The organism is Polynucleobacter sp. KF022 (assembly GCF_027924105.1).
Lineage (GTDB): Bacteria > Pseudomonadota > Gammaproteobacteria > Burkholderiales > Burkholderiaceae > Polynucleobacter.
The window spans coordinates 854,337-910,682 of sequence record NZ_AP026972.1 but is presented as its reverse complement, the minus strand read 5'-3'; the positions used below and the strand labels follow the sequence as shown (position 1 = coordinate 910,682).

The following is a 56,346-nucleotide window of genomic DNA, read 5'->3' as shown; positions in this document are numbered from 1 at the left end:
TCATCGCTTCGATGGAGGCTAATTTCTGACCAGCAGTAACTGCCTCACCCACTTTAACGGCAATCTTCGTTAACAGACCTGGCATTGGAGACATCACCAATTTGGATGTATCTGGTGGCAACTTCACTGGCATGCGACGCTGGAGCTCGGCACCTAATGGGCTCAGCACCATACACTCGTAATGAACACCATCGAGAATCAACACATAGCGCACACCACGGCGCTCAACCTGTGCAGTAATCTTGTGAGTGCCATTAATGGTGGCGTTCAGGCAAATTTGTCCAGGACGCCAGTCGCTCACGATGTCATAGCGGCTTACACCGTCTGCCTCATCGATATAAACGGAATAAACCCCATCTTTAAGCTCAACACGAATTGGTACCTCATGTGGGTCATTCATAGAGCCCGATTTTTTACCGGTGACCACCACAAACTTCTTACCAATGATCATTTCGTGGCCTGCTAATTGACCATCAATCATTTGAATATGCTCAAGATAGCGGTAGCGCATAAATGCAGCTAGTGCAGCCAAGCGCTTAGCATCCACAGGCTGAACAGAATCCTTTTTAAAGCCCTCTGGATACTCTTCTGCAATAAAGCCAGTCGTAAAGTCGCCATTTACAAAGCGCGGATGTTGAAGCAATGCAGCCTGAAATGGAATATTGGAGTGAATTCCGCGAATCACGAAATCATTTAGTGCGGCACGCATCTTCTCAATGGCTTCTGTGCGATCCTTACCATGCACAATTAACTTCGCAATCATGGAGTCGTAGTACATCGGGATCTCACCGCCTTCATAGACGCCAGTATCTACACGCACACCACTCACTGACTCAGGTGGACGGTATTTAACCAGACGGCCTGTAGAAGGCAGGAAGTTGCGGAATGGATCATCGGCATTAATACGGCACTCCATGGACCAACCATCGAGCTTAACGTCTTCTTGCTTAAATGAAAGCTTCTCTCCTGCAGCAACCCGAATCATTTGCTCAACCAAGTCAAGACCAGTAATGCTTTCAGTAACTGGATGCTCAACTTGCAGGCGAGTATTCATTTCGAGGAAGTAAAAAGACTTATCTTTACCAACTACGAATTCAACGGTACCCGCTGATTGGTAATTAACTGCTTTAGCTAACGCAACCGCTTGCTCACCCATAGCCTTGCGTGTGGCTGGATCAATAAAAGGTGATGGCGCCTCTTCGATTACCTTTTGATGACGACGTTGAATCGAGCAATCACGCTCATTAAGGTAAACCACATTGCCATGAGAATCGCCCAAAACCTGAATCTCAATATGACGTGGGCCTTCTACAAACTTCTCAATAAAGATACGGTCATCACCAAAGCTATTCATTGCTTCGGTTTTACAGGCTGCAAAACCTTCAGCAGCCTCTTTATCATTAAAGGCAACGCGCAGACCTTTACCGCCACCGCCTGCTGAGGCTTTAATCATGACGGGATAGCCGATACCTTGAGCAATCTTCACTGCCTCTTCATTGGTATCAATTGCTTCGTTGTAACCAGGAATGGTATTGACCTTGGCTTCTAGCGCAAGCTTCTTAGAGGCAATCTTGTCACCCATTGCAGCAATAGATTGATACTTAGGACCGATAAAGACAATGCCCTCTTCCTCACAACGCTTTGCAAACTGCTCGTTCTCAGATAAGAAGCCATAACCAGGATGCACCGCCTCAGCGCCAGTATCTTTGCAAGCCTGAATAATTCTGTCCATTACCAAGTAGGATTCACGAGAAGGTGCGGGCCCTATACATACAGCCTCATCGGCTAACTGAACGTGACGCGCCTCTTTATCCGCCTCTGAATACACAGCAACAGTCTTGATGCCCATCTTTTTAGCGGTAGCCATAACACGGCAAGCAATTTCACCGCGGTTAGCAATCAATATTTTCTTAAACATTTTCGTAGTCATAATTTGTCAGCGCCTTTACAGAGGAATGTTGCCGTGTTTACGCGCAGGATTCTTCAAGTCTTTGTCTTTGAGCATTGCTAGTGAACGTGCAATCCGCTTACGAGTCTCATGCGGCAAAATGACATCGTCAATATAGCCACGACGACCCGCTACAAACGGATTAGCAAACTTGGATTTGTACTCTGCTTCACGTGCTGCGATTTTTTCAGGATCCGATTTTTCTTCCCGGAAAATGATTTCAACAGCCCCTTTGGGGCCCATCACAGCAATCTCTGCTGAAGGCCAAGCAAAGTTCACGTCACCTCGTAGATGCTTAGAAGCCATCACGTCATAAGCACCACCATAAGCTTTACGAGTAATCAACGTCACTTTCGGTACGGTGCAATCAGCATAGGCATAGAGTAATTTCGCACCATGCTTAATGATGCCGCCGTATTCTTGAGCGGTGCCCGGCATAAAGCCTGGAACGTCAACCAAAGTCACTACTGGAATATTGAAGGCATCACAGAAGCGCACAAAACGAGCTGCTTTAATAGATGCCTTGATATCCAAGCAACCAGCAAGAACCAAAGGTTGGTTAGCGACAATACCGATTGAGCGTCCTTCGATGCGTGCAAAACCAATCACAATATTCTTTGCATAGTCTGGCTGCAATTCGAAGAATTCGCCATCATCCACAATCTTCTCAATCAACTCTTTCATATCGTAAGGTTGATTTGGGTTTGATGGAACCAAGGTATCCAAGGAGTAATCAGGCTCTTCAGTACGATTAGCACCTTTAATCAAAGGCGGTTTTTCACGGTTTGAGAGCGGCAAGTAGTTGAAGAAACGACGCAACATCATGATTGCGTCAACATCGTTATCAAATGCAAGATCGCATACGCCCGACACTGTGGAGTGCGTTACAGCACCGCCTAACTCTTCGGCAGTAACGTCTTCATGGGTAACAGTCTTCACTACTTCAGGGCCTGTTACAAACATGTATGAACTATCTTTGACCATGAAGATGAAATCAGTCAAGGCTGGAGAATAAACCGCGCCACCAGCCGATGGGCCCATGATCAAGGAAATCTGTGGAATTACGCCAGACGCAGTCACATTGCGCTGGAAAATTTCAGCATAGCCACCGAGTGATGCGACACCCTCTTGAATACGTGCGCCACCAGAGTCATTTAAACCGATCACAGGCGCGCCAACTTTGAGAGCTTGGTCCATGATCTTGCAAATCTTTTCAGCATGCGCTTCTGATAAGGAGCCACCTAGCACGGTGAAATCTTGTGAAAACACAAATACCAAACGTCCGTTGATCATTCCATAACCAGTAACCACACCGTCGCCTGGAACTGTTTGATCGCCCATACCAAAGTCATGGCAACGATGCTCAACAAACATATCCCACTCTTCGAATGTGCCAGCATCCAGCAAGAGCTCAATACGCTCGCGAGCGGTTAATTTGCCCTTGGAATGCTGAGCCTGAATACGCTTTTGCCCGCCACCCAATCGGGCAAGCTCACGCTTGGCTTCCAGTTGTTGAATGATTTCCTTCATTTCCTGCTCCTTAGAAAAATTCATGCCCCATGGACTCCAGTAGTCTTCTTGCTGCTACTGAGGCCGCCATAGTTCCTTGATTTACTTGTGCAACCAAACTTGGTAGAAGTTCTTGCACAGCCACATTGCTACGAAATGCATTCTTGAGTCCGGCATCGATGCGATCCCACATCCATGCGCCTGCTTGTTGTTGGCGACGGGAATCAAATTTACCGTTCGCCTTTTGAAGTTTTTGGAAGTGAGAAACCTTATCCCACAGCTCAGGGACGCCCTTACCTTCTAAGGCACTTAGGGTCATCACTTGAGGGTGCCAAAACTCTTTGTCATGCGATGCATGATCAGGATTGCCTTGGAATCCCAATAATCGCAATGAACTGGTAATAAAGAGCTGGGCGCGCATTGCAGCATCTGGATCGATATCGACTTTATTAATCACAATCAGGTCGGCGATTTCCATCACCCCTTTTTTGATTGCTTGGAGATCATCACCGGCGTTCGGCAACTGCAATAACAAGAACATATCGGTCATACCAGCAACCGCGATTTCGCTCTGCCCTACACCAACCGTTTCCACAATGATGACGTCAAACCCTGCCGCTTCAGCCACCAACATGGCTTCACGCGTCTTCTCGGCTACACCGCCTAAGGTGCATGAGGATGGACTTGGACGTATGAATGCATTTTCCAAAACAGATAGACGTTCCATGCGGGTCTTATCACCGAGAATAGACCCACCGGACAAACTAGATGAAGGATCGATTGCTAATACGGCTACGCGATGGCCTTTTTCTATGAGGTAAAGACCCAGAGATTCAATTAAGGTTGACTTACCAACGCCTGGCACCCCGGAAATACCGAGACGGAATGACTTACCAGTTTTAGGCAATAAAGCATTGAGTACGTCATCAGCACGATGACGATGATCTAAACGTGTTGACTCAAGCAAAGTAATAATCTTCGCCAGTGCGCGACGCTGTTTAAGCGATGGCGCAATAGTGAGATCATCTACCAGAGCCTGATCAGCAGCTTCGAGCATGCCTATGATCCGTATTAAGCGGGTTTAACAGACTTGCGAATCTGCTCCAGCACATCCTTGGCCGAAGCCGGAATAGGAGTGCCAGGACCGTAAATTCCTTTTACGCCTGCCTCATAGAGGAATTCGTAATCCTGTCTTGGAATCACACCACCTACAAACACGATGATGTCGTCTGAGCCTTGTTTTTTCAATTCAGCAATGATGGCCGGAACTAATGTCTTATGGCCGGCCGCCAAAGTAGAAACTCCTAAGGCATGCACGTCATTCTCAATCGCTTGGCGAGCGCACTCCTCAGGCGTTTGGAATAAAGGTCCGATGTCTACGTCAAAGCCTAAGTCAGCATAGGCAGTGGCAACCACTTTCGCGCCGCGGTCATGTCCATCCTGGCCTAACTTAGCAATCATTACCCGCGGACGACGTCCGAAATCTTTAGCAAAGTCAGCGATTTCTGTTTGGAGTTTTGCCCAGCCCTCAGCTGAGTCATAAGCGGCTGCATACACACCGGTCACCTTTTGAGTATCGGCGCGATGGCGCCCGTAAACTTTTTCTAACGCATCTGAAACTTCACCAACAGTTGCACGCAAACGAATAGCGTTTACCGACAACTCTAATAAGTTACCGGAGTTATCTTCTGCAGCCTTAGTTAAAGCCTCTAATGCGGCCTGTACTTTTTCAGTATTGCGTTTTGCTTTGATATCTTTGAGACGTGCAACCTGTCCTTCGCGCACCTTGTCGTTATCAATCATCAACACATCAACAAGATCTTCTTTACCAAGCTTGTATTTGTTAACGCCAACAATCACATCAGAGCCTGAGTCAATCTTCGCTTGTTTTTCAGCGGCAGCTGCTTCAATTTTCAGCTTAGCCCAACCACTCTCAACCGCCTTAGTCATACCGCCCATGGCTTCTACTTCTTGAATGATTTCCCAGGCTTTATCAGCCATCTCTTGCGTGAGATTTTCCATCATGTAAGAGCCAGCCCATGGATCGATCACGCTCGGAATATGAGTCTCTTCTTGAAGGATTAACTGTGTATTGCGGGCAATACGACTGGAAAACTCTGAAGGAAGCGCAATCGCTTCATCCAATGAGTTGGTATGCAATGACTGTGTGCCGCCAAATACGGCAGCCATCGCTTCAACAGTAGTTCTTACAACGTTGTTGTATGGGTCTTGCTCAGTCAGAGACCAGCCAGAAGTTTGGCAATGCGTACGTAGCATCAAAGACTTTGGATTCTTTGGCTCGAAGGATTTCATAATGCGCCACCACAACAAACGAGCAGCACGTAACTTGGCAACCTCTAAATAAAAGTTCATGCCAATCGCAAAGAAGAATGAAAGGCGTCCAGCAAAGCCATCAACATCCAATCCTTTTGCTAATGCAGTTTTGACATACTCTTTACCGTCTGCCAATGTAAACGCCAATTCCAATACTTGATTGGCGCCAGCTTCTTGCATGTGGTAGCCCGAGATTGAAATCGAGTTGAACTTAGGCATGTGCTTAGCGGTGTATTCAATAATGTCACCGATGATGCGCATGGATGGCTCTGGCGGATAAATATAAGTATTACGCACCATGAACTCTTTCAGAATATCGTTCTGAATCGTTCCAGATAACTGCTCTTGCTTTACGCCTTGCTCTTCACCGGCCACGATATAGCCAGCCAAAACAGGCAATACAGCGCCGTTCATCGTCATTGAAACAGATACCTTGTCTAGCGGAATGCCATCAAACAAGATCTTCATATCTTCTACGGAATCAATCGCAACACCAGCCTTACCAACATCACCGGTAACACGAGGATGATCGGAGTCGTAACCACGATGGGTTGCTAGGTCAAACGCAACGGACACACCTTGACCGCCCGCATCTAATGCTTTGCGATAAAAGGCATTCGATTCTTCAGCAGTAGAAAAGCCTGCGTACTGACGAATAGTCCAAGGACGCACTGAGTACATGGTCGCTTGTGGTCCGCGTACAAATGGCTCAAAACCGGGCAATGTATCGGTGTAATTGAGTCCCTCAACATCCGATGATGTGTACAAAGCTTTTAAGTGAATTCCATCAGGTGTTTTCCAACCTAAAGAATCAACGTCACCATTAGGGGCTGATTTCTGGGCTGACTTTTTCCAAGCATCGAGATTAGCGTCTGGAAATGATGGCCATGAATTGTTTTCTTTAGAACTCACAAAAACTCCCGTTTAATTTTTGTTGCATCGCATCGAAATGTCCTTACATTCTGCTTGACAATTTTCAATTTGTCTACATAATGTATTCATAATTATGAATACAAAACTGAATAATAGACCCCTATACGAAGACGTCGCTGACAGGCTTCGGGAACAGATCTTTAGCAAACAATTGGCTCCTGGAAGCTGGTTGGATGAGCAATCCTTGGCGGATCAGTTTGGCATTAGCCGCACACCAATGCGTGAAGCGATTAAGGTTCTAGCTTCTGAAGGTCTGGTAACCATCAAAATGCGTCGGGGGGCCTACGTTACCGAGGTTATCCGCAAAGATTTAGAGCAGATTTTTACCATTCTGGCCCTACTGGAGGGTCAAGCAGCCAAAGAAACAGCGTTCAAAGCAACTGAGGCAGAGTTAAACCTTCTGGATCACCTGCATCATCGTCTGGAAAAAGCCGCAGCTGATCGGGATATAGAGCAATTTTTCGAGATTAATGGCAAATTTCATGAGTTAATACAAGAAATTGCTGGAAATCGATGGATGAATGGCGTTATTGCTGATCTACGTAAAGTGCTTAAACTTCACCGCCGAGACTCGCTTACCAGCACCGGAAGATTGCAAAACTCTTTGGTGGAGCATCGAGAGATTCTGAGATCCATTCTGAAGCGAGATGAACATGCAGCAGAGCAAGCGATGCGCAAGCATCTAGAAAGAGGCCTTGAAGCGCTTCGTTAATTTCATATAACTGATAAAAAACAAAGGCTTAGATGATGAATCTAAGCCTTTTTTGCAAGTAGCTAGGGCTACTAAGGATTACTTTTTAACTACAAAGTTACCAGGCAAGGAAGCAATATAAGCAGCCATATCTTGCAAGTCTGCATCGCTAAAGTTTTGCACTTGAGAACCCATTACCGCGTTATTACGACCAAACTGGGCATTTCCGTTACCTACTTTATAGGCCTTCAAAGCGTAGTACAGGTAGTCAGCGTATTGACCAGCTAGCTTTGGGTAAGCAGGCAGGATTGGCGCATTAAGACCAGCACCATGGCAAGAAGCGCAATTAGCCTTCTCTACTAATGCCTGACCTTTTTCTTTGTTAGCAGCATTTGCTACGTTTACTAAACCAATGCTCGATAGCAAAACTGCAGTAATGAGGGCAAATTTCATAAAAGTATCTCTATGTATCTTTATTGAATGAATTACTTCAATGGGTTGTTAGGTGAGCTGGCAGTTTGCGCAGCGTAATACTCGCCAATATCGGCCATGTCTTGATCAGACAAGCTGGCAGCAATAGAACGCATCGTAGGATGCTTTCTTTCGCCTTTTTTGTAAGCAGCCAACGCACTAGCGATGTAGGCGGCATTTTGACCACCAATCATAGGCACCTTGTAAACCAATGGGTAATCTGCACGGTAATCAGGAATTGAGTGGCAGCCAACACAAAGCCAAACCTTGCCGTTACCTGCAGCAGCATTACCTTTAACTTCATCAGCCTGAGCAACAGAGCCAGCAAAAACCAAAGCTGCAGTTACGGCCAATTGAGGAAGAATGGAGAGTTTTTTCATAGAAATCATTATTAATGAGTTTGATTTAGATCAATTTGGGAAGAGTATAGCGGACAGCCGCCCTTCTCGCCATTCTGGAGGCCAAAATCAGTAGAAACACTGAAAATTTTGCCTCATTTACCTATACTTGAGCGCTTAAACAAGCACTCCTTAGGTAGGCCATGAGCAAATCGACCCCATCGTCCCAAAACCGCTTTTCAGGCAGCCAAAGCTACGTTGCCACTGAAGACCTTAAATTAGCTGTAAATGCCGCCATTGCGCTGCAACGTCCTCTGTTAATAAAGGGTGAGCCAGGTACGGGCAAAACCATGCTGGCCGAAGAAGTTGCGGCCGCCCTCAACATGCCGCTCATGCAATGGCATATCAAGTCCACCACTAAAGCACAACAAGGTCTTTATGAATATGACGCCGTGAGTCGCTTACGTGATTCTCAGTTAGGCTACGAGAAAGTCAAAGATATTCGGAACTACATTGTGAAGGGTGTCCTCTGGCAAGCTTTTGAAGCCAATGAGCCAACCGTTTTATTGATTGATGAAATTGATAAAGCGGATATCGAGTTTCCCAATGACTTATTGCGCGAAATTGATCGCATGGAATTTTATGTTTATGAAACTCGGGAATTAATCAAAGCAAAACACCGCCCTCTAGTCATCATTACCTCAAATAACGAAAAAGAGTTGCCTGACGCATTCTTGCGTCGCTGCTTTTTCCACTACATCACTTTTCCAGATGCTGGCACTATGCAAAGCATTGTCGATGTCCATCACCCCAATATCAAACAAGATCTATTGGATGCAGCCCTCAAGGCCTTTTATCAAATACGCTCCCTACCGGGTCTTAAAAAGAAGCCCTCTACATCGGAGTTAATTGACTGGCTCAAGCTCTTGTTGGCCGAGGATATTCCCCCGGAAGCTTTGTATAGCAACGATGAAAAGATTGTCGTACCACCATTACATGGCGCCTTACTTAAGAATGAGCAAGATATTCACCTATTTGAGCGCTTGGTGATGATGAACCGTAATCATCGCTAAATCATTTAGCAATAACGCCCCGCGTCTATGTTGATTCAATTCTTCTTAAATCTGAAAGAGGCCAAAGTGCCTGTTTCAGTAAGAGAGTTTTTAACCCTTCTGGAAGCCTTGAAATCTGGCGTCATCAATCCATCGATTGATGAGTTTTATCAGCTTGCTCGTATGACTTTGGTTAAAGACGAGCAACACTTTGATCGCTTTGATCAAGTATTTGGCAGCTACTTTAACGGTATCGAGCAAATTATTGCTCTATCACCCGACATCCCTCTAGACTGGCTTGAGAAAAAACTTCAGCGCGTTCTGACCGAAGAAGAAAAAGCAGCACTCAAGAAACTAGGCGGGCCTGATGCACTTAAAAAGAGACTTGATGAACTCCTAAAAGAACAAAAAGAATGGCATGGTGGCGGCAATAAATGGATTGGCGCTGGTGGCTCCTCACCTTTTGGCCATAGCGGCTATCACCCAGAAGGTATTCGAATTGGCGGCGAGAGCGCTGGCAATAGAACAGCAATCAAGGTTTGGGAAGCGCGTGAGTTTAAAGACTATGACAGTGATTTGGCTTTAGGTACACGCAATATCAAGGTAGCTCTACGTCGTTTACGTCGCTTTGCTAGAGAAGGCTTTACCTTAGAGCTTGATTTAGATAAAACGATTCATTCCACCGCAGCGAATGCAGGAATGCTAGATATCAAAATGCGTCCCGAGCGCCACAATCAAGTCAAAGTATTACTTCTCATGGATGTTGGAGGTTCGATGGACGATCATATTCAGCGTATTGCTGAATTATTCTCTGCCGCTAAAGCCGAATTTAAACATCTAGAACACTATTACTTTCATAACTGTGTTTATGAAAACCTTTGGCAAAGCAATCGCCGCAGACGCGATCAGGTAACGCCCACCCAAGACATCATTAATAAATATGGTCCAGACTATAAGTTGATATTTGTTGGCGATGCAACGATGTCACCCTATGAGATTCTGAGTCCCAATGGCTCGGTGGAATACAACAATAAAGAAGCTGGTGCCGTTTGGATCAATCGACTAATTGATCACTTTCCCCATTTTGCTTGGCTTAATCCTGAGCCAGAATCTATTTGGCAATATCGCCAATCCATTGACATCATGCAAAACCTCATGAAAGACCGAATGTATCCAGTCACCCTAAATGGACTGGAGAGTGCCATGCGTCAGCTTTCCAAGTAAGATTTAGATATTTAGTCTTTAAACTCTCTCTTTAATTAAAATCACCATATTAACCATGACTACAAACATCAGCGAACGCCTTAAAACTCTTGGTATTGATTTGCCGCGCCCAGGACCTCCTGCTGCAGCCTATGTCATGGCAGCAACTACCGGCAACACCGTTTTCCTATCTGGGCATATTGCTAAACATGACGGTAAGCCTTGGGTCGGCAAGCTTGGTAAAGATATGGATACGGATACGGGTAAAGCGGCTGCGCGCTCTATCGCAATTGATTTAATCTCGACTTTGCAAAATCACTTAGGCTCTTTAGATAAGGTAAAGCGTATTGTTAAGGTAATGGGCTTAGTGAACTCAACCGATACCTATACTGAGCAACACTTAGTGGTGAATGGCTGCTCTGAATTACTTTTTGAAGTATTTGGTGATGCCGGCAAGCATGCGCGTAGCGCTTTTGGTGTTGCGCAGATTCCGCTAGGTGCTTGCGTTGAAATTGAACTCATCGCAGAAATTTAATTCGCCTGCATTAAATCAAATAGGATCAAGCCCCAGTTTTTGGATGTCGGCTTGTGTGTCGACATCCAATAAATAAGCCTGATTATTTGTCTCAAATACTTTCACTAGCTCTGGATGATTATCCATAAAGGGCCTGCAGACCATTCCCGGTATTGATAGAATTTGATCAATCACCCTTCTCGAAAATAACACTGGGTTACCGCGTTTTTCATGCACCATGGGCAGTACGATTTCTTTTCCCGAACCCGCTTGTTTAAATTGCAATAACAAAGATTCAATCTCTGGGCTGCTGATATTCGGTTGATCACACAAAGCAACTAACAAAACATCATAGTCAGACTTCAGGGACTCTAAGCCTAACCTCACTGAAGAGGGCTGCCCTGATTCAGGTGTTGGATTTTTTACCGTAGACAGCGAACATGGGCAAGCACTTTTCAGACTTTGAACTTCTTGTTCAACTTCCGCAGAATAAAAACCAGTAACAGCCAGGATTTCTATCGGCTGGAGAGACTGTGCTGAAGTGATAAAGCGTTTCAACAAGGTATGACCCTCTTTTTTCAGTAGCGCCTTAGGAAATCCACCCAAACGACTCCCTTCGCCTGCCGCCAACAGAAGTATGGCTAGGCGTAATTTTGGGCTTTTGAAGGATTCACTAGAAATAGTCATTAGAGTGATAATAAATAGTTATCTATAAAGTAATGTCAAAAGTAAAAAAGTATGAACAGTACTGATCTCAGCGTCCTTAAATCTGCCGTGGAATGGCTCAAATCGGGCCAATCTGTAGCAATTGCCACTGTAGTCCAAACATGGGGCTCTGCTCCACGGCCTGTTGGCTCTTGGCTGGCGATACGTGCCGATGGACAGGTAGCAGGTTCAGTTTCAGGTGGATGTGTAGAAGACGACCTTATCCGCCGAGTACAAACTGAAATACTGACACGCGATACTCCAGAAATAATCGTTTACGGTGTAACCCAACAAGAGGCAGCACGTTTTGGACTTCCCTGTGGCGGCACTCTTCGTTTATTAGTTGAACCCAAACCGGAACTGTCTATTTTAGAAAAGTTGCTGGAGAATATTTCTTCACATCAAATTACCCGTCGCTCAGTGAACTTCCGAACTGGCAAATCTACCCTCAGCACTGGTGATCGTAGCGACGAGTTTGCTTGCACCGAAGAGCTCATGCAAACCACCTATGGTCCGCGCTGGCGCATGGTCATTATTGGCGCAGGACAGCTCTCTCTATACACGGCTGATTTTGCTTTGGCTTCTGACTTTGAAGTCATCGTGATTGATCCCCGCGAGGAATACGCAGAAGGCCTCAATCGCACGGACATTACTTTTTTTAAAGGCATGCCTGATGACGTCTTGTTAGAAATCGGCGTAGATTCTCATACAGCTGTCGTAGCCCTGACACATGACCCTAAGTTAGATGACATGGCTTTAATGGAGGCGCTGAAATCAACCGCTTTTTATGTGGGTGCACTAGGAAGCCGCAAAAATACTCAGAAACGCAAAGAACGCTTACTTGAATTTGATGTGAGCCAGGAGCAACTGGAAAAATTACATGGCCCCGTTGGGCTTTATATTGGGGCCCTCACTCCGCCAGAGATCGCGGTATCGATTCTGGCTGAAGTGATTGCCGTCAAATACGGGATTAGCGTTCCCAAGAAAACGTAAGGCCTTAGTTTGCTGTGAGCTTGCCATCTTTTAAGCGTGGCTCTACAAAGTGACCTTTACGTGCACGGTTACCCGCAAACGATTTCAAGGTTTTTGCATCCAAGCTCAGTTCGGTTGGCTTGCCAGCGCGTCCTGCTCCGGAGTAAGTTGCGCCATCAGGACCTACAGCAATCGCTGAGGCCAAGAACTCTTTATCGTCTAAGCCCATCAAGATCACTCCTTTGCCGCCAGTGGGCAAGCGTTTGAGCTCATCCAATGGGAAGACTAGCAATTTAGAGGCTTCTGATAAGCAGGCAACTTGCTTCATGCCTAATTTGACTTTTGCCGCACCTAAAGGTGCATCACCTGGAACCTTGGCATCCATACTCAAGAATGATTTACCCGCTTTATTGCGAGTAGTCATATCGGCAACATTGGCCAAGAAACCAAAGCCTGCTTTAGTAGAAAGCAATACCAAATCATCCGCCTGACCTGCATAGTAGGCAACCATTTGTGAGCCTGCAGCTAAATTAACAAAGCTGGTTAATGGCGAACCATCACCTCTTGCACCGGGTAATTCACTAACGGGTACGGTATACACGCGACCATCACTACCAAAACCTTGAATGACGTCAACTGTTCTCACCTCAAAAGTGGCATATAAAGCATCGCCTGCTTTGAAGCTAAATTGCGTTGCATCATGCTCATGCCCTTGACGAACGCGGACCCAACCTTTTTGAGAAACAATTACCGTAACCGGCTCATCAATCACCTTGGTTTCCGCTACGGCACGCTTATCTTCCTGAATGAGGGTGCGACGATCATCACCAAAATCCTTCATATCAGATTCGATTTCTTTGATGATGCGTTTACGCAAAACGGCATCGCTTTGCAGCAATCCCTCTAAGTCATCGCGCTCCGCTTTGAGTTCTTTAAGCTCTTGCTCGATCTTGATACCTTCCAAGCGAGCCAACTGACGCAAACGAATGTCCAGAATATCTTCTGCTTGACGATCGCTTAACTTGAACTCTTTAATCAAATCCGCTTTTGGCTCATCGCTATTGCGAATGATCTTGATCACCTTATCAATATTGAGAAGAACGATTAAACGCCCTTCCAAAATATGCATACGATCTTTGACTTTGCCTAAGCGGTGCTGAGTTCTACGGGTAACCGTAGCGACCCTGAAAGCAATCCACTCAGAAATAATTTCTTTTAAACCTTTTTGACGTGGACGACCGTCATTACCAATCATCACCAGGTTCATTGACGCATTGGACTCTAATGAGGTATGTGCAAGCAATAGGTTCACAAACTCATTCACATCAATATTTTTGCTCTTAGGCTCAAATACCAAACGGACTGCTGCGTCTTTACTAGACTCATCGCGCACACCATCAAGCACATTCAGAATGGTTGATTTGAGATTATTTTGCTCGGGTGTTAAGGTCTTTTTACCAACCTTCACTTTAGGATTGGTAATCTCTTCGATCTCTTGCAAGACACGTTGTGAGGATGTTGCTGGTGGTAATTCATTTACAACAATCTGCCACTGGCCGCGAGCCAACTCTTCGATTGACCAACGTGCGCGTACCTTAATACTGCCGCGCCCTGCCTCATAAATCTGTGCAATTTCTGCAGCAGACGAAATGATTTGCCCGCCACCTGGATAGTCAGGACCAGGCATGATCTCTAGCAACTCTGCAGTACTCATCTTCGGAGACTTCATTAAAGCAACTGCAGCAGAAGCGACTTCACGTAAGTTATGAGAAGGAATCTCAGTGGCCATACCCACAGCAATGCCAGATGCGCCATTGAGCAATACAAATGGGAGACGTGCTGGTAATAGCTTGGGTTCTTGGAATGAACCGTCATAGTTTGGCGCGAAATCTACAGTACCTTCGTCAATTTCGCTTAAGAGCAAACTAGCAATCTTGGTTAAACGAGCTTCGGTGTAACGCATTGCTGCTGCGCCATCACCATCGCGTGAACCAAAGTTTCCTTGACCATCAATTAAGGGATAACGCAATGAGAAGCTTTGCGCCAAACGAACCAAGGCATCGTAGGCTGATTGGTCACCATGCGGATGGAATTTACCAAGTACATCGCCAACCACACGCGCACTCTTTACTGGCTTCGCATCTGCTCGCAATCCCATCTCGCTCATCGAGAACAATATGCGACGCTGTACCGGCTTTTGACCATCAGCAACATCTGGCAATGCACGCCCTTTAACGACGCTAATGGCGTAATCTAAATAGGCGCGCTCTGCATAAACCGCTAAAGTTAAGCTGTCTTTACCGTCTTCATTTAGGTCGACAGTCTTAGGATCATGATTACTGGAGCCACCACCAGAAGAAGTAGCAACTGCTGGCGCCTCATCGACTGCAACAATATCCATTTCGATTGGGTTGGAGAATAAATCCGCCTGATCCGCTGGATTATTTTTTCCAGGAGTCTTTTTTGTTGCCATTAGATATCTGCCTCCACTTCGTTGCCGCGCTCTTCAAGCCAATCGCGACGTGCTCCAGACTCAGATTTACCCATCAGCATATCCATTGTTTTAAAGGTTTCGTCTTCAGTCCAGGTGCCTAGCGTAACCGGGAGCAAGCGGCGTGTATCTGGGTTGAGAGTCGTATCCCAAAGTTGCTCAGCACTCATCTCTCCGAGACCTTTAAAGCGGGATATTTGCCATGCAGTTTCTTTCACGCCATCTTTACGCAACTTATCCTCAATAGCCTGAAGTTCGCTAGCATCTAATGCATATATCTTTTGCGCAGGCTTCTTGCCACGCGCTGGTGCATCTACCCTAAATAGTGGTGGACGTGAAATATGCACATGACCCAACTCAATCAATTTCGGGAAATGTTTATAGAACAGCGTTAAGAGTAAAACTTGAATATGCGCACCATCGACGTCCGCGTCAGACAAAATGCAAACCTTGCCATAGCGTAAATTGGATAAATCAGGATTGTCATTTGGTCCGTGAGGATCAACACCAATCGCAACAGCGATATCATGCACTTCATTGTTGGCAAACAAGCGGTCGCGCTCAGCTTCCCAGGTATTTAACACCTTGCCGCGCAATGGCAGAATCGCTTGGTATTCCTTATTGCGGCCCATTTTGGCCGAGCCGCCAGCAGAGTCACCCTCAACCAGAAAGATTTCATTCATGCCGATGTCTTGGCTCTCACAATCAGTCAGTTTGCCAGGGAGCACAGCCACACCAGAAGATTTCTTCTTCTCGACTTTTTGTCCTGCGCGGGTTCTCGCTTGAGCCTGCTTGATGACTAAGTCAGCCAGCTTGCGGCCGTAATCCACGTGCTGGTTTAACCATAACTCTAGAGCTGATTTCACGTATCCTGAAACCAAGCGCACAGCATCACGAGAATTAAGACGCTCTTTAATCTGTCCTTGAAATTGTGGATCCAATACTTTGGCAGACAAAATGAAGGATGCACGAGCAAATACGTCTTCAGGCATGAGCTTCACACCCTTGGGTTGCAATGCATGCATCTCAATAAAGCCTTTAACGGCATTGAACAAGCCTTCACGCAAACCGCTTTCATGGGTTCCACCTGCAGGAGTAGGAATCAAGTTCACATAACTCTCACGCACAGGTGCGCCATCTTCAGTCCAGCAAACTACCCAAGCTGCGCCTTCACCTTCGGCAAAGGAATCATCATCACCATTACCAGTCGCGTATTGCTCGCCCTCGAATGGCGGAATGACTTCTGCACCATGTCCTGCCTGTGCAATCGCTTCGTTTAAGTAGCCACGTAAGCCTTGTGCATACTGCCAAGTCTGGGTATCACCGGTTTTTTCTTGAATCAGCGTGACCTTCACACCAGGCAACAGAACCGCCTTAGAGCGCAATAGACGAATAAGCTCTGGCATTGGAATAGCCGAGCTATCAAAATACTTGCCATCTGGCCAGGCACGAACGCGTGTACCGTGCGACTTATCTTCTTTGGAGGATGGTCTTGATTTAAGTTTTTCTATTACCTTGCCGTCAGCAAAGGTCAATGTTGACATTTGGCCATCACGCCAAACAGTCACTTCTAATCTTTTGGATAAAGCATTGGTTACTGAAACACCTACGCCATGTAAACCACCTGAGAAAGCATAAGCACCACCAGTGCCTTTTTCAAACTTACCGCCTGCATGCAGTTGGGTAAAAACGATTTCTACTACCGGCAATTTCTCGGTTGGATGCATTCCGACAGGAATACCTCGTCCGTCATCTTCGACACTCACACTGCCATCGGTATGCATGGTGACAATGATTTGCTTGCCGAATCCACCTAAGGCCTCATCAGATGCGTTATCAAGGACCTCTTGAATGATATGGAGAGGGTTATCGGTGCGGGTGTACATTCCAGGCCGTTGACGGACTGGTTCTAGTCCTTTTAGGACCTGAATCGACGATTCGCTGTATTCAGAAGTTTTACGAGTAGCCATGCGCGCAAATTGTAGTCATGTCTGAGATCCAGACCGAATTTTTCAGGCATTACCCTGTCATCCGTGCCAAAATCGGGGAATGGGAGCCTTAAGTCATATTCGCGTTTTAGACCTTAGCCGAGTCTTGGCTGGTCCTTGGTGCGCTCAGAACCTGGCGGATTTGGGTGCAGATGTCATTAAAGTTGAAAGACCTGGCTCTGGGGACGATACCCGCCATTGGGGACCTCCTTTTGCCAAAGATGCCAGCGGCAAGGAAACTGAAGAGTCTGCCTATTTTATTTGCATCAACCGCAATAAGCGCTCTATCACCGTTGATATTGCCAAGCCCGAGGGCCAAGAACTCATTCGCCAGCTGGCCGCTGAATCAGATGTTGTCATTGAAAACTACAAGGTGGGCGATCTAGCTAAATACGGCCTTGACTATGACAGCCTCAAAAAAGTGAAGTCTGATCTCATTTATTGCTCCATCACCGGCTTTGGCCAAACTGGACCTTACGCACACCGCCCTGGATACGACTTCATTATTCAAGGAATGGGTGGCTTTATGAGCGTTACAGGCGAAGCCCATGACTTTGAAGGTGCCAGTCCACAAAAATCCGGTGTTGCAATCGCCGACATCTTTACTGGTATGTACGCCAGCACTGCAATTTTGGCCGCCATTGTTCATCGCGACCACACCGGCGAAGGTCAATACATCGACATGTCCTTGCTTGATACCCAAGTGGCAGTGATGGCCAATGTATCCAGTGCATACCTCACCTCAGGCGAAGTGCCAAAACGCTGGGGTAATGCTTCACCCATCATCGTGCCCTATCAAACCTTTCCGACCTCTGATGGCTGGATGATTGTGGGCGCTGGTAATGATGGGCAATTTCGGCATTTTGTGAGCGCAGGTGGAGAAGCGCATTTAGCTGATAACCCTCTATATTCCTCAAACCCCTTACGCGTAGAACATCGCAAGCAACTCATTCCGCTCTTAGAGCAAATGACGCGCAAAAAGACTAAGGGCGAATGGATTGCGCTACTAGAAAAAGCTAATGTTCCCTGCGGTCCCATTAATAACTTCAAAGAAGTCTTTGAAAACGAGCAGGTCATTCATCGCGGCGTGCAGATCGAGGCTCCACACCCGACGGTTGGCAGCATGAAATTGGTTGCTAGCCCCATGCGGCTATCTAAAACGCCTACTGAAGTTCGGATGGCGCCGCCTACACTTGGGCAGCATACCGAAGAAATCTTGCATGAGCGTCTCAAGCTCGACGATAAGGCTATTGAAGATTTGCGCAACAAGGGCATTATCTAAAGCGTATGACTAAGCCAATCAGCAACGTAGGACTTTCAATGAAACAAGTCCTCATTTATGGTGGACTCATGGTCACCATGTCTATGGGTATTCGTCATGGCTTTGGTCTTTTTAACCTACCGATTACCTCAGTCAATGGTTGGGGCCGTGAAACTTTTGCTTTAACGATTGCACTGCAAAATCTCATTTGGGGTGCAGTACAACCAATTACTGGCGCCTTAGCGGATCGTTACGGCGCATTCAAAATTATGGTTGCGGGTGGCATCTTGTATGCCTTGGGCTTAGCGGGCATGGCCCTATCTAGCGATGTCATGAACTTCACTTTGGCTGGCGGCTTGCTGATTGGTTTGGCGCAAACAGCTACCACTTACAGTGTGGTGTACGGCATCTTAGGTCGCAACGTTCCTGCAGAAAAACGGGTTTGGGCAATGGGTATTGCTGCAGCAGCAGGATCCTTTGGTCAGTTCCTCATGATTCCAGCTGAGCAAGGATTGTTAAGCGCCTTTGGCGCCCAAGATGCACTTCTCATGTTGGCACTCATGGCCAGCTTAATGATTCCAACCGCATTTATGCTCCGTGAGAAGAATTTCACCCACTCTCACAATTTGGGTGATCAAACGATCAAGCAGGCATTGAAAGAAGCAATTAATAATCCCAGCTTTCGTTACCTCACCTTAGGCTACTTTGTTTGCGGTTTTCAGGTGGTATTTATTGCGGTTCATTTGGCACCCTATCTCAAAGACCTTTCTACTAACTATCCAGCGGTTGGCGCCCCAGTAGTCGCCACTACAGCCCTGGCTTTAATTGGCCTATTTAATATCTTTGGCACTTACAGCTCGGGAATCCTGGCCCAACGCTTTCCAAAGCGCTATTTACTTTCTGCAATCTATTTGGGTCGCTCAATAGCAATTACCGCTTTCTTATTGCTGCCACCAACGCCCTTGAGCACTTATATCTTTGCTGCGGTGATGGGTTTCTTGTGGCTATCTACCATCCCCTTAACTAACGGCATCGTTGCACAAATTTTTGGTGTGAAGTATTTAACAATGCTTTCAGGGTTGGTATTTTTCTCGCATCAATTGGGCAGCTTCTGTGGCGCATTCTTAGGTGGCTATTTATTTGACCAAACAGGTTCATATTTAATCGTTTGGGAAATTGCTATTGGATTGGGTGTTTTTGCATTCTTAGTTAACCTTCCCGTAAAAGAACGCGCTGTTGAGCGAGTTGCTAATGCTTAAGAAAAAACCTGCCGTTTGGAGAATCATTTCTTATGGGTTAGGTTTATTTGTATTGTTATTTATTTTTTCAATGTACTTTGCACCAGATATGATGGTGGCCATCACAAATCAAGTATGGGCTTTGTGTGGTTGGTAATTTGTGGCTAATCTTTCATTAGAATTCGCAAAACACACTTTTATTTTTATCGCATCTCGCCGTAGCACAATGGATAGTGCACATGCCTCCTAAGCGTGGGATACAGGTTCGATTCCTGTCGGCGGGACCAGAAATTCATCATACTTATCCACAGGCTTTGTGGATAAATCAGCAAAAGTTTTCGTAAGTCACAGATTTGTATAGGTTGATCTAGCTTGCCTAAATTGTGTGCAGACTTGATTCCTCTTCTTTGCGCAATTACTGACCAATATTTAAGTCAGTGCTGCTGCGGTTATGTGTTAAAGAGCCAAGTTCCCTTACACTTAGGGCCATGACCAGTCTTTCAACCAGTACGCTAGCAGCCCTTGAGGAAATGCTCCAAAACACGGCGCGTTCTGCCCCTGCTGATTATTTGCCAATCTATTTATCTCGCAGCGCAATAGACGAGCAGTTGATTGGTCATCTCAATCCTGAATTCATTCCCTATTTGCAGGAATCTTTGCAAAAGGAATCTGTTCCGTACATTTCCATGAGTCATGACAAGCTCACGATTCAATTAAGTAAACCAAGAGATTTATCGAACAGTCTTTATCAGTTAGCCAATCGCATGCGCGTAGCTGGATTTATTCCTGGTTGGCGTAATGAGGATTTTGCTTGGGTCGATCAAAATGGTCACAAGTACTTTCGCATGGAGCGTGCTGCGTTTCGTACCTTTGGCTTTCGGAGTATGGCAACACATATCAATGGTTATACCCAAGGCAATACGATTTGGTTGGGCAGGCGTAGTGAAACAAAACCGACTGATCCCGGTAAGTTAGATAACTTAGCTGCTGGCGGTATCACTGCAGATGAAACTCCTTGGGTTAGCGCACGTCGTGAGCTTTGGGAAGAAGCTGGCGTACCCGAGCAAATTGCGGATCAAATTGAGCCCGTAGGTCGTATTCATATGCGTCGCCCCTCTTTAGGTCGAGGCTTTCATGATGAACAGCTCTATATTTACGACCTAGAATTAGCCGATAACTTTGTGCCAACAAACCATGATGGCGAAGTGAGTGGCTTTATAGAGATTTCCCTGGGCGAAGCTGCTGCCAGAATCTTGGCTGATGAATTTACTTCGGACGCCGCCTTTGTGACAGCTGACTTCATATTGCGTCGCAATAAGTAAGATCCTAAGCCCCAATCACTCCTTGAAAGACCCGCTTGACCGAAGTCATGCATCAAGCCCCTAATTCGTGGTTAAATCCTGAATAAGGATGAAACAGGGGTGCCCTTCAGAGGTTTTAAGACTGAAGGCGCTGAGAAAGACCCTTTAACCCGATCCAGGTAATGCTGGCGTGGGGAGTTACATCAGACCGACACCCGGTTTCGTCCATCTAAAACAGCTAGGAGATGGACATGAGTACAGGTAAGACTTCAACTAAAAACGCTAAACACGAGATTCCGAGCTTAAAAAGCTTGGAGCGCGACTTTGGGCAAAAGTTTGCCTATCCCGCCTCAACAAAAACTTATCTACAAGGCTCAAGAGCAGATATCAAAGCGCCAATCCGCATGATTGAGCAACTCCCTACTCGTGTAGGCGAAGAATTATTAGCAAATCCCCCTGTTCCTGTTTATGACACCTCTGGACCATACAGTGATCCGGATGTTGTGATCAATCTTGAAAAAGGTTTGCCAAGACTGCGTGATACATGGATTGCGGAGCGTAATGACACCATTCAATTGGCTGGCCCTAGTTCTGAATACGGTGTAGCGCGCTCTCAGGATGAAGCTACACAAAATTTACGCTTCTCTCATATCAGCGCTCCACGTGTCGCCAAACCTGGTCATAACGTAAGTCAAATGCACTACGCACGCCAAGGCATCATCACTCCTGAAATGGAATACGTTGCTCTGCGTGAATCCATGGGCCTTGAGCAACTCCGCAAGGACCCTGCTTACAAGCAGCTCCTTAAGCAACATCCTGGCAAAGGTTATGGTGCCAACCTACCTGAAATCATTACCGGTGAATTTGTGCGTTCTGAGATTGCTGCTGGTCGCGCGATTATTCCGGCTAACATTAATCACCCTGAATTAGAGCCAATGATTATTGGTCGCAACTTCCGCGTAAAGATTAACGGCAACTTGGGTAACTCTGCTGTTACCTCATCTATCAATGAAGAAGTGGAAAAGATGGTCTGGTCCATTCGCTGGGGTGCAGACACCATCATGGATCTTTCTACTGGTAAACATATTCATGAAACCCGCGAATGGATCATTCGCAACTCTCCAGTTCCAATTGGTACCGTTCCTATCTACCAAGCATTAGACAAAACTGGTGGCATTGCAGAAGATCTCACTTGGGAAATGTTCCGTGATACCTTAATTGAGCAGGCTGAACAAGGCGTGGATTACTTCACTATTCATGCGGGTGTATTGCTTCGCTATGTTCCACTAACGGCTGATCGTATTACCGGTATTGTTTCTCGTGGCGGTTCGATCATGGCTAAATGGTGCTTGGCTCACCACAAAGAAAACTTCCTTTATACGAAGTTTGATGAGATTTGCGAAATCATGAAAGCCTATGACGTCTCATTTAGCTTGGGCGATGGCTTACGTCCCGGCTGTATTGCTGACTCCAATGATGCCGCACAGTTTGGTGAACTTCATACCTTAGGTGAGTTAACTGCCAAAGCATGGAAGCATGATGTGCAAGTCATGATTGAAGGTCCTGGCCACGTACCAATGCAGCGCATTGAAGAAAACATGACAGAAGAGCTCAAACATTGCTTAGAAGCGCCTTTCTACACGCTTGGACCATTGATTACAGATATTGCCCCAGGTTACGACCACATCACTAGTGGTATTGGTGCAGCGCAAATTGGTTGGTACGGTACTGCCATGCTTTGCTATGTCACACCAAAAGAGCACTTAGGCTTGCCAGACAAAGAAGACGTCCGCGAAGGCATCATCACTTACAAGATTGCAGCTCATGGTGCTGACTTGGCTAAAGGCTTGCCGGGCGCTCAAGTGCGCGATAACGCTTTATCTAAAGCCCGCTTTGAATTCCGCTGGGAAGATCAGTTCAATCTCGGTTTAGATCCTGAGCGTGCGCGTGAATATCACGATGCTACTTTGCCGGCTGAAGGCGCAAAGATTGCTCACTTCTGCTCGATGTGCGGTCCGAAGTTCTGCTCCATGAAGATCACACAAGAAGTACGTGACTATGCAGCGACTTTAGATGCTGATGGCAATCCAAAAGCCAAAGTCATTCCGATTACTGAGGTTTCTGATGCATCCAAAGGCATGGAAGAGATGTCTGCGGAGTTCCGCAAACGCGGTAGTGAGATTTATCAGTAACTACTGATTTATACGATGGCAAACAGCTTGAACTTCTCTCAAAGCAAATATGCAATTGTCGGTGGCGGCCTCATGGGTCGCTTACTGGCAGTTGCCCTTGCTAGGAGCGGTGCTCAGGTTGAGTTATTCGATAAGGGTGGTGCTGATGGGGAACATGCTGCAGCACGAATTGCGGCGGCAATGTTGGCGCCATTAGCGGAATCGGCAATTACGGAAGACTCTGTTGTCCGTATGGGCTTGCATAGCCTGCCTCGGTGGAAGGAGCTCATTTCTGAGCTGTCTGATTCAGTTTACTTTCAGCAAGATGGGACGCTTATCCTCTGGCATCGACAAGACGCTAGTGAAGCTGAGCGTTTTGCAGCGCATCTAGAAAAAAACTGCCGCTCTAACTCGGATTTAAGCGCACCACAAAAGTTAAATAGTGATGCTTTACGTGATTTAGAGCCAGGTGTTGCCGATCGCTTTACTCAAGGCATGTACTTACCTAATGAAGGTCAGCTAGATAATCGCCAATTACTCAATGCACTTGCTAGTGAGCTCAAGCTATTGAAGGTGAATTGCCATTGGCACACAGAAGTTGACCCGCAAGAGCTACGTCAGCAGTCCAACTACAAAGCGGTCATTGACTGTCGCGGTACTGGCGCAAAAGAGTCCTGGTCTTCTGGTGACAAGCCTAATACCTTACGTGGTGTTCGTGGTGAGGTGGTGCGACTTTATGCGCCCGAAGTTAAACTGCGCCGCCCCACAAGATTGATTCACCCACGGTACCCAATCTATATTGCCCCCAAGGAAAACGATATCTACGTGGTGGGCGCTACTGAAATTGAATCCGACGATCTCTCAGAGATGAGTGTGCGCTCTGCGATGGAGCTACTAAGTGCGGTCTATACCGTCCATAGCGGCTTTGCAGAAGCCCGTATTTTAGAAATGGCAACGCAGTGTCGCCCTACTTTAAAAAATAATCTCCCAGAAATTCGGGTAAAAAAAGAAAAAGGGCTGGTGGATTTGATCATGATCAACGGCCTATACCGCCATGGTTTTATGATTGCACCGGCAGTTTTGGATTGCGCTTTGCAGTTGCTGGCAGAAGGTTCTAGCAAGACCGCATTGGAATTGGGTTTAAGCATGACGCAAAATGACAATCAAGTTGAGGCCATATGCGCGTAATCGTGAATCAAGTGGAGTACAACTTACCAAGTCAAAGCCTGGTGAGCGATGCGCTAGCGCTGATTAACGCTAAACCGCCCTATGCTGTTGCTGTGAATCTGAATTTTGTACCCAAGACAAAGCATCAAGAATTTGTCTTGAATGAGAATGACCAAATTGAAGTGATCGCCCCCGTTACTGGCGGGTGATGTAATAACGAACTGACTTAATATGAACGCCCCATTACCTAGCAATCTCAGTAGCGCTGATACCCTCGTTCTATATGGCGAGAGTTTCGCTAGTCGCTTGCTATTGGGAACTTCACGTTACCCCTCGCCTCAGGTTTTAGAAAATGCTGTGCAGGCATCTAATCCAGCCATGATTACTGTGAGCTTGCGTCGTCAAGGCACTTCCACCGCTGAAGCGCATAGTGGCTTTTGGGACTTGCTTAAAAAGATGGCTGTGCCTGTTTTACCCAATACTGCTGGATGTCATAGCCCGCAAGAAGTTATTACCACTGCACAAATGGCCCGCGAAGTTTTTGAAACCGATTGGATTAAGTTAGAACTCATTGGTGATGACTACACTTTGCAGCCCGATGTTTTGCGTTTGGTACAAACTGCTGAGACTTTAATTAAAGATGGCTTTAAGGTCTTGCCATATTGCACTGAGGATCTGATTTTGTGCCAACGTTTAGTCGATGTGGGTTGCCAAGCAGTAATGCCATGGGCGGCGCCGATTGGTACCGGCCAAGGACCTTTGAATCCATATGCCATGAAACTCTTGCGCGATCGCTTGAAAGTGCCGCTCTTAGTCGATGCTGGCTTAGGCCTTCCTTCGCACGCATGTACCGTGATGGAATGGGGTTTTGATGGTGTGCTCCTCAATACTGCAGTGGCATTGGCCGACGATCCAGTAGTTATGGCCAAAGCCTTTGCAATGGCGGTAGATGCAGGACGTGCAGCCTATTTATCGGGCGCCATGAAACCCCAAGCATCAGCTCAAGCCAGCACGCCTTTGGTGGGAACGCCTTTTTGGCATCAATCGTAGTGAACTTCAGTACACTGAACTGATGAGCTTAATACGTGATCTTGCCGACCAAATCGTTGCAGCGCATCGTAATGCGGATCTATGCATTCCGATTCCGACCTTCAGCTTAAACACGCCACCACCCCAGATAGATAACGAGGCGGCTGTTGATCATTACGAATTGGCTGGCGCCTTAGCTGCCATTGACATGGGGTTTATCGAAGCGGATGCCAAAGTTCTTGGTAAAGCTTGGTCACGCATGACTTTGCAGGATGGGGGCTTTAATCCATTTAAGTGGCCCAGCAGACCAGAACATTTTGATTTACTCCCCTGGACTCGCAATATGAATCCCAATGCGTTTAAGGAGTGTCCAAAACGCTTAGGCTTATATGGCGTGATGCCAGATGCTGATTGGGTGAAGCGCATGGTCGATGCAGAAATTCCGACAGTGCAATTACGATTTAAATCCGAAGATAAGTCCAAGATTCGAAAACAAATCAAAGAATCTGTTGCCGCAGTTAAAGATAGTAAAACACTGCTATTTATTAACGACTATTGGCAAGAAGCAATTGATGCGGGCGCATATGGCGTGCATTTAGGTCAAGAGGATATGGAAGTGGCTGACTTAGATGAGATTCGTGCGGCAGGTTTGCGCTTAGGCTTAAGTACCCATGGGTATGCGGAGCTTGCCTATGCAGATCGTTTCTGCCCAAGCTATATCGCCATGGGCGCAGTATTTCCGACGAACTTAAAGAAGATGCCTACAGCACCACAAGGTCTTGGTCGTCTATATCAATATGCCAAGCTCATGAGTCACTACCCGCTAGTAGCTATTGGTGGTATTGATCAAGATAGTATTCATGCGGTCGCTAGAAGTGGTGTGGGCTCAGTAGCCGTCGTCAGAGCTATTACACAAGCCAAAGATCCAAAGGCAGCGGTGAAACACTTGCAAGAGTTAATGCAAGCTTAAGAAAAAATAGCTTTAACAATATTTTTTAGTACTTATCTTTTTCATCCAGTAGCGCGGTTGGATAGAAGTCATGCATATGCCATAAAGGCCCAGGACCTTCACCAATACTTAAGAAACGACCTGCTTCAAGACCAGCCTCTACATAGGCAATTGCCTTAGCTACTGCGTGGCTGAGGTCATGACCATCAGCAAGGTATGTAGCGATTGCAGAGGCTAATGAACATCCAGTGCCATGAGTATTCACTGTATTTACGCGATAGTGTTTAAATTCTTTTGTCTGCACTACTTCCAAACCATCCTCGATGGTGCGCAACATTAGGTAGTCTGTAATTTGGGTATGCGTGCTATCAAGATGTCCGCCTTTAATCAGCACTGCCTGTGGTCCCATATCAAGCAATTCTTCGGCGGCTAATTTGAAATTATTGGGTCCGCTAATTTCACGACCCAGTAATAAAGAAGCCTCATCTAAATTTGGTGTAATGAGTGTGGCTATCGGAAACAATTCAGAAATCATGGCCTGGGCAGTGTCATCACCACCCAAACTTGCACCAGAAGTGGCTCGCAATACAGGATCAAGAACAATGCGTTTCACACCGTGCTTGCGTAAAGATTTAGCTACGGTCTTGACTATTTCTGGGCTGGCCAACATGCCAATTTTGACAATATCAGCACCAATATCCAACAAAACTGCATCAATCTGAGCCTCAACAACATCCAGATCAATATCCTGAATACGCGTGACACCCAAGGTGTTTTGAGCAGTAATTGCGGTTATCACCGACATGCCATAGCCACCAAGGGCAGTGATGACCTTGAGATCGGCTTGGAGCCCCGCCCCGCCGCCGCTATCGGACCCAGCAATCGTCAGTACTTTGGGGATCTGCACAGAAGTGGGAAGAAGTGATTTCATCTTGCTATAATATCGGCTTATTCCTCGATAGCTCAGTCGGTAGAGCGCCGGACTGTTAATCCGTAGGTCCCTGGTTCGAGCCCAGGTCGAGGAGCCAAATAAGTAAGCCCCTAGAGCAATCTAGGGGCTTTTTTATTGCCTAAAACGACTTATAGAGCCCTGACCAGACACATCCATGTCTTGAGCAATATTCGGCCTAAGCACACTAAAATAGCGCCTATGACTAAGATCCCCGAACTCCTCGCTCCCGCTGGCAGCCTCAATATGTTGCGCACTGCATTCGATTTTGGTGCGGATGCCATTTATGCCGGACAACCTCGTTATTCACTACGAGTTCGCAATAACGACTTTGGCAAGATCGAAGTTCTCAAAGAAGGAATTGATACTGCCCATGACATGGGTAAGAAGTTTTATTTAGTTTCTAATTTATTGCCACATGGCGGTAAGACGCGCACATATATCAAAGATATGGATCCGGTGATTGCATTAAAACCAGACGCCTTAATCATGTCTGATCCTGGATTAATCATGATGGCACGTGAAGCATGGCCAGATATGCCAATTCATTTATCAGTTCAAGCTAATACTGTAAACGGCGCATCAGCAAAATTCTGGCGCTCGGTTGGTATAAGTCGCGTAATTTTGTCTCGCGAACTCTCTTTTGATGAAATCGAAGAAGTACGTCAAGATTGTCCTGAAATGGAACTTGAGGTTTTTGTACACGGCGCTTTATGTATTGCCTACTCAGGCCGTTGTTTGCTTTCGGGCTATATGTCTCATCGTGACTCCAATCAAGGCGCCTGTACGAACGCCTGCCGTTGGGACTACAAAGTTAAGCCAGGACAACAAAATGGCAGCGGTGATGTGGTTCTTCTGCAAGAGGCTCGCCGCCCAGATGATCTGATGCCAATGGAAGAAGACGAGCATGGCACTTACATCATGAACTCGAAGGATTTGCGAGCAGTTGAACATATTGAGCGTCTTACCAAGATGGGTGTTGACTCTTTCAAGATTGAGGGGCGCACTAAGTCTCCCTATTACGTTTCACGAACTGTGCAGGCCTACCGAGCAGCCATTAATGATGCAGTAGCAGGCAAACCGTTTAACACTGCTTTGTTAGGTCAACTAGAAGGTTTAGCCAATCGTGGTTATACCGATGGCTTTTATGAGCGTCATCACGACAAAGAATATCAACTCTATATGCGCGGCCACTCTTTATCAGGGCGCAGCTTATATGTTGGCGAAACTCTCGACATGGATTCAGTAACGGGCCGCGTTAAGGTAGACGTCAAGAATCGTTTCTCCGTTGGCGATAAGCTAGAGATTATTGAACCAAGCGGTAACACCGATGTGACGCTGACTGAAATGTGGAATATGAATGGCGAATCGATTGATGTAGCCCCGGGGTCGGGTCACTTTGTATGGCTCAAAATACCGATGTCGAGCAAGCATGCCTTTATTGCACGCTACACACAAGACCCTGCCCCAGCAGAAGTCGCAGGCTCTTGCGCTACTTGTGGTGAATAGCCCATCCAATTTTTCTGATTGAATATTTTTAATGACGAACACTACTGTTGGGCAGCCAAACCATCACAGCTTGAAAGAAAAACTCAAGGATGAGGCTAAAAAAGCCTTTGGCTTAACGCTTTATTTTGGCGCCTGGTTCTGTGCGATTACTTTTGTTGCGGCGACCGCTCTTGAGGAGCGACCTATCCCGTTATCGATCTTTGGGTTTGCGCTCATTAAGGCTGGTATCTCAGCAAAATTTATGTTGATTGCACAGGCGGCCTATCCAATCAAAATCAATAAAGAACATGGAATTGTGAACTCTCTCTTGTTCGAATCAATTGTCTATCTTCTTTTCGTTCTTGCCTTGAACTTTATTGAAGCGGGGATTGATGGCTTAATCCATGGCAAAGAATTTATTTCTTCCATGAGAGCATTTGGAAATGGGGAGCCCTTAAGAATCTTTGCGATGTCCATCCTTTATTGGCTTATCGTCTGGCCCTACTTGATTTTTATGGGTGTCAATCAAGCCCTGGGCAATACCGCAACACTAGCCATCTTATTTGGCTCTAAAAAATAATTACCCTGTGAGAATTTTTTGGTTTTGCTTGTTAGCAATATGTTGCCAACAAGTTAACGCTCAAGAAATTGAAGCGCGCATGTATTCCAATGCGCCGATTGGCATTAACTTTATTACTGGCGGGATCGCCCAGGCTAAAAGTGGCTCTTATAAGCTAACCACTGAAGCGATCAATGTCACACGTATCGTTGATGTCTTTGGGCAGTCCGGCAGAATCAGCCTCCTACTTCCTTATGCTCAACTGACAGGAAGCGGCAGCATTGGGTCTCAGAGCATGAATGCTTCTGCGGAAGGTTTGTCGGATCCTGTTGTAAAAGTCTCAGCCAATTTATATGGTGCACCAGCGCTTTCGCTAGATGAATTCAAAAACTATCAACAAGATCTCATTATTGGTGCCAGTCTTGCAGCGTCCATACCCTGGGGAAAGTACAACAGCGATCAAATGCTGAATGTGGGTGCAAATCGCTCTGTCATTCAACCGGGCATCGGCGCATCCCAAGCGATTGGGCCTTGGCGTTTAGAGTTAGCCGGGATGGCAACCATCTACACTAGCAATACAAGCTTTATGGGCAGCAACACACTCTCCCAAAACCCCATGTACTCCACCGAATCTCACGTGATTTACTACTTTCAGAATACGGCCTGGATATCTGCGGATGCAACCTACTATATGGGTGGCCAATCCTATGTGAACGGCATGCCCGTCAGTGGTTCCCAAGAAAATTGGCGCTTTGGTAGTACTCTGTCCTACCCCATCAATAAGCACAATTCCATACGCTTAACTGGCAGCACAGGCATTTATTCCAGAACCAACAACAGCTACGATGCCATAGGTATTTCTTGGCAGTATCGCTGGGGTGGCGGCCTATAGGTCAAGTCGGCAGTGAATCGCTACAATAAAACCAAAAGAACATTTATAAGAGATTTGAGACATTCATGAGCAATAAACCAAAAGACCCTGCCGAGAGTGGTTTACGCAAAGGCCTGACTAGCTATGGCGATAAAGGTTTCTCATTATTTTTGCGCAAAGCCTTCATTAAGGGAGCTGGGTATACCAATAGCGCCTTAGATCGCCCCGTAATAGGCATCATTAATACTGGCAGTGCATACAACCCTTGCCACGGTAATATGCCTCAATTACTTGAAGCGGTAAAACGCGGCGTCATGTTAGCCGGTGGTTTACCAATGGAATTTCCGACAATCTCTATTCATGAAAGTTTTGCGGCACCAACAAGCATGTATTTGCGTAACTTGATGTCGATGGACACCGAAGAAATGGTGCGCGCGCAGCCGATGGATGCTGTTGTCATGATTGGTGGTTGCGATAAAACTGTCCCAGCGCAAATGATGGGTGCCGCCTCTGCAGGTATCCCTGCCATTCAGCTGATTACAGGCTCCATGTTGACAGGTTCACATCGCAGTGAGCGGGTTGGCGCCTGCACCGATTGCCGTCGTTATTGGGGTAAGTTCCGCGCTGGTGAAATTGACGAAATAGAAAAAGATGAAGTAAACGATCAATTGGTAGCCAGTGTTGGCACCTGCTCAGTGATGGGAACTGCTAGTACCATGGCTTGCATCTCCGAAGCGCTCGGCATGACTGTGCCCGGTGGCGCCACTCCTCCTGCAGTGACTGCGGATCGTATTCGTATTGCAGAAGAAACTGGTACTTGCGCCGTGAAGATGGCCAAAGAAGGTTTAACAATCGATAAAGTCTTAACTGCTGATGCCTTTGAAAATGCGATGCGGGTCTTGCTCGCTATTGGCGGCTCGACTAACGGTATTGTTCACCTTGCGGCAATTGCAGGTCGCATGGGATTGGAAATCGACTTAGATGCCCTCGACAAGATGGGTGATGAGACCCCGGTTCTGGTGGACTTAAAACCATCCGGCGATCATTACATGGAGAACTTCCATGATGCTGGTGGCATGACCACCCTTCTACGCGAACTCAAGCCATTGTTAAAGCTAGACGCCATGACAGTTTCAGGCAGAACACTTGGCGAAGAAATTGATGCGGCCCCACCAAGCTTTAAACAAGATGTTGTTCGCCCCTTTGATAAGCCTATTTATCCACGCGGCAGCATTGCGGTATTACACGGCAACCTAGCACCAGGCGGCGCCATTATTAAACAATCTGCTGCCAATGAAAAGCTCATGGAGCATGAAGGACGAGCGGTAGTGTTTGAAGACGCTGCAGACTTGGCTAACCGTATTGATAGCCCTGAATTAGATGTCACCGCAGAAGATATCTTAGTACTCAAGAATATTGGGCCTAAAGGCGCTCCTGGCATGCCAGAGGCTGGCTATATCCCTATTCCTATGAAGCTGGCTCGTGCTGGCGTGAAAGATATTGTTCGCATCTCTGATGGACGCATGAGTGGCACTGCCTTTGGCACGATTGTCTTGCACGTTACACCTGAATCCGCTATCGGTGGCCCGTTGGCTCAAGTGCGTAACGGAGATCGCATTCGCTTGAGCGTCAAGAATCGAGAAATCAGCCTTTTAATTTCTGATGAAGAATTAGCGAAGCGCATGAAAGAAAATCCAATTACCTCACCTACTGCTGAGCGTGGGTATAAGAAGCTATTCTTAGATACCGTTACGCAGGCAGATCAAGGCGTTGACTTTGATTTCTTAAGGGCGGCGAAGATGGTAGGCAAAACACCTCGCAAGTAAACGATCTTCGTTTAAATATTTCTGAGCTCGCGACGCAATATTTTGCCTACATTAGATTTCGGTAATTCATTTACAAAAATCACTTTTCTGGGTCGCTTATAGTTCGTGAGATGCTCTTTGCAATACTGCAGCACGGCTGCTTCAGTAATGTGGTGATCTGAGCGGACCGCATAAACCTTCACAATCTCACCTAACTTGCGGTGCGGCTCACCAATGACGGCACACTCCTGAATGCCGGGCATTTGCACAATGACATCTTCTACGTCATTGGGAAATACTTTAAATCCTGCCACCACAATCATGTCTTTCTTGCGGTCAACAATCTGCACATACCCCTCTGGAGTAATCAGACCAATATCGCCAGATTTAAAGTAACCATCAGCAGTCATACAGTTGCGGGTTTCATCCGGCTTGTTCCAATAGCCTGCCATGACTTGCGGACCTTTAATGCAGATCTCCCCTATCGATCCTTGCGGCAAGACTACTTCATCATCATCCAGAATCACCACATCCGTACCTGAAATAGGTGAGCCGATATGGCCTGTAAAGCGATCCTCCAGCGGGCTATTCACGCAAACCACTGGCGAGGTTTCTGAAAGACCGTAACCCTGCGCAATAGGCACTCCAGTCAGCGCCTGCCAATGATCCGCCGTCTTCTTATGCACAGCCATGCCGCCACCAATCGTTACCAATAAATTGGGTAGCTTGACTGATTTAAATTCAGGGCGGTGAATCAATGCATGAAACAAGGTATTCACACCAGGAAAGATATTGATATTGGGATGTTTAATCAGCGTTTTGATAAAACCAGTGATGTCTCTCGGATTCGGCACCAAGATCAATAAGCCGCCCTTAGCAATTCCCAATAAAGCACAGGCAGTTAAAGCAAAGATATGGGTCATTGGCAAAGCGCACAAGAAAACCAATTGATCATTGCGCTGCTTTTTGAGACCTGGGTGAAGCCAAGCCTCTATCTGCATCACGTTAGATAGAATATTTCGATGCAGTAACACTGCGCCTTTTGAAACCCCAGTCGTTCCACCGGTATATTGCAAAAAGGCTATGTCATCCAATCCTACAGATGGCCTCACAAACGTGAGTCCAGAACCCATTCGTAACGCATCATTCATTTTGATGTGCTTGAAATCCCAGGGCGGTACGATTTTTTTGATGTGGCGCGCGACCCAGTTAATGAGATGCCCCTTGAGGCCCAGTAATTCACCAGGGCTACTAACAATGACAGTCTTCAGATCTACTTGCGGCAAGATCTGCTCATAAGTGGATGCAAAATTTTCCATGAGTACTAGAACGGCAGCGCCACTATCTTTTAATTGAGACTCTAGTTCTCGTGATGTATATAGCGGATTGACATTTACCACTGTATATCCAGCTCGTAGCGTACCAAGCATTGCAACCACATACTCAATCACGTTGGGATACATTAATGCTACGCGTGCCCCTTTTTCTAGATTGAGACTTGCTAAATAGGCGGCGAAATTATTAGATAAGCGATCAATATCGGCATAAGTAAAGAAGCTGCCCATTGCCTCAATCGCCTTGCGATTAGCAAAACGCGTAAAACATTCCTCCATAAAATCACTCAGCGATGTGTGATTTAAAGGACCTAACTCATGGGGAACCCCCTCAGGGTAATGTTTTAGCCAGGGTTTTACGGCGCTCACAGATGCCCCTTGATATTCAACGAATGATGGACCGCAACTTTTCTAAAAATAAATCCTGACCATAATGTACTCTGTCGCCCCAGTCAGTGCCAGATGACTCATTCGCATCGTCAGTAATGTATTTAAAGGATTGCCAGGGAATGCGATGTTCATGTGCAACCGTAGCTATTGCAAACAACTCCATATCCACGACATCTACACCTTGACTCAATAACCATGGATCTTTGGCGGTCACAAAGCTATCGCCAGAGCCACACAAAAATTGTCCTGTGGAAAGATACTCTTGGGGTCGGATACAAAAAGGAGTATTGCCACGTGGCGCCAATGGTTCCGCGTCCATGTCGCGCTGTATCACTTTACCGATCTCCAATAGTCCATGTAACTCGGGATTAATTTTTCCCACGGTTCCAAAATTCAAGATTCTTTTGGGGGAATATTGATGTATTGCTTTAATACTCGTCATTGCAGCATTAATTTTGCCAATTCCTGAATACACAATCTCCACGCCACTTGGTAGTGCATCGCGCTTGAGCTCGGTCTCTAATGCGGTAATAATGAGTAGTTCTGTTTTCATATTGGTTAGCAATGAATTTATTAGATTATCTACCTGGAGTTCCCGATTTTCCTAAACCTGGCGTTCTTTTTAGGGATATCTCCCCTTTGCTAGCTAATCCAACCGCATTTAAAGAGGCAATTGCACGGCTGCATGATCTGGCCCAGCAATTTGATTACACCCACATCCTGGGCATTGAATCGCGTGGCTTCATCTTTGGCTCTGCTCTAGCACACCATGCCCATAAGGGATTGGCACTAGCCAGAAAGCCAAACAAGTTGCCATTAGCAAGCCATCGTGAAAGCTACGGCCTGGAGTATGGGAATGATTCACTGGAAATTCAGCAGTCCACCATGCCCAAGGGTGCCAAGGTATTGCTCTTGGACGATGTTCTGGCTACTGGCGGGACTTTGATTGCGGCAGATAAGCTCATTCGAAATGCTGGCTTTGAAGTAGCAGGTGCAATAACCTTGCTAGAAATTACTTTTTTAAATGGCAATACATTGTTGAGCCAGAATGGTGTTAAGCATCAATCCCTATTGAAAGGCTAGATTAGCTTTTTAGCGCTTTTAACAATCTTCATAGCACCCCAACCTACTGTCAAGACTTTGCTGGCAATCTTAGGCTTGTAGTGCGCCAATGCTGCAAAAGCACTAGTCCATAAAATGGGATTACTCTTTAGGAAGTGAACTGCATCCATTCCTTTATCCGCCCAAGAGAGTGGCTTTTCCCAAGCTTCAAAATGTTCTGCAAAAGCTTTTCGCTCTCGGTTCGCCTGAACTATTAGCTCACGTTGACGGCGCTCTAAAGCCTCTAGCTTCTCACTCATTTTGAAAGCGCTTCGCGATCTTTTGCGAATTCTGTAATTGAGGCTTCAAATAATCGAGGCATTTTGCGTAACGATTGAGTAATGAGCAGAGCCAGGATCAAGCCGATCGATAAAAATGCGCCTGTTAATAAACCAAGAGCTAACATGCGATCAGCCTCCCAGCTATAGATCACAATCAGCAATGCCAACATCACTAGGCCGAAAAATAAAAAAAATAAGGCGCTGATAATCATCACCAACAAGCTAATGAATTTGCTTCTAGCAATTTGCACATCCAAAGATAAGAGCTCTAACCGTGTTTGCGCAATAGATGCGCCGGTAGCAGCTAGACCCTTGATGGAGGATAGTAAGTTTTCTTGGGACATGACTTAACGGCGTCCAATAAATAAACCAATCAACAAACCTAAACCTGCAGCAACGCCAACCGCTTCCCATGGATTGCGATGGACAAAATCATCCGCACCTTCAGCAGCTACTTTTGCCCTATCTAGCAATTTACCCTCGACACCAGAAAGACTCTCCTTGGCGCCAGCCAAAGTTTCTAAGGTTTTATTGCGGATGGAGCTAATCGCCTCACCTGGATGATCTTCGGTAGCCTTAATTAAGGCCTCGGCATCTGCCATGAGTGATTTGAATTCGCCAATGAGGCTTTCAGCACCAGTTTGCTTGTCCTCATGGACAACGGTATGGTCAAGTTTCTTGGCAGTCATAGAGTTATTCCCAATAAATAAGGCAGTAATTGCACGGTAATCCTATTCTAAGCACTTCTAGCTTGAGAACCTAGCAATAAGACTGTCATACCAGCATTGCCTTCTTTAAATCGCTTGAGATATCGCTTTAATCCGGGGCGGCGCTTAAGCAAGGCATGGTAGGCCTCGCTCCCGTAGGCTACATCCTCACCAAAATGATATTCATCAACCCTATCTGAATAGCGATTGTTTTCCAGGGCATCATGAATGGCCCATTTAATTCGTCCACCCTCGCCACTAGATCCATATCCATGAATCAAGACTATGGCCTTGATCCCAATTTCTAGAGATTTTCGTAGGTAGTCTGTAATTCGTTCTAGTGCTTCGTCCACATAGGGACCATCTTGCTTAATATTGAGCTCAATCGTATCGGAGCTCAATATTGGCAAGTTATTAGACCCACAATGCGGGCATTGATCAAACAGTGCCCGCATGTTCCCACAGTCAGGACATTCTGCGTTGTGTGCCAAGGTAATTAACTGGTCAATTAAGAGCAGTACTTACCCTCAAGACTTCTAGCATCAATGGATTTGTCATCCACCATGAGATTGAGCGTCTTTTGCGCAAGATCTCGATTCTCTGGCGTCTTTAAGCTGGCGTTAATGAGTGTCGATACATCCTTGCGGATTGAAGTGTTGCCATAGCGTAAGCCCTTCAACGTAGATACCGCTTCAGCAGAAATCTTGCACTGCTGATTTACTAACTCAGAAGAATCTGACGGCTTTGTATTTGCATAAGCAAATGCAGCTACTGAGATTGATACGGCTGCTAATAGAGTCTTTTTCATCTTAGTTCCTTATTTTGTGACCACACGTTGGACAACAACCTACTTCTTTAGCTCTGGTTTTTCTAAGAGCGGCATACACACTGGATTCTGAAATCTCCATCTTTCTTGCTGCTTGAGCGGCAGTCATGCCTTTGCCTACCCATTCCAAGGCCTGATGTGTTTTTGGTATTTGTCTCTTCATTTCATCTCCCAGTTCCAACACTATATCACAACTTCAGTACTTGTGAAATTGTGAAGTATAAAAAAAGGTAGTGAGATACCCTAATAAAAGATCTGGATGTTGAACTTAGGCGAAAGGAGCAAGAAACCGTTTTCTCGTCTTTGGTGTTATAAATACTGGATAAATTAAAAATTAGGGCTTATTGAGATTGTCTTAAAGCACCCTATAAACCGGAGGAGATCTATGTCTTTACGTTTCACACCCAAAAAAGGTTTGTTGAGTGTTTTTGCTGCCCTGATTACAGCCACCTCGATATCAGCTGTAGCCCAGACATCATCAGCGTGGCCGACTAAGCCCATCAAGATTATTGTTGGCTACTCTGCTGGCGGCGCTACAGACGTCCTAACGCGTTTGGTATCCGTTAGCATGAGCAATACCTTGGGCCAATCTATCCTGGTTGAAAATAAGCCAGGAGCAAACAGCAACGTTGGCGCTGAATTAGTAGCCCGCTCTCCTTCAGATGGCTACACGCTATACGCCTTCTCTATTGCCAATACGATTAACGCTACGCTCTACCCAAATTTAAGCTACGACCCTATTAAGGATTTTGAGCCGATTGGCATGATTGCGAAGATTCCGAATATTTTGGTAGTCAACCCAAGCCTGCCCGTCAAGACCGTAGCCGACTATGTGCGCTATGCCAAAAATGCAAAAGATGGCGTCACGTTCGCCTCTTCAGGCAGCGGCTCATCTATTCATCTTTCCGGTGAAATGTTCAAGATGCAAGCCAAAATTCAAATGCTGCATATCCCATACAAAGGAAGTGCGCCTGCTGTAACTGATTTACTCGGCGGACAAGTGGAGTCGATGTTTGACAACGCTCCTTCTGCATTACCTCACATCAAGGCTGGAAAACTTCGCCCGATTGCCGTTACCAGCGCTCAACGCTCACCATTTTTGCCAGATGTCCCAACCATTGCAGAATCTGGCTACCCTGGATTTGATGTGCAATCTTGGTTTGCTCTAGTTGCTCCAGCAGGAACACCAAAGCCGATCATCATGCAGCTTAATTTCGCGCTCAATAAGGCATTGAACTCACCTGAGGTACGTCAACGCATGCAAGAGTTGGCCGCCACCCCTGAGCCCGGCACACCAGAAAAGATGGCCGCATTTGAGGTCTCTGAAGTGAAACGCTGGCGTGAAGTAGTAAAAGAATCCGGCGCCAAAGCTGAATAACAGTAATCCTTAGCCCTTCGCAAATCGTCTTTATGAAGATGAATTAATTTATGTTTCCTATCGACTTTTTCTGGAGGGCTGCGCAACGCTGGCCCGACCGCATTGCCATTGACACCCCTGCAGGTCCAATTCATTACGCAACCTTAGCTGCGCGAGTCAAAGCTCTGGCGGCAGGACTTTCGGCTTTAGATCCAGCATTACAAAGTCGCGTTGCAATTTGTGCAGGCAATAGCGCAGATCACATCACTGCTCTCCTCGCGATCTTGGCGTGCGGCAAGGTATGGGTGCCTTTAAATCCTAAGAGTACTCACCCAGAAATTGCGCGCATCATCAATATCACTGAGCCCTCTATCGTTATCCTAGATGCGGCAAACCAGGAATTACTCAAAGGCGCGCCAGGAGCTTGGATATATACAGGTACCGACACTAACGCTTCAGCCAGAAGCATGGATGAACTTATCCATCTACATGCTGATGCACCTCAACCCACTTTTGAATTGCCTCAAGATGCCATTCAAGCGATTAAATTTACGGGCGGCACTACCGGTGCGCCTAAGGGCGTCATGCAACCCTACCGTGCATGGATGGCAAACATTAGCAATCAAATTCATGTGTGGGGATTTGATGAGCATGAGCGCTATGTTGTAGCGGCCCCGATTACCCATGGAACATCAACTTATATTGTTCCCATCTTAGCTCAAGGTGGTTGCCACGTCATTCTGGATGGTGCCGGTGCCGAGGTGGTGAGATCCGCATTTCGGGACCGCAGAGGGACTGTTTGTTTCATGCCGCCAACACTCGTTTATATGTTGATGGCTTTACCCAATGCTTCTAAAAATGATTTCCCAAAATTGCGCAGACTGATTTATGGGGGTGCACCAATGCCACCTGAGCAAGTTCGCAAAGTACGTGATTTTTTTGGGCCGGTATTGGGAACCACCTACGGCCAGACAGAAGCACCACAAATTTTGACGGTCATGCGACCAGAAGATTTTGAAGACCCCAATAACTGGGCAGCCGTTGGTAGGCCTACATGGTTTAGCGATGTAGCCATCATGTCCCCAGAAGGCAAAATTTTGCCCAGCGGTGAAATCGGCGAAGTCGTTGCGCGTGGTGATCTACTCATGAATGGCTATTGGCGCATGCCAGAGAAAACTGCTGAAACCATTATTGATGGCTGGTTACATACTGGTGATCGCGGCTTGATCGATGAACGTGGATTTTTGTATCTCAAGGATCGCCTCAAAGATATCGTGATTACTGGCGGATTTAATGTGTACCCAGTTGATGTTGAGAATGCGCTGAGTCAACACCCTGCTGTTCATGAATGCCTTGTTTTTGGTCTGCCCGATGAAAAGTGGGGAGAAACTGTTCAAGCTGCCGTGCAATTACACCCAGGACAAAGTGCCAATGAAGCTGAGCTGATCGCATTTGTTCGCAATCTACTGGGGCCTGTACAAACGCCTAAGCGCATTCACTTCTACGAGAGCTTGCCGCGCTCCAATGTAGGCAAGCTACTCAAGAGTGCGGTTATTCAAAAGCTTCAAGCTCCTGCCTAGATTTAATTTAGAAAACGATAACTATGACCGCTAAAAAAACGCCTGTTACCAGCCTTTGTACACATACCCTGACTAGTCTGCATTACCGCGATGCTGATTTAGTGGAAGATTTGATGGGTAAAAAGACATTCACTGAAGTGATGTTGATGCAAATTTTGGGTAGAGAGCCTCGTGAGGTAGATATTCGGATTACAGATGTCGTGCTGATAGTGTTGATGGAGCATGGCTTAACGCCGAGTGCGATTGCTACACGCTTAATCTATATGAGCGCTCCTGAAAATTTACAGGGCGCAGTATCAGCCGGTCTACTTGCCGTTGGTAGCTCATTCATTGGCACGATGGAGAATTGCTCGGCATTGTTAGATCGCATCATTGCTGCAAAAGACCCTTATGCTGAAGCGCTTTCAATTGCACAACACTACAAGAACATTAAGGGTGCAGTTCCCGGCTTTGGTCATCATCTTCATAAACCAGTAGATCCCAGAGCATACAAACTCTTAGAGATGGGTCGCGCCGAGAAAGAGCTCAAAGGGGATCATATTCGTGCGTTGGAGACCTTATCTAAAGCAGTTGATGAAGTTGCTGGTCGACCCATCACCATTAATGCAACCGGTGCTGTTGCAGCTCTCCTAGGAGAAATTGGCATACCTACTGCTGTAATGCGTGGCTTTGCGGTAATTTCACGTTCAGCTGGATTAGTGGCCCATATTGTTGAAGAACAACAAAGCCCATCAGGCCGCTTTATTTGGGATACCGTCGAGCATGCCATTCCATTTGTGGATGGCGCCAATAAGATTGGCTAATGATGAGTCCTAAAGAGTGTGTCTTAGTTACTGGCGCTAGCCGTGGCATAGGTCGCGCAATAAGCGAGCGTCTTATTGCTGATGGCATGCATGTCATCAATTTTGACAAAACGGCACCTGCAGAAATTTCCTCTAATGAAAGCTTCTACGAAGTAGATGTATCTGACGAACAAGTGTTACGCGCTGCATTAGCTAATGTCACTTCCCAATTTTCGATCACGCGCTTGGTGAATAACGCAGGTATCGTACGCCCCGGCACGATTGAGAAAACCACCATCGCTGATTTTCAGGCGGTGATGACTGTCAACGTCGCTGCCGCCATCATTTGTGTGCAAGCCCTACTCCCCACGATGAAAGCTGCTCACTTTGGACGCATTGTGAACATCGCCAGTCGCGCTGCTCTAGGTAAAGAAGAGCGCATTGCTTATGCCACCTCTAAAGCGGGACTATTAGGTCTTACGCGCACATTGGCTTTAGAGCTTGCCGCCAATGGCATTACTGTCAATGCTATTGGACCAGGTCCGATTGCTACAGAACTCTTTCAGAGCGCCAACCCACCAGGTGCCCCCGCTACACAGCGCATTTTAGATAGCGTGCCACTAGGTCGCATTGGTCAACCTGAAGAAGTGGCTCATATGGTTGCATCACTCTTAGACCAACGCGCTGGATTTACTACAGGTCAGGTAGTTTATGTGTGTGGCGGTATGACTGTGGGTCTCAGTCAGTAAATTCATCAATAAATGAATCCAACGTATCCTCCTGGCCTACCTACTGATCTCACTAATCGCGTGATCTTTGTATCGGGTGGTGGTTCAGCTGGCCCTGGCTGGAGCATTGGTAGAGCCTCATGCGTTACCTACGCTCGCTTAGGCGCTCAGATTTGTGTTGTCGATCGAGATCTAGTGTCTGCAGAAGAAACTACTAAGATCATTCTAGATGAAGGCGGCATAGCTCAAACTTTTGTGGGCGACGTTTCTGAAGAAGACGATGTGAAAAGACTGTTTAGTGAAGCGCGCAAACAGTTTGGTCCAATTGATGTGTTGCATCACAACGTAGGGATCGGCAAAGTTGGTGGTCCTATGGAAACTAGCGCCGAGGATTTTGATCGCATTCATAAGGTCAACGTTCGTAGTCTTTTGTTAGCAGCGCAAGAAGTTTTGCCTGAAATGGTATCCAGAAAGACTGGCAACATCATCGCCATTTCTTCGGTAGCAGGAATGCGTTATTTGGGCTACCCTCACCTAGCCTATAGCGTGACCAAGGCTGCTAACACGCAATTCATCAGAATGATTGCCCAGCAATACGCTGACAAGGGCATTCGAGCAAATACGGTGGTTCCTGGACTAATTGATACCCCTCGCATTGCCAATACCGTAGCCAAAATGTTCTCTGAAAACGGTCTTGATGAAGCACGCGCAGCCCGCGATCGCCAGGTGCCCCTAGGTCGTTCAGGCTCTGCCTGGGATGTAGCTCACGCCTGCGCCTTTTTAGTGTCCGATGCCGCAGCCTACATTACTGGAACAGAGCTGGTGGTGGACGGTGGCCTAACCGGTAAATACGTTTAAGCACCAGAAATCGAGCTCCACACCAAGGGATAGTATGATTTGGTGATTCTTAGGGAGCTTTATATGCATCGCATCATCTATCGAGTTGTTTTATTACTAGCAATCAGCGCTGGTCTAGCTGCCTGCAATCAGAATGATAAAAAAATTAGCGGCTGGGAAATTAATGATGTCTATCACTCGACCATCATTACGCCTAATTCAGCAACGGGCGGAAAAGTCTATCAAGGCCCTCCTATTAATTCGATGGATGAAACCAATACCTATCAAATGTTTAGCCTTAGAGCTGAGCAAGCAAGACAAGGCGCAAAAACGTATGAGCTCATTGCGCAGCTGACATATTTCTCACAATGGCGTTACTACGATTCAGCATCTCAAGAAGGCAATCCTGCAAGCACGTTTAAAGTAGTTGGCAGAGAAGCTGGCGCTTGTGGCGAACGAGGTTGCATCTTCAGAGAAGTGCTCTCAGTTCAATTGACTGAAGCATTCCTTAAGGACAAGATGAAAAAAGGTTTCATCATGACTGTTTCATCTAAGTCAGGCATTAAAACTGAACTCTATGTACCACCACAATACATTCAGGGCTATATGCAAGCAGTCAATGGCTCCAACTAATCTGTCTTGAGTAGATTTAGAAGTAAATAAAGGGGCCGCGGCCCCTTTATTTATTTACATCGTCAATACCAGAATTAATCTAGTGATGCGCCGGAGGTTTTAACGATCTTGGCCCAGCGAGCAATATCTTCTTGTAACTGTTTCGCAAATTCAGCTGGAGACATATTTGCAAGCTCTACTCCAGAGGCTTGTAGTTTTTCTCTTAACTCTGGGTTTGCAAGTGTGAGCTGCATCTCCTTTTGCAATTTATCAACCACAGGCTTTGGCGTACCTTTTGGTGCAAACAAGCCAATCCATAAGGATCCAGAGAATCCAGGAACTTTCTCTGAGATAGAAGGTACATCCGGCAAAATGGGTGAGCGCTTAGCAGAGCTGACACCAAGTGCAATGAGTCTTTGTGAGTTGATGTATTGCAGTACAGACGGCAAACTCGCAAAGGCAATTTGTACTTGACCACCTAAAAGATCGTTAAGTGCGGGCGCTACACCTTTGTAAGGAATGTGTTGCAAGGAGATGCCATAGCTCTGATTGAGCATTTCACCAAGGAGGTGGTTTAAGGTGCCATTTCCTGCTGAAGCATATTGATAGGTTTCAGGAGGCTTTGATTTAACCAACTTTAAAAATTCATCCAAGTTCTTGGCTGGGAAGTTAGGATTGACCACCAATACATTAGGTACTGAGCCGATCATTGCCAAAGGCACAAAGTCATTTACGGGATCAAACCCTGGGTTTTTATAAAGCGCAGGGTTAATGGCTTGAGCACTACTAATGGTCATCAAGAGTGTGTAGCCATCTTTAGGAGCATTGACAACAAACTGAGTGCCAATATTACCGCCAGCACCGGGTCGATTTTCGACAATCACCGAAGCTTTCATTTGCTCACCAAGACGCTGGGCTACAACCCGCCCAACAATATCATTTGTCCCACCCGGCGCCTGAGGAACAATAATCGTTATGGGTTTAGTAGGATAAGCAAGCGCTAGGCTAGAGAAAAAACAGAAACAAGTAGCAAACACTAAATGGATGATTCGTTTCACAAGAATCCTTTTTGTAGCGGATGAAAAATTGATGGTACTTAGGATGATGATAATAAAAGTGTTGACCAGGGGCTAGAAATAAATAAAGGGGCCAAAGGCCCCTTTATCTTTAAGTACTTGGCGGAGACGAGAGGATTCGAACCTCCGATCAGAGTTTTAGCCCCGATGCTCCCTTAGCAGGGGAGTGCCTTCGACCAGCTCGGCCACGTCTCCGTACTTCTTACTACAACGCCCCACAGTTTAACGGATAACCGCCTCTGAGGGGTTTATTGCACCTTTTAGCTTACTTCTGATCTAGCTCAAATGCCTTATGCAAGGCACGCACAGCCAATTCCATGTATTTCTCATCAATGACGACTGAGATCTTGATTTCGCTAGTAGAGATCATCAAGATGTTGATGCCCTCTTCCGACAAAGTACGGAACATCTTGCTGGCAATACCAACGTGAGAACGCATACCAACACCCACCACTGAAACCTTAGAAACCTTTGGATCACCAGAGATTTCTTTTGCCTCAATATGTGCTTGCACAGTGTTCTTCAAAATATCTAATGCTTTTTGATAGTCTGCACGTGGCACTGTGAAAGTGAAATCAGTCTTACCTTCAACAGATTGGTTCTGAATAATGATATCCACATCAATATTGGCATCCGCAATCGGGCCAAGGATTTGATAGGCGATACCTGGGCGATCAGGAACCCCAAGAACGGTAATCTTCGCTTCATCACGCGCAAAGGCGATGCCGGAAATAACTGCGGCTTCCATAGTGCTGTCCTCTTCAAATGTAATCAAGGTGCCTGAGCTCATCTCATCAGCTAAAGGCATCAATGGGTCTGTCAAAGAAGACAGAACCCGGGTTTTAACTTTGTACTTACCGGCAAACTCAACTGAACGAATCTGCAATACTTTTGAACCCAAGCTAGCCATTTCTAGCATTTCTTCAAAAGTAATTTTGTCTAAGCGACGGGCATCTTCACAAACACGTGGGTCGGTAGTGTAAACACCATCAACGTCTGTATAGATTAAACACTCATCAGCTTTGAGCGCAGCTGCCATGGCCACTGCTGAAGTGTCAGATCCACCACGACCTAATGTCGTGATATTGCCATCAGGATCAACACCTTGGAATCCAGTAACTACAACTGCACGACCTGCATTGAGGTCTTTGAGAATCTTATCGCTTTCAATACTCTTGATACGTGCCTTCGTAAAAGAAGAATCGGTATGCACAGTTACTTGCCAACCTGCATAGCTAACTGCATCGATGCCCTCACGCATTAGCGCCAGCGCCAATAGGCCAGAACTCACTTGCTCGCCTGTAGAGGCAATTTGATCTAACTCGCGTGGATTTGCATCAGGATTGATTTCTTTTGCAAGGCCAAGCAAGCGATTGGTTTCGCCCGACATGGCTGAAGGTACCACCACCACTTGGTGGCCAGCACGCATCCATTTAGCAACACGCTTAGCAACATTCGCAATGCGCTCAGTTGAGCCCATTGAGGTGCCGCCATATTTATGAACGATAAGAGCCATAAAAACCGTCTATTTAACTATCTATGACAGGGAAATGAATCCCTGAGGGTCTAAAAAGGGCTTATTTTACAGGGTTTTGCACCCATTCTGGGAGGATACGTCGACCAGAGGTGGTTAGATGAGGATAGCTAAGCCCAATACCGGCTACAGCGATCAATTCATCGTTGATATAGAGCAAGGGTGCCTGGCGCTCCCAAGGAGGGATATCGGCCTCCTGGTAGAGGTTTTTGAGGGTTTTACGTGGAGTCTTGGCTTTAATCTGAATCTTCTCCGAGCCTTGGCGCTCCCTAAGATGAATTTGATTATTTGCCTGAGCGCTTTTAACCCAATCGGCAGGCAAGCCCAATTGCTTGGAATTGGCTGGTAATGTCTTTAAAACCCAGCGCCCCTCTTCTGAATTGTCAAGCTGCAACATTCCGCGCCATAGGTAGATTTTTCTTTCATCATGCAACCACTCTAGTTTGGCATCCACTTTAACTTTAGCGAGATCGCGCCACCATGCTTGTAAACGCTCTTGAGATGGCATAGCCAACTGCTGTGTCTGCAACCAATAGCGCAAGACATTATTCGCTGCTGGCAAATCCATTGTTGCTAGCGCCAGTAGCGAATCCACCTTCAACTGACCTTTGCAAATGATGCCTTTGCCATCTTGCTTTGCCAGTCGATTGAGTAAGGTTTGTGCCTCGCTCAATAATTCTGCACTACGCGCCATATTGGCCAATGCTTCTGGCTGAATCTTTTCAAGCGCAGGAATAATTTTCTTACGCACTGCATTGCGACGATATTTGTTGTCTTGATTACTAGGATCTTCGATCCATTTAAGCTGATGTTCTTTGGCATAAGCCTCTAGCTCTTGCCTGCTTTGATTTAGGAGTGGACGCCACAAAGTGATACTTGGAATGCCCGAGATCGCCCTACTTGCTGGCATGCCAGACAAGCCCGCCACGCCAGAGCCTCGCAGGAGCTGTAAGAGTACGGTCTCTGCTTGATCGTTTTGATGGTGTGCAAGGAGGAGATCTTCAATGCCATATTCTTCACAAAGATCGGCAAGCGCTTCATAGCGCCCCGCTCTTGCTCTTGCTTCAACATTACCATTCTCTTGATCTGAGTTGAGATGAAGCAATCGGAAATCAAAATGGATTTTGTATTTTTTAGCGAGCTTCTCGCAAAAGATTAACCAGTCATCTGCCGGTTTTTGTAAACCATGATGAATGTGGAAAGCATAAATTTGATTTTTGGCTTGATTCTTGGTTTGCGCTTTGCAAACGGTATCCAGCAATACAACCGAATCGAGGCCGCCACTCAAGGCAACCGCAATTCGTTTTCCTGGCTTAGGACTTGGCTGTGATTTCCTTGAACTTGCCATAACTCATCAAACGTTCATGACGACGTTCAAGTAAAGCATCTACCTTCATACCATCAAACGTTTTTAAGGATTCAGCAAGTGCTTTGCGCATATTGCTCATCATATTGTCGTAATCACGATGTGCGCCACCAATCGGTTCAGCCACAATCTTGTCAATCAGACCTAAAGCCTTCAAGCGTTGCGCTGTAAGCCCCAACTGCTCAGCCGCCTCTGGGGCCTTATCCGCCGTCTTCCATAGAATGGAAGCACAACCTTCTGGAGAGATCACAGAGTAGGTAGAGTTTTGCAACATCAAGACCACATCACCCATGGCAATTGCTAATGCACCACCCGAACCACCCTCACCAATAATTGTGGCAATGATCGGTACTTCAAGTTCTGCTTGTACGTATAAGTTGCGGCCAATCGCTTCTGACTGGTTACGTTCCTCTGCATCAATACCAGGGAATGCACCTGGCGTATCTACAAAAGTGAAAACTGGAATACCAAACTTTTCTGCGAGGCGCATCAGGCGCATTGCTTTGCGATAGCCCTCAGGACGGCTCATACCAAAGTTTCGCAGAGCACGCTCTTTAGTATCGCGACCTTTTTGATGGCCAATCACCATGCAAGGTTGATTTTCAAAACGGGCTAGGCCACCGATGATCGATTGATCATCTGCAAAAGTACGGTCACCATGTAATTCGTGGAAATCCGTAAATAATGCGCCAACATAATCTAAGGTATATGGACGCTGTGGATGACGCGCCACTTGAGAAACCTGCCAAGGAGTGAGATTGGCGTAAACATCTTTTGTGAGCTGCTGACTTTTTTCAGCGAGCGTTTTGATCTCATCGGAGATATCTACCGATGACTCATCTTGTACAAAACGCAGCTCTTCAATCTTTGACTCTAATTCGGCGATTTGCTGCTCAAAATCCAGGAAAGTCGTTTTCATAGTTTGATTTTAATATTCAACCGGGATTGGGTCGATACTTCTCCACATATACCAGGTGGCAACCGTACGCCACGGGGCCCAATTGGCAGCCACCTCGCGGGCTTCATGGCGGCTGACAGGCTCCCCACTGAAGTAATTGAGGGAAATGGCCTTAATGAGGCCGACATCGTCCAAAGGGAGAATATCGGGCCTGATCATATTGAAAATGAGGAACATTTCGGCGGTCCAGCGGCCAATACCCCGAATTGAGCTTAATTCCTTAATAACGCTCTCATCGTCCATATCTTTCCACTGATTGGCATGGAGACGACCGGAATCGAAGTGGTCCGCTAGGTCTCGGATGTACTCCACCTTGCGTCCGGACATTCCAGCACCGCGTAACTCCTCTACTGAGAGTGCTAGGATATTTTTCGGGGTGACCTTCTTTTTACTAGCTGCAACCACCCTATTCCAAACGGATTGTGCAGCCGCTACAGAAATCTGTTGGCCAACAATCGCTCGCGCCAAAGTATTAAATGGATCGCCGCGGGTGACTAAAAAGCCCGAGCCATATTTGGGAATGAGTTTCTTGAGAATGCGGTCTTGCTTCATCAATTCTTTGCAAGCTTGCTCCCAATATTCTGGGGCCACTTCTTCAAGAATCGGTTCCGCTTTTACTGCTTTACCTGATTTTTCATTAACTACTGTCATTAAGCCCTACGCCATTCTGTTAAGCCGCCGGGTTTATCTTCCAAAACAATACCTTGCTCTAGCAAGGTTTTGCGAATCAAGTCTGCCTTAGCAAAGTCTTTGGCTTGCTTAGCGGCAATACGTGCAGCAATTTGCTCTTCAATTTGCTCAGGGCTTAGGCTATCTTGATCTTTAGAGCCCGCCTGTAAGAAGGCAGTAGGGTCACGTTGCAAGAAATTCAATGCCGCGCCAAGAGCCTTCAATGTATTAGCAAGTAATTGCTTCTCTTCGCCTTGCGCACGATTAACTTCACTAGCCAAGTCAAACAAGACCGCAATCGCTTCTGGTGTATTGAAGTCATCATTCATTGCATCAGCAAAACGTTTGGCCCAGGGATTATTCGGGTCTAACTTGATTACTTGAGCCTTTGGAGCTTGAGCTAAGGCGGTATAGAGGCGCGCCAATCCAGAGCGAGCTTCTTCGAGCTGTGAGTCACTGTAATTAATGGGACTGCGGTAATGCGCCTTCAACATGAAAAAGCGTAACACTTCAGGATCAAAGCTTTTGAGCACATCTTTTATTAAGAAGAAGTTGCCCAGTGACTTTGACATCTTTTCTTCATTGACCCGAATGTGCCCGTTATGCATCCAGTAATTTACAAATGGAGCATCATCTTCTTTGCGATCTTTACCATACAAAGCGCCTTCGCTTTGGGCAATTTCATTTTCGTGGTGCGGGAACTGCAAGTCAGCGCCGCCACCATGAATATCAAAGTGCTCGCCCAATAGATCACAAGACATTGCAGAGCATTCGATATGCCAACCAGGACGGCCTTCGCCCCAAGGGGATTTCCAGCGTGTATCTGCGGGCTCCTCAGGTTTGGCACTTTTCCACAAAACAAAGTCTAGTGGATCGCGCTTGCCATCACCGATCGCTACGCGTTCACCAGCATTTAATTCATCCAGCGTTTTGCCAGATAGTTGACCGTAACGTGGTAACAAGCGCACTGCGAAATTCACATCGCCATCATTTGCTTGATAGGCCAATTCATTTTCAATAAGCTTGCCGATCATGTCTTGCATTTGTCCGATGTAATCCGTAGCACGCGGCTCTTGATCGGGATGCATTAAACCTAACTCATCGGAGTCAGCATGCATGGCATCAATAAAGCGATTAGTTAATGCGGATATGGGCTCGCCATTCTCAATCGCGCGGTTAATGATCTTGTCATCAATATCAGTGATATTGCGTACATAAAGCACTTCGTAGCCACTAGCCCTAAGCCAGCGAACCACCATGTCAAAGACAATCATGACCCTGGCATGCCCAATATGGCAAAAGTCATAAACCGTCATGCCGCAGACGTACATCTTCACCTTGCCCGGCACAATGGGCTTAAAGACCTGTTTAGAACGGCTAAGGGTGTTATAGATTTGCAGCATAGGGCTATAAAGGTGGGGCAAGTAGCGCCAATTTGTTAGACTGAGCGCTGAGTATATCGAATGAGCCCGTTTCGCACCCCTTCCCCTATGCCCCACAACGCCCCAGCGCCACGCCTCACCTTGAATAGGGTCCTGACCCCCGCTTTTGCCGCATTGGCATGTATGGCTTTTGTAACGGGCTGCAGTACACCCGCCCAACAGCGTGCGGATTCGGAGATTCGGGCCTTAAACACTCAAGAAATGAGCTCCCCTCAAGCTGCACCCCAACCCTATCTGGGTGGCTATAGCCCAACCGATCCTCCAAGACTTTCTGCCGACATGGGCTATGACCCATTGAACCCAGAATTGTCTGAGACTGTGGGAGTGCCGTTTTTATCCTTCTTGATTATTGAACCGGATCCCATTAGCAAGAATGCAGTGCCATCAGATGTAGAAAAACTCATCAAGGCACGTAAATATCAAGATGCAGTTACACAAATTAATGCTGATCTGAAAAAGACTCCTCGTAATGTGCAAATACGTTTTGTGAAAGCACGCTTGCAAATTGAGATGCGTCAATTTGATCAAGCCAAAAAGACTTTGATTGAAATCACACAACAATTTCCGGAGCTTCCAGAACCCTATAACAACCTTGCAGCGATTGCGGCAAACCAAGGTCAGTGGATTGAGGCCAGAGACTATTTAGAGCTCGCTCTCAAATTACGACCAAGCTATGCGATTGCTTCGGCCAATCTAGGTGAAATCTATATACGCCTTGGTGCACAAGCCTATGAAGACGCCGCCAAGAATGCGACACTGAATCAACGTCAATACACCAATCGCGCTAAGGCGCTCTTAGATGTATTAAAGCCTCCAGCAAAACGTCCGGTTAATCGCGCAGTGAATCCTGCAATCAATCCTTCCACTAACTCTCCAGAAAGCAAATCTAACAATGGCGAAAGTACTCTTAAAAACCAATAAGGGTGACATCACCCTCTCCCTTGATGCTGCTAAAGCACCTAAAAGCGTTGCCAACTTTTTGCAGTATGTAAAAAGTGGCCACTACGATGGGACTATCTTCCATCGCGTTATCGATAACTTTATGATTCAAGGTGGCGGCATGTCTGCTGGCATGAAACAAAAGCCAACTGGCGCAGAAATTGAAAACGAAGCAACTAATGGCTTGAAGAATGATCGCTACACCGTGGCGATGGCTCGCACTAGCGACCCACATTCTGCAACTGCTCAATTCTTTATTAACGTGAATGACAATGACTTCTTAAACCATACCGCCCCTAATGCTCAGGGCTGGGGTTATGCCGTATTTGGCAAAGTCACTGATGGCATGGATGTTGTAGACACCATTCGTAAAGTGAAAACTGGAAGCTCCGGATTTCATCAGGATGTGCCGACTGAAGATGTTGTGATTGAGAAGGCGACCGTTCTCGAGGAATGATTCCGCATCACGCGAGCGCCCTGCTCATATCAGATTTACACCTCACGCCGTCAATGCCCTTGACGGCGCAACGCTTTTTTGACTTCTGTGAAAAAGAAGCTCCAAAAGTTGAGGCTGTATTTATTCTGGGTGACTTATTTGAATATTGGGTGGGTGATGACGCTACTGCTCACTCCCCATTTCAGCAAGAAGTACAGCGTGCAATCGCGCATCTTTCTACCAAAATAAAAACGTATTATCTGCATGGCAATCGTGATTTTTTAATCGGTCAAAGCTTTATTAAAAAGACTGGCATGACACTATTGCAAGATCCAAGCCCTGTGGATATCGCATCGCAAAAGTGGGTCTTAGCCCATGGCGATGCTTTATGTACTGCAGATGTTGGCTATCAAGTCTTTCGAGGCTGGGTAAGAAAGCCTTGGATACAAAAAATCTTCTTGAGCATGCCTCTCAATTGGCGCAAGGGTATTGCTCAGCATCTTCGTAGCAATAGCCACGCCCAATATCAGCAAACGCAGCATTCCAGCTCACATCAACTTAAGATGGATGTAACGCGAGAAGCATGTGCTGCAATTTTGAGAGATCAATCTGGCGATCAATTGATTCATGGGCATACCCACTTACCAAGACATCATGAAGAGTCTCTAGGTACCCAGAATTGGCAACGCTGGGTTTTATCAGACTGGGATCTTGATCACCCGGAGAGCGGTCGGCCTAGAGCAAGTGCACTACTGATTGATAATGCCGGCGCTCGCTATATCGACCTGATTAAAAACTAAACAGGTCGACTGCTCAGTCTAATTCTTTAATTAAGAAGCAGAGTATTTGGAAAGTGTTTGCACCATCTGCGCAAAGATGCGTGGATTGGCTGCCATGACTTCGCCGCTCTTCAGAAAGCCTTCTTCACCGCGATAGTTCCCAATCAAACCGCCTGCTTCAGTAATAAGCAAGGCGCCCGCAGCCATATCCCATGGCTTGAGATCACTCTCAAAGAAACCATCGTAACGACCTGCTGCTACGTATGCTAAATCTAAAGAAGCTGCGCCAGGACGACGCAAACCTGCACATTGACGTGACATCTCACCAAAGATTTTTAAATACTTTTCCAAATCTTGATCTTCACGATAAGGAAAGCCTGTGCCTAATAAAGAGTTAGCTAAACGATCTTGCGTGGCAACCCGTAAACGCCGACGATCTAAATAAGCACCGGCACCACGAGTAGCTGTAAATAATTCATCACGCGTTGGGTCATATACAACTGCTTGTTGCGTTACGCCATTGACTGCTAATGCAATCGACACTGCGTACTGAGGAAAACCGTGAATGAAATTCGTTGTGCCATCTAACGGATCGATGATCCAGACATTTTCTGCATCAGCATTACGCTCACCTGTTTCTTCAGCCAAAAATCCATGGGATGGATAGGCTTCGCTGAGCGTTTCAATGATGGCCGCTTCTGCGGCTTTGTCCACCTCGGTTACAAAATCGTTGTGTTGCTTACGGTCAACCTGTAAGCGCTCCAAATTTAAGGAGGCACGATTAATCACAGTTCCAGCGCGACGGGCGGCCTTTACGGCCACATTTAACATGGGATGCATAGTATTGATGGACAAATTAAATAAGAACAAGCCCCTTGTAATGCCTACAACTAGGGTAAATTGCATGACAATACGAAGCTAACAGATTGATTCTAAACGATTAGCGTCCATTGCCCCCTATTAACCATGCCACAGCGCCTTGATGAATACCGAAATTTCTGAATTACTCCGCTGGGTTTTAGTGGAAACCAGCCACCCCGGCAACGTGGGCTCAGCCGCTCGCGCCCTGAAAACGATGGGTTTTAGCGATCTCAGGCTGATTAATCCTAAGGTCAAGGGCATAGCCACTAATCCTGATGCTATTGCCCTAGCAAGCGGTGCTGGAGATGTTCTAGAAAAGTCCATTGAGAGCGACTCCTTAAGCTCGACCGTAGAGGGATGCACTCTGGTTTTGGGTCTTACCAGCCGTGACCGAGAATTTGGGCCCCCTGCGATCGATTGGGAATCAGCACGATCTCTCATTGGTGACACAGTCCAAGAAGGCAGAAAAGTAGCCCTCCTTTTTGGTCCGGAAAGAACGGGTCTAGATAATGACCATTTGGCTTTGTGTACCCACAGAGTCTGGCTAGACGCTAACCCAGACTATCCTTCCCTCAATCTTGCCCAAGCCCTCATGGTCTGTGCATACGGCCTCAGAGAGACGCTGGTACGCAATGCCGGGGGGTGCAACTCTTTAGCCAACCGCGAAGAAATGGCAGATTTTGCCGACCCTGCAGCTGTTGCTGCCATGCTAGATCACTGGCGCGAAGGATTAGAGGCAATCGGCTATTTAGACCCCGCCAACCCTAAGAAACTCATGCCACGTATACAGGCGCTATTTGCCCGCAGCCGTCTTCATAAGGAAGAAATAGACCTTCTGCGAGGGATCGCAAAACAGATGCTCCTGAGAAAATAAGCGCATCCCGTTAAAATCAAACCATGTCAAATCCTTTCTTCGACCAAGTCGACTCCATCATTGCCAGAGACCCAGCTGCTCGGAACCGTCTTGAGGTCATTACTTGCTATCAAGGCCTGCATGCAGTTTGGTTGCATCGCGTCTCTCACTTTTTATGGAATCTCGGCCTGAAATGGATCGCGCGCGTACTCTCAATGTTTTCGCGCTTTTTGACTGGCATTGAAATTCATCCAGGCGCGAAGATTGGTCGTCGAGTATTTCTCGATCACGGCCTTGGTATTGTGATTGGCGAGACTACTGAAATTGGCGATGATTGCACCATCTATCAGGGCGTAACTTTAGGTGGCACATCGCTTTACAAAGGTATTAAGCGCCACCCTACTTTGGGTAAAGGTGTTGTAGTGAGTGCTGGCGCAAAAGTGCTTGGTGGCTTCACTGTGGGTGATGGTGCGCGCGTTGGATCGAATGCTGTTGTGCTTAAAGAGATTCCAGCAGGCGCTACTGCAGTTGGTATTCCTGCACGCATCTTGCATCCAGATTTACCGCAAAGCGCTGATAGTAAAACCAAAGAGTATTTCTCTGCTTATGGCATCACACCCAATATTGATGACCCTGTATCCATGGCCTTAAAAGGTTTGATTGATGCAACGATTGAGCAAGAAGCCAAAATTGCAGCGCTGGAAAAAGCCCTTGCTAAGTTAAACAACACTCCAGGCGGTATAGATGCTGGCTCAAGCGATACTAAGCGTGATCTTGATGCCATCAAAGAATGGCTGAAGGAATAGATTTAATCAGCCCTCTAAAGCAAAAAAGGAATAGCGCACTATTCCTTTTTTTATTTGCAGTAGCTTATTAATGCAGAGTACGTGGGCCCGCGTTGTTATCACCTAATACGCCACCTGGAAACTCTTCATCGTCATCACCATCATCGTCATTAGGCATGCCAAATGAAAAACTCTCGCCACCTTCTGGATGACGATTCTCAATCTCATCATCAGTAGCAGCTCGGACATCTTCAACTTGTACCCAAAAACGTAAAGCCATTCCCGCTAAGGGATGGTTACCATCGAGCACCACTTGATTATCTGCAACATCGGTAACGGTATAAATCAATGGCTCATCATCGACATCATCTGCAGCCGCATCCTCTTCGGCATCAGGCACACCTTCAAATTGCATACCAACCTCTAAAGGCTCCGGAAAGCGTGTGCGTGGTTCAATTTTCAAAAGCTCAGGATCGTACTCTCCAAATGCCTCATTAGGCTCTAACTGGATCGTGGCTTCATAGCCAATATCCTGTCCATCGAGCAAAGTTTCAATTTTTGGAAAAGTACCCTCATAGCCACCGTGCAGGTATACCATCGGAGAATCTGGTTCTTCGATTACATTATTTTGTGCGTCGGTTAGCCTATAGCGAAGGGATACGATGGTATTTTTTTCAATCTTCATGCGGAATTTGTCGAACATTCGGTTTTAATCAGTTTCTAAAAGCATTTATTTCTTTATGACATCATTTTACTTGAGCAAGCCCTATCAACCGCCCCAAGCGCCCGCAAAGCTGCCTTTGGGCGAGTCCTGGGCCCTATTTGGTGGGATTAGCCCAGATCAGTTCATGGCACAGTATTGGCACAAAAAGCCTCTGCTGATCCGCAAGGCGATTCCGGCTTTTGCCCTATCCGCCGAAAATGGCGAACCGCTTGACAGCCCCATACCAGCAAAGGAATTACTGCAATTTGCATCCAAGGATGAGGTGGAGTCCCGATTAGTCAAAGCGAAACCTTGGAGCTTTGAGCATGGTCCATTCTCCAAGCAAGCTATTCCTGCAATAGACAAACCCAACTGGACTTTGTTGTTTCAAGGCATGGAAGCGCATCATCCAGCCGCGGCAAAAATACTGTCTTGGTTTCGCTTCATTCCAGATGCTCGCCTTGATGATTTGATGATTAGTATTGCCGGAATTGGCGGTGGTGTTGGGCCTCACTTTGATTCATATGATGTCTTTCTGATTCAAATGTCAGGCAGAAGACAATGGCAGATTTCAGCGCAAAAGGATTTAAGCCTTAATCCCAAATTGCCTCTGAAAATTTTGCAGCACTTTAAGCCCGAACAACAATGGATTCTGGAACCCGGTGACATGCTGTATTTACCGCCGCATATTGCGCATGATGGCATTGCCCTCGATCCTGGTTGCCAAACATGGTCTGTTGGATTTCGTTCTCCCAGCTTTAAAGAGTTACTACAAGAAGGCTTGTGGCGTTTAGCTGAGTCTCTTGAGGACATACCAGGATTGGATCAAAAATTTGCAGACCCAAAACAAATGGCCACCCTTAACGCCGAGCAATTACCAAACGAACTTATTGAGCAACTGAGCAAGAAACTGAAAGATCTGAAGCTTGATCAAATTGATGGTTTTTTACCCGGTATTACAGCTTATTTATCCGAACCCAAACAACAAGCCATCTTTGAAGCACCAGAAAACCCCCTGAACCCCAAACAGTTTGCTAAAACGCTTGAGGCCAACACCCTCATTCCTCATCCGCAAACCCGTATTTTGAACCTCAAGACGCAGGTGTATTGCAACGGGGAAAATATGACCAAGGGGCAAAGTCTGGCTACTGTAAGAGCCTGGCAGAAGCTGGCGGCACTTAAAAAGCTCCAGGCAAAACTACAAGGTCTTGATAAATCTAGTCTTTATGAAGCCTACTTAGCCGGATGGGTGATTTTTCAGTAGTGAATTTCGAGATGGATATAATAAATACTGGATACTACCTAGGGACTATCCCTTGGTTTTTCCAGAAAACAATTACCGGTAATTGTTGTTAATTTTTTTAAAGGAATTTACAAATGAAGAAGTCACTCGTACTCGCTGCTATGTTAGCAATCGCCTTGGCCGCTTGCGGTAAAAAAGAAGAAGCAAAGCCTGTTGAAGCCGCTCCTGCT

The 56,346-nt window shown here is 46.4% G+C and carries 57 protein-coding genes, 3 tRNA genes and 1 riboswitch (2 of these 61 running past the window's edge); of the genes, 34 read left to right on the top strand and 26 right to left on the bottom strand.

Features of this window, described 5'->3' with window-relative positions; all coding sequences use genetic code 11:
• The 4 genes in view from accC to scpA are tightly spaced (at most 27 nt apart) and all read right to left on the bottom strand, a layout consistent with a single transcriptional unit that may run on beyond the window.
• Positions 1–1,918, bottom strand: partial view of an acetyl-CoA carboxylase biotin carboxylase subunit gene (gene accC / locus PKF022_RS04770; protein ID WP_281777472.1) — the 5' portion only. It extends 107 nt beyond the left edge of the window; only the first 1,918 of its 2,025 coding nucleotides appear in the window; its start codon is at positions 1,916–1,918; its stop codon lies beyond the left edge, outside the window.
• Positions 1,919–1,945: 27 nt separating this feature from the next.
• Complete coding sequence (locus PKF022_RS04765; RefSeq protein ID WP_281777423.1) at positions 1,946–3,478, bottom strand: acyl-CoA carboxylase subunit beta; 1,533 nt, start codon at positions 3,476–3,478, stop codon at positions 1,946–1,948.
• A 10-nt stretch (positions 3,479–3,488) separates the two neighbouring features.
• The gene (gene meaB / locus PKF022_RS04760; RefSeq protein ID WP_281777422.1) at positions 3,489–4,514 is read right to left on the bottom strand and encodes a methylmalonyl Co-A mutase-associated GTPase MeaB; all 1,026 of its coding nucleotides are present in this window, start codon (positions 4,512–4,514) and stop codon (positions 3,489–3,491) included.
• Positions 4,515–4,528: 14 nt separating this feature from the next.
• Complete coding sequence (scpA, locus tag PKF022_RS04755) at positions 4,529–6,703, bottom strand: methylmalonyl-CoA mutase (protein WP_281777421.1); 2,175 nt, start codon at positions 6,701–6,703, stop codon at positions 4,529–4,531.
• Between the two features lie 94 nt (positions 6,704–6,797).
• On the opposite strand from scpA, the gene PKF022_RS04750 reads away from it, so the two are divergent.
• On the top strand, positions 6,798–7,436 hold the full coding sequence (locus tag PKF022_RS04750; protein WP_281777420.1) for a GntR family transcriptional regulator: 639 nt from the start codon (positions 6,798–6,800) through the stop codon (positions 7,434–7,436).
• A gap of 78 nt (positions 7,437–7,514) precedes the next feature.
• Here PKF022_RS04750 and PKF022_RS04745 read toward each other — a convergent pair whose 3' ends face one another.
• Together PKF022_RS04745 and PKF022_RS04740 are read right to left on the bottom strand one after the other, a co-directional pair.
• Positions 7,515–7,868, bottom strand: a complete 354-nt coding sequence (locus PKF022_RS04745; RefSeq protein ID WP_216231787.1) for a cytochrome c — start codon at positions 7,866–7,868, stop codon at positions 7,515–7,517.
• A gap of 32 nt (positions 7,869–7,900) precedes the next feature.
• Positions 7,901–8,266 carry a cytochrome c gene (locus PKF022_RS04740; RefSeq protein WP_255536988.1) on the bottom strand — a complete coding sequence of 122 codons (366 nt, stop codon included), beginning with the start codon at positions 8,264–8,266 and terminating at the stop codon, positions 7,901–7,903.
• A gap of 161 nt (positions 8,267–8,427) precedes the next feature.
• Between PKF022_RS04740 and PKF022_RS04735 the strand changes: the two genes are divergently transcribed.
• The 3 genes from PKF022_RS04735 to PKF022_RS04725 are packed head-to-tail and all read left to right on the top strand — an operon-like array spanning position 8,428 to position 11,014.
• Positions 8,428–9,297, top strand: a complete 870-nt coding sequence (locus tag PKF022_RS04735) for a MoxR family ATPase (protein ID WP_281777419.1) — start codon at positions 8,428–8,430, stop codon at positions 9,295–9,297.
• Between the two features lie 27 nt (positions 9,298–9,324).
• Entirely contained in the window at positions 9,325–10,500 is a 1,176-nt protein-coding gene (locus PKF022_RS04730; protein WP_281777418.1) for a VWA domain-containing protein, read from the top strand.
• 55 nt (positions 10,501–10,555) lie between these two features.
• A complete protein-coding gene (locus tag PKF022_RS04725; protein ID WP_281777417.1) occupies positions 10,556–11,014 on the top strand; it encodes a RidA family protein in 459 nt (152 codons plus the stop codon).
• 15 nt (positions 11,015–11,029) lie between these two features.
• On the opposite strand, the gene PKF022_RS04720 is transcribed toward PKF022_RS04725, so the two are convergent.
• A complete protein-coding gene (locus tag PKF022_RS04720) occupies positions 11,030–11,680 on the bottom strand; it encodes a nucleotidyltransferase family protein (RefSeq protein ID WP_281777416.1) in 651 nt (216 codons plus the stop codon).
• Positions 11,681–11,731: 51 nt separating this feature from the next.
• Here PKF022_RS04720 and PKF022_RS04715 point away from each other — a divergent pair, with 51 nt between their 5' ends.
• Positions 11,732–12,691: an XdhC family protein gene (locus PKF022_RS04715; protein ID WP_281777415.1), complete on the top strand. Its 960-nt coding sequence runs from the start codon at positions 11,732–11,734 to the stop codon at positions 12,689–12,691.
• Between the two features lie 4 nt (positions 12,692–12,695).
• Here the strand turns inward: PKF022_RS04715 and parC are convergent, their stop codons facing one another.
• Both parC and PKF022_RS04705 read right to left on the bottom strand, forming a co-directional pair.
• Complete coding sequence (gene parC, locus PKF022_RS04710; protein ID WP_281777471.1) at positions 12,696–15,071, bottom strand: DNA topoisomerase IV subunit A; 2,376 nt, start codon at positions 15,069–15,071, stop codon at positions 12,696–12,698.
• 71 nt (positions 15,072–15,142) lie between these two features.
• Entirely contained in the window at positions 15,143–17,131 is a 1,989-nt protein-coding gene (locus PKF022_RS04705) for a DNA topoisomerase IV subunit B (RefSeq protein WP_216231781.1), read from the bottom strand.
• A 79-nt stretch (positions 17,132–17,210) separates the two neighbouring features.
• Here PKF022_RS04705 and PKF022_RS04700 point away from each other — a divergent pair, with 79 nt between their 5' ends.
• The 10 genes from PKF022_RS04700 to thiE all read left to right on the top strand — a co-directional run bounded on the left by PKF022_RS04700 (position 17,211) and on the right by thiE (position 26,286).
• Entirely contained in the window at positions 17,211–18,431 is a 1,221-nt protein-coding gene (locus tag PKF022_RS04700; RefSeq protein WP_281777414.1) for a CaiB/BaiF CoA-transferase family protein, read from the top strand.
• 5 nt (positions 18,432–18,436) lie between these two features.
• A complete protein-coding gene (locus PKF022_RS04695) occupies positions 18,437–19,669 on the top strand; it encodes an MFS transporter (RefSeq protein WP_281777413.1) in 1,233 nt (410 codons plus the stop codon).
• Positions 19,662–19,805 carry a hypothetical protein gene (locus PKF022_RS04690; RefSeq protein ID WP_281777412.1) on the top strand — a complete coding sequence of 48 codons (144 nt, stop codon included), beginning with the start codon at positions 19,662–19,664 and terminating at the stop codon, positions 19,803–19,805. The genes PKF022_RS04695 and PKF022_RS04690 overlap by 8 nt, the downstream gene beginning before the upstream one ends.
• Before the next feature lie 55 nt (positions 19,806–19,860).
• A tRNA-Arg gene (locus tag PKF022_RS04685) sits at positions 19,861–19,935 on the top strand.
• A 201-nt stretch (positions 19,936–20,136) separates the two neighbouring features.
• A complete protein-coding gene (locus tag PKF022_RS04680) occupies positions 20,137–20,970 on the top strand; it encodes a DUF4743 domain-containing protein (protein ID WP_281777411.1) in 834 nt (277 codons plus the stop codon).
• An 85-nt stretch (positions 20,971–21,055) separates the two neighbouring features.
• Positions 21,056–21,163: riboswitch (TPP riboswitch) on the top strand.
• A 37-nt stretch (positions 21,164–21,200) separates the two neighbouring features.
• Positions 21,201–23,141, top strand: a complete 1,941-nt coding sequence (gene thiC, locus PKF022_RS04675) for a phosphomethylpyrimidine synthase ThiC (RefSeq protein ID WP_281777410.1) — start codon at positions 21,201–21,203, stop codon at positions 23,139–23,141.
• Positions 23,142–23,156: 15 nt separating this feature from the next.
• Positions 23,157–24,308, top strand: a complete 1,152-nt coding sequence (locus PKF022_RS04670; RefSeq protein WP_281777409.1) for an FAD-dependent oxidoreductase — start codon at positions 23,157–23,159, stop codon at positions 24,306–24,308.
• A complete protein-coding gene (gene thiS, locus PKF022_RS04665; RefSeq protein ID WP_281777408.1) occupies positions 24,299–24,496 on the top strand; it encodes a sulfur carrier protein ThiS in 198 nt (65 codons plus the stop codon). The genes PKF022_RS04670 and thiS overlap by 10 nt, the downstream gene beginning before the upstream one ends.
• A gap of 22 nt (positions 24,497–24,518) precedes the next feature.
• Positions 24,519–25,337, top strand: a complete 819-nt coding sequence (locus PKF022_RS04660; protein ID WP_281777407.1) for a thiazole synthase — start codon at positions 24,519–24,521, stop codon at positions 25,335–25,337.
• Positions 25,338–25,359: 22 nt separating this feature from the next.
• The gene (thiE, locus tag PKF022_RS04655; protein WP_281777406.1) at positions 25,360–26,286 is read left to right on the top strand and encodes a thiamine phosphate synthase; all 927 of its coding nucleotides are present in this window, start codon (positions 25,360–25,362) and stop codon (positions 26,284–26,286) included.
• A gap of 25 nt (positions 26,287–26,311) precedes the next feature.
• On the opposite strand, the gene thiD is transcribed toward thiE, so the two are convergent.
• Positions 26,312–27,196: a bifunctional hydroxymethylpyrimidine kinase/phosphomethylpyrimidine kinase gene (gene thiD, locus PKF022_RS04650; protein WP_281777405.1), complete on the bottom strand. Its 885-nt coding sequence runs from the start codon at positions 27,194–27,196 to the stop codon at positions 26,312–26,314.
• A 21-nt stretch (positions 27,197–27,217) separates the two neighbouring features.
• On the opposite strand from thiD, the gene PKF022_RS04645 reads away from it, so the two are divergent.
• The 5 genes from PKF022_RS04645 (at position 27,218) to PKF022_RS04625 (ending at position 31,958) form a co-directional block, all read left to right on the top strand.
• A tRNA-Asn gene (locus PKF022_RS04645) sits at positions 27,218–27,293 on the top strand.
• A gap of 122 nt (positions 27,294–27,415) precedes the next feature.
• Entirely contained in the window at positions 27,416–28,723 is a 1,308-nt protein-coding gene (locus tag PKF022_RS04640; RefSeq protein WP_281777404.1) for a U32 family peptidase, read from the top strand.
• Between the two features lie 31 nt (positions 28,724–28,754).
• The gene (locus PKF022_RS04635; RefSeq protein WP_281777403.1) at positions 28,755–29,282 is read left to right on the top strand and encodes a hypothetical protein; all 528 of its coding nucleotides are present in this window, start codon (positions 28,755–28,757) and stop codon (positions 29,280–29,282) included.
• 7 nt (positions 29,283–29,289) lie between these two features.
• On the top strand, positions 29,290–30,153 hold the full coding sequence (locus PKF022_RS04630) for a transporter (protein ID WP_281777402.1): 864 nt from the start codon (positions 29,290–29,292) through the stop codon (positions 30,151–30,153).
• Positions 30,154–30,218: 65 nt separating this feature from the next.
• A complete protein-coding gene (locus PKF022_RS04625) occupies positions 30,219–31,958 on the top strand; it encodes an IlvD/Edd family dehydratase (RefSeq protein WP_281777401.1) in 1,740 nt (579 codons plus the stop codon).
• An 11-nt stretch (positions 31,959–31,969) separates the two neighbouring features.
• Here the strand turns inward: PKF022_RS04625 and PKF022_RS04620 are convergent, their stop codons facing one another.
• Together PKF022_RS04620 and PKF022_RS04615 are read right to left on the bottom strand one after the other, a co-directional pair.
• The gene (locus PKF022_RS04620) at positions 31,970–33,640 is read right to left on the bottom strand and encodes an AMP-binding protein (RefSeq protein ID WP_281777400.1); all 1,671 of its coding nucleotides are present in this window, start codon (positions 33,638–33,640) and stop codon (positions 31,970–31,972) included.
• A 16-nt stretch (positions 33,641–33,656) separates the two neighbouring features.
• On the bottom strand, positions 33,657–34,214 hold the full coding sequence (locus tag PKF022_RS04615) for a 5'-methylthioadenosine nucleosidase (protein WP_281777399.1): 558 nt from the start codon (positions 34,212–34,214) through the stop codon (positions 33,657–33,659).
• Positions 34,215–34,225: 11 nt separating this feature from the next.
• Here PKF022_RS04615 and PKF022_RS04610 point away from each other — a divergent pair, with 11 nt between their 5' ends.
• Positions 34,226–34,744 carry an adenine phosphoribosyltransferase gene (locus tag PKF022_RS04610; protein WP_281777398.1) on the top strand — a complete coding sequence of 173 codons (519 nt, stop codon included), beginning with the start codon at positions 34,226–34,228 and terminating at the stop codon, positions 34,742–34,744.
• On the opposite strand, the gene PKF022_RS04605 is transcribed toward PKF022_RS04610, so the two are convergent.
• From PKF022_RS04605 to PKF022_RS04585, 5 genes are read right to left on the bottom strand one after another with little or no spacing between them, the layout of a single operon-like run.
• Positions 34,741–35,022 (bottom strand): YqjK-like family protein, encoded by a 282-nt coding sequence (locus tag PKF022_RS04605; RefSeq protein ID WP_281777397.1) that lies wholly within the window; start codon positions 35,020–35,022, stop codon positions 34,741–34,743. The genes PKF022_RS04610 and PKF022_RS04605 overlap by 4 nt on opposite strands.
• Positions 35,019–35,387, bottom strand: a complete 369-nt coding sequence (locus PKF022_RS04600; RefSeq protein WP_281777396.1) for a phage holin family protein — start codon at positions 35,385–35,387, stop codon at positions 35,019–35,021. The genes PKF022_RS04605 and PKF022_RS04600 overlap by 4 nt, the downstream gene beginning before the upstream one ends.
• A 3-nt stretch (positions 35,388–35,390) precedes the next feature.
• Positions 35,391–35,732, bottom strand: coding sequence for a DUF883 family protein (locus PKF022_RS04595; protein ID WP_281777395.1), 342 nt, complete (start codon positions 35,730–35,732; stop codon positions 35,391–35,393).
• Positions 35,733–35,779: 47 nt separating this feature from the next.
• A complete protein-coding gene (locus PKF022_RS04590) occupies positions 35,780–36,205 on the bottom strand; it encodes a Smr/MutS family protein (protein WP_281777394.1) in 426 nt (141 codons plus the stop codon).
• A 53-nt stretch (positions 36,206–36,258) separates the two neighbouring features.
• Entirely contained in the window at positions 36,259–36,558 is a 300-nt protein-coding gene (locus PKF022_RS04585; RefSeq protein WP_216231745.1) for a hypothetical protein, read from the bottom strand.
• 403 nt (positions 36,559–36,961) lie between these two features.
• Between PKF022_RS04585 and PKF022_RS04580 the strand changes: the two genes are divergently transcribed.
• From PKF022_RS04580 to PKF022_RS04555, 6 genes are all read left to right on the top strand, one after another.
• On the top strand, positions 36,962–37,954 hold the full coding sequence (locus tag PKF022_RS04580; RefSeq protein ID WP_281777393.1) for a tripartite tricarboxylate transporter substrate binding protein: 993 nt from the start codon (positions 36,962–36,964) through the stop codon (positions 37,952–37,954).
• Between the two features lie 50 nt (positions 37,955–38,004).
• On the top strand, positions 38,005–39,513 hold the full coding sequence (locus PKF022_RS04575; RefSeq protein WP_281777392.1) for an AMP-binding protein: 1,509 nt from the start codon (positions 38,005–38,007) through the stop codon (positions 39,511–39,513).
• Positions 39,514–39,536: 23 nt separating this feature from the next.
• Entirely contained in the window at positions 39,537–40,316 is a 780-nt protein-coding gene (locus PKF022_RS04570) for a citryl-CoA lyase (protein ID WP_281777391.1), read from the top strand.
• A complete protein-coding gene (locus PKF022_RS04565; RefSeq protein WP_281777390.1) occupies positions 40,316–41,044 on the top strand; it encodes an SDR family oxidoreductase in 729 nt (242 codons plus the stop codon). The genes PKF022_RS04570 and PKF022_RS04565 overlap by 1 nt, the downstream gene beginning before the upstream one ends.
• Positions 41,045–41,056: 12 nt before the next feature.
• Positions 41,057–41,881, top strand: a complete 825-nt coding sequence (locus PKF022_RS04560) for an SDR family NAD(P)-dependent oxidoreductase (protein WP_281777389.1) — start codon at positions 41,057–41,059, stop codon at positions 41,879–41,881.
• A 63-nt stretch (positions 41,882–41,944) separates the two neighbouring features.
• A complete protein-coding gene (locus tag PKF022_RS04555) occupies positions 41,945–42,493 on the top strand; it encodes a hypothetical protein (RefSeq protein ID WP_281777388.1) in 549 nt (182 codons plus the stop codon).
• A 74-nt stretch (positions 42,494–42,567) separates the two neighbouring features.
• Here PKF022_RS04555 and PKF022_RS04550 read toward each other — a convergent pair whose 3' ends face one another.
• The 7 genes from PKF022_RS04550 to cysS form a co-directional block, all read right to left on the bottom strand.
• A complete protein-coding gene (locus PKF022_RS04550) occupies positions 42,568–43,521 on the bottom strand; it encodes a tripartite tricarboxylate transporter substrate binding protein (protein WP_281777470.1) in 954 nt (317 codons plus the stop codon).
• A 127-nt stretch (positions 43,522–43,648) separates the two neighbouring features.
• Positions 43,649–43,743 (bottom strand) — tRNA-Ser (locus tag PKF022_RS04545).
• Between the two features lie 70 nt (positions 43,744–43,813).
• Positions 43,814–45,064 (bottom strand): aspartate kinase, encoded by a 1,251-nt coding sequence (locus PKF022_RS04540; RefSeq protein ID WP_281777387.1) that lies wholly within the window; start codon positions 45,062–45,064, stop codon positions 43,814–43,816.
• A 61-nt stretch (positions 45,065–45,125) separates the two neighbouring features.
• Positions 45,126–46,430 carry a tRNA lysidine(34) synthetase TilS gene (gene tilS, locus PKF022_RS04535; protein ID WP_281777386.1) on the bottom strand — a complete coding sequence of 435 codons (1,305 nt, stop codon included), beginning with the start codon at positions 46,428–46,430 and terminating at the stop codon, positions 45,126–45,128.
• Positions 46,396–47,367: an acetyl-CoA carboxylase carboxyltransferase subunit alpha gene (locus PKF022_RS04530; RefSeq protein WP_215361765.1), complete on the bottom strand. Its 972-nt coding sequence runs from the start codon at positions 47,365–47,367 to the stop codon at positions 46,396–46,398. The genes tilS and PKF022_RS04530 overlap by 35 nt, the downstream gene beginning before the upstream one ends.
• 9 nt (positions 47,368–47,376) lie before the next feature.
• A complete protein-coding gene (locus tag PKF022_RS04525) occupies positions 47,377–48,057 on the bottom strand; it encodes a DNA-3-methyladenine glycosylase (protein ID WP_281777385.1) in 681 nt (226 codons plus the stop codon).
• Positions 48,057–49,478 carry a cysteine--tRNA ligase gene (cysS, locus tag PKF022_RS04520; RefSeq protein WP_281777384.1) on the bottom strand — a complete coding sequence of 474 codons (1,422 nt, stop codon included), beginning with the start codon at positions 49,476–49,478 and terminating at the stop codon, positions 48,057–48,059. The genes PKF022_RS04525 and cysS overlap by 1 nt, the downstream gene beginning before the upstream one ends.
• 60 nt (positions 49,479–49,538) lie before the next feature.
• On the opposite strand from cysS, the gene PKF022_RS04515 reads away from it, so the two are divergent.
• From PKF022_RS04515 to PKF022_RS04505, 3 genes are read left to right on the top strand one after another with little or no spacing between them, the layout of a single operon-like run.
• Positions 49,539–50,438 carry a tetratricopeptide repeat protein gene (locus tag PKF022_RS04515; protein WP_281777383.1) on the top strand — a complete coding sequence of 300 codons (900 nt, stop codon included), beginning with the start codon at positions 49,539–49,541 and terminating at the stop codon, positions 50,436–50,438.
• Positions 50,410–50,913 (top strand): peptidylprolyl isomerase, encoded by a 504-nt coding sequence (locus tag PKF022_RS04510; RefSeq protein ID WP_216231731.1) that lies wholly within the window; start codon positions 50,410–50,412, stop codon positions 50,911–50,913. The genes PKF022_RS04515 and PKF022_RS04510 overlap by 29 nt, the downstream gene beginning before the upstream one ends.
• On the top strand, positions 50,910–51,692 hold the full coding sequence (locus PKF022_RS04505; RefSeq protein WP_281777382.1) for a UDP-2,3-diacylglucosamine diphosphatase: 783 nt from the start codon (positions 50,910–50,912) through the stop codon (positions 51,690–51,692). Before PKF022_RS04510 ends, PKF022_RS04505 begins: the two co-directional genes overlap by 4 nt.
• Before the next feature lie 30 nt (positions 51,693–51,722).
• Here PKF022_RS04505 and PKF022_RS04500 read toward each other — a convergent pair whose 3' ends face one another.
• On the bottom strand, positions 51,723–52,511 hold the full coding sequence (locus PKF022_RS04500) for an inositol monophosphatase family protein (protein WP_216231983.1): 789 nt from the start codon (positions 52,509–52,511) through the stop codon (positions 51,723–51,725).
• A 142-nt stretch (positions 52,512–52,653) separates the two neighbouring features.
• On the opposite strand from PKF022_RS04500, the gene PKF022_RS04495 reads away from it, so the two are divergent.
• Positions 52,654–53,406: an RNA methyltransferase gene (locus PKF022_RS04495; protein WP_281777469.1), complete on the top strand. Its 753-nt coding sequence runs from the start codon at positions 52,654–52,656 to the stop codon at positions 53,404–53,406.
• Between the two features lie 23 nt (positions 53,407–53,429).
• The gene (cysE, locus tag PKF022_RS04490; RefSeq protein WP_281777381.1) at positions 53,430–54,191 is read left to right on the top strand and encodes a serine O-acetyltransferase; all 762 of its coding nucleotides are present in this window, start codon (positions 53,430–53,432) and stop codon (positions 54,189–54,191) included.
• Positions 54,192–54,258: 67 nt separating this feature from the next.
• Here cysE and PKF022_RS04485 read toward each other — a convergent pair whose 3' ends face one another.
• Complete coding sequence (locus tag PKF022_RS04485) at positions 54,259–54,855, bottom strand: peptidylprolyl isomerase (protein WP_281777380.1); 597 nt, start codon at positions 54,853–54,855, stop codon at positions 54,259–54,261.
• Positions 54,856–54,910: 55 nt separating this feature from the next.
• Here PKF022_RS04485 and PKF022_RS04480 point away from each other — a divergent pair, with 55 nt between their 5' ends.
• Positions 54,911–56,137 carry a cupin domain-containing protein gene (locus tag PKF022_RS04480; protein WP_281777379.1) on the top strand — a complete coding sequence of 409 codons (1,227 nt, stop codon included), beginning with the start codon at positions 54,911–54,913 and terminating at the stop codon, positions 56,135–56,137.
• A 113-nt stretch (positions 56,138–56,250) separates the two neighbouring features.
• Positions 56,251–56,346, top strand: the 5' portion of a protein-coding gene (locus PKF022_RS04475) for a hypothetical protein (protein ID WP_216231726.1). Its footprint extends 87 nt past the window's final position; the window shows 96 of its 183 coding nt (coding positions 1–96); it begins with the start codon at positions 56,251–56,253; the stop codon falls past the right edge of the window.

What these genes read in the sequence shown, in the direction of transcription:
- PKF022_RS04765 (WP_281777423.1), bottom strand. Translation starts at nt 3,478, where the DNA reads ATGAAGGAAATCATTCAACAACTGGAAGCCAAGCGTGAGCTTGCCCGA.
- meaB (WP_281777422.1), bottom strand. Translation starts at nt 4,514, where the DNA reads ATGCTCGAAGCTGCTGATCAGGCTCTGGTAGATGATCTCACTATTGCG.
- PKF022_RS04750 (WP_281777420.1), top strand. Translation starts at nt 6,798, where the DNA reads ATGAATACAAAACTGAATAATAGACCCCTATACGAAGACGTCGCTGAC.
- PKF022_RS04745 (WP_216231787.1), bottom strand. Translation starts at nt 7,868, where the DNA reads ATGAAATTTGCCCTCATTACTGCAGTTTTGCTATCGAGCATTGGTTTA.
- PKF022_RS04740 (WP_255536988.1), bottom strand. Translation starts at nt 8,266, where the DNA reads ATGAAAAAACTCTCCATTCTTCCTCAATTGGCCGTAACTGCAGCTTTG.
- PKF022_RS04735 (WP_281777419.1), top strand. Translation starts at nt 8,428, where the DNA reads ATGAGCAAATCGACCCCATCGTCCCAAAACCGCTTTTCAGGCAGCCAA.
- PKF022_RS04730 (WP_281777418.1), top strand. Translation starts at nt 9,325, where the DNA reads ATGTTGATTCAATTCTTCTTAAATCTGAAAGAGGCCAAAGTGCCTGTT.
- PKF022_RS04725 (WP_281777417.1), top strand. Translation starts at nt 10,556, where the DNA reads ATGACTACAAACATCAGCGAACGCCTTAAAACTCTTGGTATTGATTTG.
- PKF022_RS04720 (WP_281777416.1), bottom strand. Translation starts at nt 11,680, where the DNA reads ATGACTATTTCTAGTGAATCCTTCAAAAGCCCAAAATTACGCCTAGCC.
- PKF022_RS04715 (WP_281777415.1), top strand. Translation starts at nt 11,732, where the DNA reads ATGAACAGTACTGATCTCAGCGTCCTTAAATCTGCCGTGGAATGGCTC.
- parC (WP_281777471.1), bottom strand. Translation starts at nt 15,071, where the DNA reads ATGGATATTGTTGCAGTCGATGAGGCGCCAGCAGTTGCTACTTCTTCT.
- PKF022_RS04705 (WP_216231781.1), bottom strand. Translation starts at nt 17,131, where the DNA reads ATGGCTACTCGTAAAACTTCTGAATACAGCGAATCGTCGATTCAGGTC.
- PKF022_RS04700 (WP_281777414.1), top strand. Translation starts at nt 17,211, where the DNA reads ATGGGAGCCTTAAGTCATATTCGCGTTTTAGACCTTAGCCGAGTCTTG.
- PKF022_RS04695 (WP_281777413.1), top strand. Translation starts at nt 18,437, where the DNA reads ATGACTAAGCCAATCAGCAACGTAGGACTTTCAATGAAACAAGTCCTC.
- PKF022_RS04690 (WP_281777412.1), top strand. Translation starts at nt 19,662, where the DNA reads ATGCTTAAGAAAAAACCTGCCGTTTGGAGAATCATTTCTTATGGGTTA.
- PKF022_RS04680 (WP_281777411.1), top strand. Translation starts at nt 20,137, where the DNA reads ATGACCAGTCTTTCAACCAGTACGCTAGCAGCCCTTGAGGAAATGCTC.
- thiC (WP_281777410.1), top strand. Translation starts at nt 21,201, where the DNA reads ATGAGTACAGGTAAGACTTCAACTAAAAACGCTAAACACGAGATTCCG.
- PKF022_RS04670 (WP_281777409.1), top strand. Translation starts at nt 23,157, where the DNA reads ATGGCAAACAGCTTGAACTTCTCTCAAAGCAAATATGCAATTGTCGGT.
- thiS (WP_281777408.1), top strand. Translation starts at nt 24,299, where the DNA reads ATGCGCGTAATCGTGAATCAAGTGGAGTACAACTTACCAAGTCAAAGC.
- PKF022_RS04660 (WP_281777407.1), top strand. Translation starts at nt 24,519, where the DNA reads ATGAACGCCCCATTACCTAGCAATCTCAGTAGCGCTGATACCCTCGTT.
- thiE (WP_281777406.1), top strand. Translation starts at nt 25,360, where the DNA reads ATGAGCTTAATACGTGATCTTGCCGACCAAATCGTTGCAGCGCATCGT.
- thiD (WP_281777405.1), bottom strand. Translation starts at nt 27,196, where the DNA reads ATGAAATCACTTCTTCCCACTTCTGTGCAGATCCCCAAAGTACTGACG.
- PKF022_RS04640 (WP_281777404.1), top strand. Translation starts at nt 27,416, where the DNA reads ATGACTAAGATCCCCGAACTCCTCGCTCCCGCTGGCAGCCTCAATATG.
- PKF022_RS04635 (WP_281777403.1), top strand. Translation starts at nt 28,755, where the DNA reads ATGACGAACACTACTGTTGGGCAGCCAAACCATCACAGCTTGAAAGAA.
- PKF022_RS04625 (WP_281777401.1), top strand. Translation starts at nt 30,219, where the DNA reads ATGAGCAATAAACCAAAAGACCCTGCCGAGAGTGGTTTACGCAAAGGC.
- PKF022_RS04615 (WP_281777399.1), bottom strand. Translation starts at nt 34,214, where the DNA reads ATGAAAACAGAACTACTCATTATTACCGCATTAGAGACCGAGCTCAAG.
- PKF022_RS04610 (WP_281777398.1), top strand. Translation starts at nt 34,226, where the DNA reads ATGAATTTATTAGATTATCTACCTGGAGTTCCCGATTTTCCTAAACCT.
- PKF022_RS04605 (WP_281777397.1), bottom strand. Translation starts at nt 35,022, where the DNA reads ATGAGTGAGAAGCTAGAGGCTTTAGAGCGCCGTCAACGTGAGCTAATA.
- PKF022_RS04600 (WP_281777396.1), bottom strand. Translation starts at nt 35,387, where the DNA reads ATGTCCCAAGAAAACTTACTATCCTCCATCAAGGGTCTAGCTGCTACC.
- PKF022_RS04595 (WP_281777395.1), bottom strand. Translation starts at nt 35,732, where the DNA reads ATGACTGCCAAGAAACTTGACCATACCGTTGTCCATGAGGACAAGCAA.
- PKF022_RS04590 (WP_281777394.1), bottom strand. Translation starts at nt 36,205, where the DNA reads ATGCGGGCACTGTTTGATCAATGCCCGCATTGTGGGTCTAATAACTTG.
- PKF022_RS04585 (WP_216231745.1), bottom strand. Translation starts at nt 36,558, where the DNA reads ATGAAAAAGACTCTATTAGCAGCCGTATCAATCTCAGTAGCTGCATTT.
- PKF022_RS04580 (WP_281777393.1), top strand. Translation starts at nt 36,962, where the DNA reads ATGTCTTTACGTTTCACACCCAAAAAAGGTTTGTTGAGTGTTTTTGCT.
- PKF022_RS04575 (WP_281777392.1), top strand. Translation starts at nt 38,005, where the DNA reads ATGTTTCCTATCGACTTTTTCTGGAGGGCTGCGCAACGCTGGCCCGAC.
- PKF022_RS04570 (WP_281777391.1), top strand. Translation starts at nt 39,537, where the DNA reads ATGACCGCTAAAAAAACGCCTGTTACCAGCCTTTGTACACATACCCTG.
- PKF022_RS04565 (WP_281777390.1), top strand. Translation starts at nt 40,316, where the DNA reads ATGATGAGTCCTAAAGAGTGTGTCTTAGTTACTGGCGCTAGCCGTGGC.
- PKF022_RS04560 (WP_281777389.1), top strand. Translation starts at nt 41,057, where the DNA reads ATGAATCCAACGTATCCTCCTGGCCTACCTACTGATCTCACTAATCGC.
- PKF022_RS04555 (WP_281777388.1), top strand. Translation starts at nt 41,945, where the DNA reads ATGCATCGCATCATCTATCGAGTTGTTTTATTACTAGCAATCAGCGCT.
- PKF022_RS04540 (WP_281777387.1), bottom strand. Translation starts at nt 45,064, where the DNA reads ATGGCTCTTATCGTTCATAAATATGGCGGCACCTCAATGGGCTCAACT.
- tilS (WP_281777386.1), bottom strand. Translation starts at nt 46,430, where the DNA reads ATGGCAAGTTCAAGGAAATCACAGCCAAGTCCTAAGCCAGGAAAACGA.
- PKF022_RS04530 (WP_215361765.1), bottom strand. Translation starts at nt 47,367, where the DNA reads ATGAAAACGACTTTCCTGGATTTTGAGCAGCAAATCGCCGAATTAGAG.
- PKF022_RS04525 (WP_281777385.1), bottom strand. Translation starts at nt 48,057, where the DNA reads ATGACAGTAGTTAATGAAAAATCAGGTAAAGCAGTAAAAGCGGAACCG.
- cysS (WP_281777384.1), bottom strand. Translation starts at nt 49,478, where the DNA reads ATGCTGCAAATCTATAACACCCTTAGCCGTTCTAAACAGGTCTTTAAG.
- PKF022_RS04515 (WP_281777383.1), top strand. Translation starts at nt 49,539, where the DNA reads ATGAGCCCGTTTCGCACCCCTTCCCCTATGCCCCACAACGCCCCAGCG.
- PKF022_RS04510 (WP_216231731.1), top strand. Translation starts at nt 50,410, where the DNA reads ATGGCGAAAGTACTCTTAAAAACCAATAAGGGTGACATCACCCTCTCC.
- PKF022_RS04505 (WP_281777382.1), top strand. Translation starts at nt 50,910, where the DNA reads ATGATTCCGCATCACGCGAGCGCCCTGCTCATATCAGATTTACACCTC.
- PKF022_RS04500 (WP_216231983.1), bottom strand. Translation starts at nt 52,511, where the DNA reads ATGCATCCCATGTTAAATGTGGCCGTAAAGGCCGCCCGTCGCGCTGGA.
- PKF022_RS04495 (WP_281777469.1), top strand. Translation starts at nt 52,654, where the DNA reads ATGAATACCGAAATTTCTGAATTACTCCGCTGGGTTTTAGTGGAAACC.
- cysE (WP_281777381.1), top strand. Translation starts at nt 53,430, where the DNA reads ATGTCAAATCCTTTCTTCGACCAAGTCGACTCCATCATTGCCAGAGAC.
- PKF022_RS04485 (WP_281777380.1), bottom strand. Translation starts at nt 54,855, where the DNA reads ATGAAGATTGAAAAAAATACCATCGTATCCCTTCGCTATAGGCTAACC.
- PKF022_RS04480 (WP_281777379.1), top strand. Translation starts at nt 54,911, where the DNA reads ATGACATCATTTTACTTGAGCAAGCCCTATCAACCGCCCCAAGCGCCC.